This window comes from Bacillus sp. 3255 (assembly GCF_031456485.1).
GTDB lineage: Bacteria > Bacillota > Bacilli > Paenibacillales > NBRC-103111 > Paenibacillus_E.
On record NZ_JAVDUS010000004.1, the window covers coordinates 288358 to 346028 of the forward strand.

The following is a 57671-nucleotide window of genomic DNA, read 5'->3' on the forward strand; positions in this document are numbered from 1 at the left end:
TCCGCAATGCATTTCTGGATACGTATATTGGGGACTAGATTGCTCTCATTCGGGATAAAAGGCTTGCCGCCATCTCATACTATATGAGGACGATGGAGGTGAGAGTTATGCCGAAAAATGAAGATCAATTAAATCTGGAGTATGATCGTGAAGACAACCGTGCAGATTCTAAAAACCATCAGCAGAACGACGCTAGCATCCTCGAAGAGAAGCAAGAGTTAACGAATAACACGGCTGCTGACTATGTGCCAAGCTTAAACGGAATTTCCAAGAATAAAGTGTAACGGCGGGCTGCTTTCCTCATCATGAAGATGGGGGAGCGGCTTTTTCAATTTTCAACAGAAGCTTGCATATCTTCGCTATTTTGTTTGGCGATATGGCTCATATTCCCATTCCGTGTTATATATAGGTAGTGACTCATAATTTGACGAATGGAGTGATTGGATTGAGAATCGCCACGCAATTGTATACGCTTCGCAGTTATTTGAAAACGCCGCAGGACATCGGTGAAAGCTTAAAAAAAGTAAAGCAGATGGGCTACAGCGCGGTACAAGCTTCCGGTGTGGGACCCATCGACATTCACGAATTTAAAGCGCTTACCGAGCAGGAAGGCTTGACGATCTGCGCGACGCACGTCGGTTACAATGAGTTGTTGAACGAAATGGATCAAGTGATCGAAAAGCATAGAGCCTGGAATTGCAAATATGTCGGGTTAGGCGGGCTGCCGCAGGATTTTCGCGTGAGCTCCCAAGGGTATGCGGCATTCGCCAAGCAAGCTTCCGAATTCGGAAGGCAGCTCAAAAGCGCCGGCTTGCAATTCATTTATCATAACCATGATTTCGAGTTCGCCAAATATGACGGAAAAACGGGCATGGACATTTTATTCGAAATGTCGGACCCCGAATCGGTCGATTTCGAGTTGGATGTCTACTGGGTACAAGCCGGCGGCGCCGATCCGATCGAATGGATTCGCAAGATGGACGGGCGCATGAAAGTCGTTCATTTCAAAGACATGATTGTAACCCCGGACCGGGTTCAACGCTTCGCCGAGATCGGGGAAGGCAATATGAATTTCCAAGGCATCATTCAAGCATGCCAGGAGATCGGCGTCGAATGGGCTGCCGTCGAACAAGACGACTGTTATGAGCGCAATCCGTTCGAGAGCTTGGAGCTCAGCTTTGCCAACCTAGCCAAGCTAGGTCTGAAATAGGCTGCATACATAGAAGGAAGAGAACCGATCCACGGGAAACCCGCGGTTAGGTTCTCTTTTTTTATCGCTCGTTCCGAAGTTTATTATCGTCTGAAAAGTATTTTAATTACTTTTAGCTTGCAACTTATTAAAAATTAGTTATAATAAAAGATGTAATAGCAATTGTAATAAAAAAAATTACAGAATGTGAGAGTGAAACCATGGCAACAGTACTTTACATTACAGCACATCCGAATGATCCACAAACTTCTTTTAGCTTGGCAGTGGGTAAGGAATTTATCGAAGCATACCGGGAAGCCAACCCAGGCGACGAAGTGATTCATGTTGACCTCTTCAAATCCAACATCCCACAAATCGATGCCGACGTATTCAGCGGTTGGGGAAAACTGCAATCCGGCGCTGCATTCGATACGCTTACAGCAGATGAGCAAGCGAAAGTTGCCCGTCTTGGTCAAATCGTAGATCAATATGTAGCTGCTGACAAGTACGTTTACGTTTCTCCAATGTGGAACTTCTCGTTCCCTCCAGTATTGAAAGCATACGTAGATGCGATCTGCGCAGCCGGCAAAACATTCAAATATACAGCTGAAGGTCCAGTTGGTTTGCTGACAGACAAGAAAGCTTTCCACATCCAAGCATCCGGCGGCGTTTACTCCGAAGGTCCTGCTGCAGGCTTCGAGAGCGGTCACAGCTACTTGGCCAAAATCATGCAATTCCACGGCGTACCTAGCTTCGAAGGCCTCTTCGTTGAAGGTATGGCAGCTGCTCCGGACAAAGCCGGCGAAATTAAAGCAAACGCAATCGTAAAAGCGAAAGAAGCTGCAAAACGCTTCTAAACATATAAAGACCGTTATAGCCAATTTATTGGCAGTAACGGTCTTTATCAATAAAAAAGACTTCAATCACCGCAGAGAGGGAAGGTGACTGGAGTCTTTTTGTTTGACTTTATTTCATCAATTAACGTTGAAATCCTTGCATTTGTTGCTCGGCGATTTGCACCAATCTTTTCGTAATGTTACCACCAATAGAGCCAGCATCGCGTGTTGCGAGATTTCCATTGTACCCGTTTGGTTGAAGCGGAACTCCCAGTTGTTGTGCTACTTCAAATTTCAATTGATTCAAAGCTGCTTTTGCTTGTGGAACAACCAATGTGTTATTGTTTGCCATGGAAAAAATCACTCCTTTTCTTGGTGTAATCATATCATGTGGAGGGAAAGGAACGTTTATACATTCATTTGAAAATATTTTTTTATTCCATGAATCGATTGGCGTCCCGCATGAAATCATGGCACCCGAGCATCATAAACGTATAAAACCGCTGCCATTTGCATGTCTCATTCTAACTATGATGCTGGCAACGATTGTTAAGGAACTGAGTACACTGACGTCACTTCCATTTTGGCATTGTAAGCAACCGCATACCATGGGTCGGCCGCCAGATCAGGCGGTACGTCGATCTCCAGTTCCCAAGGGGCCTCATAACTGACGCCAAGCCGTTGATTGCCTTGATATAGGGCGATGGCAAATGGAGGTTCGCCTTGCTCATTCGCAAGCTTGGGATACATCAGCACGGTTTGTTTGCCGGCCGGCAAAGAACGTTCCGAATAGGGCGTATAACGGTATTGGATCGGGTCCGAGCCCGGATCGACCTGGCTCAGAAACCAGTCCGATGCAATCAGTCTTTGATAGAGCCCGTCGATATAGGGATTCTCGCCGATGTCGTATACATAGTCGCCGTTCGTTCGCACCGCCTGCGCGCGGCTGAAGTTGAAATAGGTGATCGCTTTAACCTGGGGAAACAATCTCGGCAGCAGACCATACATATAGCCCAACTGGCCCTCGGCCCAGCTCCAGTACGTTTGGTTCGTCGGCAAATAGGTGTGAGCGATAGCGCCTTCCGAAATCATAATCGGTTTATGACTGTAACGGTCATAAAGCGGTGCGAATGTATCGATGACGGTGCTGTCCAACTTCTCTTGGCCGGATGAGAACGGTGTATTGTATAAGGAGAAACCCACCCAGTCGACATAGGCGTCTCCCGGATAATAGTCGTCAATCGTGTTCGCCGGCGAGAAGTTGGGAGACCAGACCATCGCCACGTTGGGCGCTTCCTCCGCCATAATATCGTGAATAAGCCGGAATTTCTCTATATATGTCTCAGGATCGCCATGCCAGGGCACCCAAGCGCCGTTCATTTCCGATGCATAACGCAGAAAGATTGGAATGCCGGAAGCTTTGGCCTCGCGGGCGAAGCGGCGGACATACTCGTCATCCTTCACATCGTCCAAGCCGTAACGCGGTTCCCAGCCGATCTGAAGCGCACCGCCTAATGCTTTGACGCGATCGGCGGTCCTGGCGGGGAAATAAGTGTTCGTATCAGTCTGTAATTTGCGCCAGCCGACGTAGGCCAAGTACAGCGCATGTCTGCGCCCGTAGACGTCTTCAATCTTCGTCACGTCATAGCCGACTCTGCGATCTGCTCCCAGCATGCCGATATATACGCCGGATTCCGGCTCGAATTTCGCCAAAGCGGCATCCGGGGAATTGGCCGGCGAGGGAGTGCGGAGATACAACGCCATCTGCTTGGAAGGCGACGGGCTCTCCGGCCAAGCCGCGGAAGATGGAGGGGCCGCAGGCACCCCCGCGGTATAGGCCGCAATCCGATTCCGGAACGCAGAGGCCGCTTCCGTGTGTCCGGCTTGCAGAGCTTTCTTCTCCTGGCTGTTCCAATACGCCAGGATGTCCGGCACTTGCGGCCGCGCAGAAGCGGCTAAGGATGTGGAGAGAGCCTGCTCTGACGCTGTCACCGGCCGGCTGTTCTTATCCATTCCCGAACTCTGGATGAAGACGGTGACGGCCATGCAGCCAGCCAAGCCGAGCAGGGCTCCGAATGTCCATCTAACCTTGTTGCGCATTAGGCTCGTTCCTCTCACAGAAAATTGAATACATCACAACTATTGTATTCGTTCCTCTGTGACAGGGTCAATTCAAGCCGTTTCTAGTGCTCTATTAGATTAATGAGGGGCACTTCTTGTTCCAGTTCCTGCTCATCTAGGGAGTAGACCATCGCGGTATCATTTTTCTCATCGATGGCTTGGATGTAAACGGGAACTTCATTGTAGGTGACATACACCATATCTGGTGATGCGGCGATTTGTAATGCTCTTGATTTGTCCACGGTGTTTCACTCCTTCTTGTTTATGTAGAGACGGTCTTAGCTTGTTCGCTTAGTGAAAATTTTATTTTCCCGTGCCCGAAACAGGTGGAGGCGAATGAAGATCAAAAAAAGAGAAAGGCGCTCAAAATTGTGCAAATGGATCGAGAAACCTCGATTCAATATAGTCTCAAGCACAAAAAAATGTTCTATAGACGTAGTCACTCCTTCCGTACTAGAGTTAACGCAGCGGCCGGTTTTCCAAGTAACGATCGCAGGAGAACAAGGTTGAAGTTCACATGATGAGCAAAGGGGATGGTAATCTGCTGGAATTGCTGTAAGTCAGCTTGATCTTCTCTCGAATTGCAAACGGTTACAAGATTGTGGACAATAAGGAAAAGTGTAAGGGCTGCCTGTACCAAGTACATACTTTACGCAAACTGAAGGAGTGAAATGAAAACGTGTTACCAACCAGACCATTGCGCAGACCTTTGCGAAAATTCGTTGCCGTACTGCTTGCCTGTCTCCTATGCCTCCCGAATGGGGCGTATGCTTCAGCAGCTGAGGCCGCTGTTGATCCGGTCGCCGGGAACAATGGGATTATGCTCGACAATGTGTATGCTACCGATTTTGGCGATACGGCAGTGCTTGAACCTGTCAATTGGGGATTTGCAACGGCTAATGCGACCGTTTCCATTAATACCTATGATTTGGCTGGAAACACAACGCCGAAGTTGCAGTTTACCCAAACGAATCAAAGTGGAGGTCGGGTGGCGACCAAAAACTTCGACACTTCCGTGAAAGGAAGCCAGATTCTTGTCCAATTCGATTGGTATCCGGGCAAGGTGAACGATAAAAACGCCAGCAACCCGAGTGAAAACGGCGGTGAGCTCCGGGTTCTCGACAGCACCGGTAATACGGTGTTTACTTTGAACAATACGAATAATGCGCCTTTGCAATATTTTGCAGGCAAGCAGCCTGCGGCGAGCACTAGTTTTGCCAATCCCCAAACGTGGTATTCGGCAGGCATTCTGTTTGACGTTGAGAATAATGCTGTCATTTTGAAGCTAACTGACCAAGCAACCGGAACCTCGCAAACGTATACTTCGTCGTTGAATGGAGTTGCGTTTGACGGTTCTGTCGCCTCGGTCAAATTAGTGGGCATGCGGACATCCGGCAACAATATTACTTGGACTACGTATCTGGACAATTTCGGCGTCTATCATCAGCCAATTCCGGAGAATCGAATTACCAAGGTGGATAAATTACCGTATCATACGGTTTATGTCGGTCAAACATCGGCGGACATCGCTTCCATCGGTTTACCGTCTACCGTTAAAGTAACGCTTGCCAACAATAGCAAAGTGGATGTACCCGTAAGCGAATGGATCAATGTCGGGAAACCTTGGAATGCCCAACAAACCGGTGTTTATGAGTTCAAAGGCGTGCTGGCAGTGCCGGCGAGTCTGGAGAACGGTTTTGACCGGTTTGCAACGAACTATGTATATAACCGTCTCACGCCGCCGACCACGGCTAGACAAACGGATTGGTTGGATAGAGGGGTTATTGCGTTAAAAGCGGAGGATGGCATCTTCGTAAGCTGGCGTTTGCTGGCGGATGAATATCAGGAGGACGTAACTTTCAATCTGTACCGCAACGGACAGAAATTGAATGCGGCACCGCTGTCGATCACGAACTTCACGGACACAGCCGGTGTTCCGGGCGATAGCTACAAAGTGGAAACGCTCGTTCAAGGGAAATCGGATTCGAAAGAAAGCACGACAGCTTCGGCTCATGATTATTTGTCCATTCCGATGCAAAAGCCGGAGGGAGGAACTACAGCTACAGGCAGCTACACATATAGCGTAAATGACTCCGGCGTTGGGGATTTGGACGGTGACGGAGAACTCGAGGTTGTCGTCAAATGGTATCCTTCCAATGCGATCGACAGCTCGCAAACCGGCATGACGGGGCCAACGATTTTCGACGCGTATAAATTGGATGGCACCCTGTTATGGCGCATGAACATGGGACTCAATCTGACGTCAGGCGCGCATTATCATCAATTTCTAATCGCTGATTTCGATGGGGACGGCAGAAGCGAATTCTTGATCAAAACGGCGGACGCTACGACCGTTTATGGGACGACTGACGGCAAGTTCGATAGCAGCAAAGTGATAAGTATTATCGGCAATGCTGCTGACAATGGCAAATGGGTGAATGAAAGCGGCCATATATTCGGCGGTCCCGAGTATATATCCATCTTCAATGGGAAAAACGGCCACGTCATCGATACGATCGATTATGCGTTTCCGTTAGGGGATGTTGCCTCTTGGGGAGATACGTGGCATAACCGTTCCGACCGCTTCCTTGCAGGGCTCGCTTACTTAGATGGCGTGACCCCGAGTGCCGTATACGGCCGGGGGTATTATGAGCGTACGACCTATGTGGCTTATCATCTCGATCACGGCAAGCTCCATGAGCAGTGGACCTTCGATTCCGCCCAGGCGGGAAGAGGCGGAGGCTTAGGGTTCCATAACTTGGCCACGGCGGATGTCGATAATGACGGTTATGATGAAATTATTGCAGGTTCGTTAACGCTGGATCAAGACGGCACCATTCTGTACGCGATGGATGGCGAGATGCAGCGCGAGCAGGGATCGCATGGCGACGCGCTTCATGTCGGCGCATTCGATCCGGCGCGCGAAGGGCTTCAAGTGATGGCCGTTCATGAAGTTCCGGCCGTAGCATCCGTGGAGCTCCACGATGCGGCAACCGGGGAAACCTTGATGGCCTATAACGGCTATGTGGATACGGGGCGCGGTTTGGCGGCCAATATTACATCCGGAGCCGGTTACGAATTTTGGGGAACGGCAGGCTCCAATGCAGCCGCAGGCGGAGGCATATACAACGTGCAAGGTCAGGTTGTTGCCGACAGCTTCCGAACGGCAGGCCTTTCCGTGAATTTCGCACTATTGTGGGATGGAGATTTACTGACGGAGCTGCTCGATAATACTTCCATCACGAAATATAACCAGAGTACGAAAAAGGCGGAGACGTTACGCAGCTTTGACGGTGTAGTCAGCAATAACGGAACGAAGGCCACACCGACGCTGCAGGGGGATATCATTGGCGACTGGCGGGAAGAGGTACTGCTGCCGACGACCGACAGCTCGGAGCTGCGGATTTACAGTACGACGATTCCGACGGAGTACAGACTTTATACATTGATGCACGACCCTGTCTACCGGAACGGGATCGCTTGGCAAAATACGGCTTACAATCAGCCGCCGCACCTGGGCTTCTATCTGGGCGAGGACATTAGAGAAACCGTTCTGGCTGGAGAGCTGCGCGCGCCTCAAGTGATTTATTCGAAAAAATCGCAACATGTGAAAGTGAAAGAACCTAAGGATCCAAAGGACCCCAAGAACCCGAAAGATCCAAAGGACCCGAAAGACCCGAGAAATTGAGATCAGTCCTTCTCGTCAGCAAATAGCTGGCTGAAAACCTATTCTCGCTCGCAAAAAGGAGTTAAGCCGTTCGTATGCTTAGCTCCTTTTTTATACGTGTCTCCCAAAAAACGTGTGCCCGAAAATTATTGTTCCTCTACGAATTCCACGACGGCCAAGCAGGTGCAGCCCCGAAAGGTGTGCGCTCAAAGAACTGTTCCTTTACGCAGACGGCCTCTCTGCACTAAAGTTGATCCTGTACAGAGCCGCACCAGTTGGATGAAGCTGAAGGAAAGGAACGGTGTTACTTTCATGAAGGAAGCAGAGCGATTGGCAGAGCACAATGTGAAAGCGATAACAAACCGCAGATACAGACTTGGCGTAATCGGTCTCGGCGAGGGCCGCAGCATTCTTTCCGCCGCATTGCAAAGTGATCGTTGGGAATTAGTCCAGGTATGCGACATTAACGAAGAGATGTGCAAGACACGCAGCGAAGAATTCGGATTTACGAGGTATACGCTCCATTATGAGGACATGCTGAATGATCCATCTATCGAAGTTATCGCGATCTATACCCCGGATCAGCTTCACGGCCGGCATATTCGCATGGCGCTGGAAGCAGGCAAGCACGTGATTGTAACGAAGCCGCTGCTTCACTCGCTTGATGAAGCCCAGGAGCTGCTCAACGTGTGGAAAGCATCCGGCAAACAGGTGTTTGTCGGGCAGAGCTCGCGCTTTTTCGAGCCGATGATCCATCAGCGCAGCGACTTTCTGGCGGGCCGCCACGGCGAAGTCGATACGGTGGAAACCTACTACATATCGGATTCCCGCTGGTTTCTGCAAAAGGATTGGAGCCGTCAAAAAGGGTTCAGCTGGCTGTACAATTTCATGATTCATGCCGTCGATCTCGCCAAATGGTATTTGCCGGACATCGAGGAAGTGTTCGGGTACGGACATTCCAGCAGCAGCAACAAGGCTTACGGTCTGACTGTTCCGGATACGATGAGATTCGTCATGAAAGACGCCGAAGGCCGGATCGCCCAAGTGTCGGGCTCTTACACGAAGCCTTCCATCAAGCATGTGGATCCCGGGATCAGCTGTACGCTTAGGGGAACGAAGGGAACGAGCCGGGCCGTATACTCCAAGCTGCTGTACCATACGCACTTCCCGCCGGAGCAGCCGGTTACGCATTCGTACGAGGAGAAATTCCCGTATTATTTCCGTTTCGAAGGGGCAAGCCATCATGCCGGCGAGTATCAGAATTATATCGAATATTTCGCGGAGTGCCTGGATCGCGGAGATACGCCGAAGCCGGATTTGATGGAAGGGATCCATACGATTGCCCTGCTGACGGCGATGGAGAGAAGTATGGAGACTGGCCTTCCGGTGAAGGTGCAGCAAATTTTGGAGGCGTATTCGTTACCAGGAGGATCCGACAGTGCTATCTAACTTAGAAATGGAGCTTATTGAACAGCTGACCGCCAAAGGGCAGACGGCGGATCAAAAGCTGGAAACGGCACGACGTATGATGGATACGCTTACGGTCGAACAATTGGAGACATCCGCTTCGCACATTAACCGGTACCAGCAGCAGCTGCCGAATCCGGAAGATACGTATTGGTTCTCTCTGCAGGAGGTCAAAAAGCTTATGCAGAATGAGGCCAACCGGAGGAAAATCGCCAAATTGGGCTTAACTTACTCCAATGGCGAGCCTGCGGCGATGAGCGGAGCGGAGCTCGCGTCCATGTTGAAGAGCAATGTCCGCTTCAAGAGCACGGACGGGATCAAAGACGAAGCTTTGAAGCTGCGGGAGGAAGACCGGGCTTGGTGGCATGATGCCAAGCTGGGGATGTTCGTTCATTGGGGGGCGTATTCGATTCTCGGACGCGGCGAATGGGTCATGCACCACGAACAAATTCCGGAGGAGACGTACCGGGAAATCGCGATGTCGCTGCATCCGCAGTCGTTCGATGCGAACAACTGGGTCGCTTTGGCGAAGAGCGCCGGAATGCATTATATGGTGATGGTTTCCCGCCATCATGACGGCTTCGCCCTCTGGGATAGTCCCGGCAGCTATCGAAGCTTCACTACGATGCAGGCGTCGGCAGGGCGGGATTTTATCAGGGAATACACGGAAGCTGCACACCGGCACGGGATTCGGGCCGGCGTCTATTACTCTCCGATGGATTGGCGGTTTCCGGGCTATTTCGATCCGGTGGAGCAGTATGATAGCGCGCTGCGAATGAAACAGCAGCTGTATGATCAAGTCGCGGAGCTCATGACAAACTACGGTCAGATCGATATTTTATGGTATGACGGATCTTGGTTGTCGCACAAAGGGTCGGATGCCGGCGGCGCTTGGCTATGGGAGCCGGTGAAGTTGAATCGCATGGTCAGATCGCATAACCCGAAAGTCGTCATTAACGAACGTTCCGGTTGGGAAGGTGATTTCAGCTGTGATGAAGGTCCGCACGACATTCGTGGCGGCATCATCCCGTTCCCGTGGGAGAAAAATTTCAGTGTCGGCGGATCGTGGGCATGGCAGCCGGGCAATAAAGCGATGCCGTTCGAGAAGGTGATGGACTTAATCCTGAACGTATTCGTCCGCGGGGGCAATGCGCTGCTGAATGTAACGCCGGATCAAGACGGCATCGTCCCGGAGGATCAAGTGCAGCTGTTCAAGCGCATCGGCGAGTGGATGAGCGCGCATGGGGAAAGCATTTATGGTACACGGGGAGGCCCGTTCCAACCGCTTGACGACGTCTATGGCGCTACATACAAAGACAATATCGTTTATGTGCACATTCTCGATCCCGAAGCGTTCGAACGAGTGAAGCTCCCGGCTCTTGACCGGCAGGTGATTGCCTGCCAAACGCTTTCGGGCAGCGCAATCCCGTTTGAACAAGACGATGACGGAATTGTAATCCGGGTACCCGGGGATGTTTGCGAACGGATCGATACGATTGTTAAGCTTACGTTAAACGCGCCTGTCGAGAAGATTTTACCTAATTAAAATGAAGCGAACGCAGCCGATCAACTTATGTTGATCGGTTTTCTTGTTCGATCCGATCTACAGCGCCGGAAAACAGGTAGGAACTTTTAACTCCTCAGTATGTGCGAAATGCAGTATAATAAAGAAAATAATGGCATGAAAAGCATTTGGTGACGGTTCGTTCACCGGATGGATGTGAAAGTAAGGGGGAGCTATGTCAATAAGCCTTGACCGCAGGAAAGCCATCCCGTTAACGCTCATCCTGTTCGCGATCACGATGCTTGCCGGATGCAGCCGAGGCGTTTGGACGCAGCAAGAGACCGAGAAGCCTGTGACGGATCCGTCCGCCATGCGCATTACCGTCGTGAATCAAAGCAAATATGCGCCGATACAGAATGAGAACTTGTTCGTTGCAGAAATAGAAAAGCGCTTTCAAATGAAGTGGGAGTACCGTTCGATTCCGATTACATCCGGCATGGATAAATTCAATGTCATGTTCGCTTCCGGCCAAATACCGGATCTCGTGCTCACGATGAACAATTTCTCCGCGGTCAAAAACTGGGCCGATGCCGGCTACTTGCTCCCGATCGGTGACTATATCGACCGTCTGCCCCATTACCGCCAATTATTCAATGAAGAAGAGTGGAAGGATATTCAAGACTTCGCCGCCATACGCGGCAAGCTGTATATGCTCCCTTCGAAAATAGACGTCAAAGATCCGATGGCCTGGATTTACCGGAAGGACGCCTTCGAACGCGCGGGAATTACGGAATTCCCGAGAACGACGGAAGCTTTCTACGCAAGCCTGTTAAAGATCAAAGCGGCGAATCCTTCGTTCGAAGGCATCGGTGTTCGGGGCGGCCCGAATGCAACGGGCATCAAATCGCTGCTCGCCGGATTCCAGCATGCTTTCCGGCTGCCTCCCGATTTCGGCGGTGTGGACGGGTGGACCGGCTTCTGGAACGATCCGGACGAACAGAACCGGCTCGTCTTCGCACCGGCTACGACCAAGCAGCGGGATATGCTGGTATATCTGGCCAAGATGTACAGAGAGGGCTTGATCGAGAAAGAATTTGCCACCTTATCGGAGGAGCAGTGGGCGCAGAAGCGAAGGAACGGCCGCAATTTGATCGATTTCCAATGGGCGAGCCAAGTGGTCGACCTGCAGAAAGCGGACCCTGGAGCGAACTGGGACTATTCGCATTATCACCTGCAAGCCTACGAGAAGCCGGGACTTGAGTTTCGCTCCGTATCCGTAAGTCTGTACGGACCGTTGTTCAGCAGCAAGCTCGCGAAGGACGAGGCGAAACTGAACCGGATCCTCGCTTATATCGACTGGGCGGCAACGGACGAGGGCAGGCTCTTTCATATGATGGGCAAGGAGAATGTGACTTACCGGATCACGGACGGCGAAGTCCGGTACAAGGCTGGCGAGGATCGGAGGAAAGTCGCTTCGGAGTACGGCTTTGACTGGTTTCTAAGCAAAAGCCCGGCGGCGCTTGCGACGGACGAACCGGCGAGGAAAGCGAACGAAGCCTGGCAGGTGTATCAGAAGCTTCCGTATGTCGAACCGAGGAATGCGCCGCTGTCGGATCAAGATTGGGAAACGATGGCCATCTACATGAGCACCGTACAGGAGGTCGTCAACCGGTTCGCGACCAAAGCCGTCATGGGGCTCGAAGATGTAACGAAGGACAGCGTTTGGCAAGAATATTTGAATGAATTAGATAAAGCAGGCTTGCAGCAGATGCTAACCATATTTCAGAAATATTGGAAGTAAGCCGGCTCTCGGATCGTCTCTGAAAGGGGAATGCTTCGCATGTGGAAGTGGAAGACCGCAGTACTGCACAGGCAGTCCGTTTTCGTGAAATTTGTGCTCTCTTATCTGTTGATCCTGATCATTCCGATCGTGATCGGCGTTCAGCAGTACTATAAGACCCAGCAGGTGCTCGTTGAGGATGCGGCAGAAATGAATCTTCAGATTTTGAGGATGAGTCAAGGGATCGTGGACCGGCTATTCCTGGAGGTGGACGATGTCGTCTCCACGCTATCGGTCAATAACGATGTGCTGAGCTTGATGCAAAATGTAAGCACTTCCCCGACACCTGAGCAGCTCTACAATTTCTCCTTGCTTCGCAACAGCTTGAATCAAATCACGATTACGAATAAATTTTTCTTCGATATTTACTTAACGTTCAAGAACAGTCATTCCGTCATCACGTCCAAAACATCGTTCGATCTCCGGGACAACGACATTCGAATCGGCGGGCAACCGCTTGAGGCATGGATGGAAGCCGTTTCCACACGAGGCGACCAGAAGCAATACTACAATTTGGATTCCGTCCGAATCGGCGGGGCCGAGCATAAACTCATCGCCTATGTCAGTCCGCTGCCGAACGGATTTCAAGGCAAGGTTCAGGGCTCGATTGTCGTCTTCATCAATCAGAACGACATTAACGGTTTGTTTGAACGTTTGGTGATCAAGAACAAAGGATTTGCGTACATTCTGGATACCAAAGGGCAAATGATCGCACCGACCTCGGTGGACGGTGTCCAAATCGGCAAGCCCAGAGAGGAAACGACCGCATCCAGCTCCGGTTCCTCCTTCGAAACCATTAACGGAAGCAAGCTGCTCGTGTCGCACTCACGCTCCGATCAGAACGGATGGACCTACATTGCCGCACTGCCGACAAGCGTCGTTTTGGCCAAAGCCGATTACATCAAGCGAATGATTGCCGTCATCACGGGGATCACGTTAATTTTGGGCATTGTCGCTGCGATATTGATGGCGTACCGCAATAGTAAGCCGCTCTCCGAACTGATGGACTCCATGAAGGAATTTGCCGCCAGAGAGCCCGGCAAGCGATCCGGCTTCTATGAGATGATGCAGAGCACCGTCTCGGAAATTATGAACAGCAACCGCATGCTGAGCAGCCGCATGGAGCAGCAGCTGCCGTTGATTCAATTTTCGATGATCGAGAGGTTAATGAAGGGCTATTATAAGAACGACGCTGACATCCAAGAGGCGCTAGCACAGGCTAAGGTTTCGCTGCAAGGCGACAGGTTCTTTGCGGTCTCCATTGCGATCTCGCTCGGAGAAGGCTATGCGATCGCACCGAACGGGGCCAAATGGATTCAAGACTATATCGTCATGCAGCTGCGAGATGTGATCGAGGATTGCGATTATTTGATCAGTTTGAACGGGGATAGGGCCGATATGATCGTTTCCCTGTCTGCCTCTCACGAGGAAGCGGGGGCCTTCACAGACCGGTTAAAGCGCGAATGGCAGGCCGGGAAGAACGGCACGCTCGCCAATAATGAAATTCGTCTCTCCATTGGCATTGGCCGCATCTATAGTCACTTGCACGATGTATGGAGGTCCCATGATGAGGCAAGGCAAGCGGCGGACTATGACGTATTTGGCGGCTATGATGCGATCATTTGGTACGAAGATATCGTACAAGGGTCGAACTTCTACTATTATCCGATGGACTTGGAGCTCAAGCTGGTGCACACGGTCAAGAACGGCGATGTTGAAGCATTCGATCACATCATGCATCAGCTGGAGGAACACAATCACACGGAACGGCAGCTCAGCGCTTCAACCCGGAAGCAGCTGGTCAGTGAGCTGCAAGGCACGTTATACAAGCTTCTGGAACAGCTGCAATTCGGTTATGCCACGTATGATGAGCTGAATGAGAAGCTGGAATTCATGAACCATACCAAGGCCGACATGCCGTGGGGGGCGATCAAGAATGCGCTGTATATCGTGTGCCACCACATCAACGATAACAAAAAACAAAAGCATAACAAGATGGCAGATGACATGATGCAGCTCGTTCATGCGCAATATCTGGACGCCAACTTCGGCTTGGCCGGCCTTGCTGACCATTTCAAATGCTCGGAAAGCTTCATCTCCGTGCAGTTTAAGGAGTACGCGGGAGCAAGTTTCTCCGATTATGTAGAGAAGCTGCGTCTGGACAAAGCTTGCCATCTCTTGCGCGATACGGAGAAGAGCATCAACGATATTGCGCTGGAGGTAGGGTACAATAGCGACAAAAGCTTCAGGCGTGCTTTCAAACGAACGCTCGGCATACAACCGACATCGTATCGTGATTCACCGACATAACAGAACGACAGGTAGAGCGCAGAAATGCGCTTTTTTTATTTGGATAATCATCCCTATAACCGGGCCAGCCACCTCTAATTGGGATTGCGAGCACTTTCGCATCAAACGTATGGTCCAAAATTTTTGTTCCATGCCCATGAAGCCGGAGCACGAAGTATGTAAGCGCTTAACATCTTGAGCTGCCAGAAATCCTTGCCGTTCAAGGATTGGCGCGATGGCGCATCGTCAAATGTATGGTTCCTCATGAACTGTTCCTTTACGATCGCTCTTGCCGCAGCTATTGTTGAGCCTATAAAGCGCTGCCATAACTACAACCATCCGATATTCACGAAAGTTGGTGAGGCGAAACTTATGAATGCTAGTGACAATGCCACCGTTTCAATGAACGTACGAACCAAGCTGGCGCCTGCTAACCGAGGCTTCTGGCACCGAGTCAAGCAGCAGAAAATATTGCTGCTCCTGTTAATACCGGGACTGTTATACTTTTTCATCTTTTCTTACGTCCCCATGTACGGCGTCCTGATTGCATTCAAGAATTTCAAAATGCAGGCCGGGGAATCTTTCTTCAGCAGTGTCCTGCATGCGCCATGGGCGGGCTCGCTCGGATTAAACCACTTCAAAACGTTCATTAACGGCCCGTATTTCGGCATGCTGCTCCGCAACACCTTTTTGTTGGGGCTTTATGCCATCGTTTTCGGTTTTCCGATGCCGATTCTATTTGCACTTCTCCTCAATGAGCTGCGGAACCGGTATTACAAGAGCTTCGTGCAGACGGTCAGCTATCTGCCTTATTTCCTATCCATCGTCGCTATTGTAGGAATGATGAAGCTAATGCTCGCTCCGGAGACAGGAGTCGTCAACCTGCTGCTTGTCAAAATGGGGATGGAGCCCATCTATTTCTTCGGGATGCCGAGTTGGTTCCGAACGTTATTCATTTCCTCGAATATTTGGAAGGATCTTGGCATGGGCGCGGTCATTTACTTAGCCGCCTTGTCCAAAGTGGACGCGGAGCAGTATGAATCGGCTGTACTGGACGGGGCAACACGGATACGGCAAATTTGGCATATTACGCTTCCGGCTATCAAACCCGTTATTGTCATTACGCTCATCTTAAGCTTGTCGGGCGTTCTGAGCGTAGGCGCAGAGAAAGTCATCCTGATGTATTCTCCGCTGACCTACGACACCGCAGACGTGTTCTCCACTTACGTATACAGGCAGGGGCTGATCGACATGAACTTCAGCTTCGGCGCTGCGGTCGATCTGTTCAATTCGATCATCAACGTCATTTTCTTGGTCAGCGCCAATTATTTGGCGAAGAAAGTATCAGGCGAGAGCTTATGGTAGCCGGGTAGAAGGAAAGGAGGGCACAACGTGGTCAAAGACAGGACCCTAAGTTCCAAAATGCTGGACGGCGTCGTTCACCTGGTGATGGTCGTCGTCGTGATCGTAACGTTATTTCCGGTACTCAATATTATCGCAGTCTCATTCAGCTCTCCGGAGCATATCTCGAACGGATCTGTCGTTCTCTTCCCGAAGGGCTTTAATTTGAGCGCTTACCGAACGATTTTGTTCGAAGATGTGCACATTCCCAAGTCATTTCTTAATTCCGTTTTTATCACGCTGGCAGGTACGATTGCGAATGTCATCATCACGACGATCACTGCGTATTCGCTTTCGAAGAAATATTTGGTGCTGCGGGGCTATTTCATTACTTTCGTGGTGATACCCATGTTCTTCGGAGGCGGCATCATTCCGCTGTTTCTCGTTGTGAAATCGCTCGGTATGGTCAATTCCTATTCGTCGCTCATTATTCCGTCATTGATGAGTCCTTGGTGGCTCATCATTATGATCTCCTTCTTCCGGACATTTCCCGTTGAGATCGAAGAAGCGGCGAAGATCGACGGCTGCAGCGACTTCGGTGCGCTGATCCGCATCGTACTGCCCTTATCGACGGCAGCCGTAGCGACGATTTCCTTGTTCTATGCCGTTGCGCATTGGAACTCATTCTTCTCCGCCATGATGTACTTGAACGACTACAATATGTATCCGCTGCAGCTCATCTTACGGGACATCGTGCTGCAAAATTCGCTCGCCGAGCAGCTCGCCGCCTCAGGGAACGTCGCGCTGGCGAACGATGTGCAGTCCAGTCTTACGCCGCAAAGCGTACAGTACGCGACACTCGTGATTTCCATCATTCCGATGTTGATCGTTTATCCGTTCATCCAGAACTATTTTGTGAAGGGCATCATGATCGGGTCCCTGAAGGGATAGCAGCGAACGGAACGCATCGAGAGGGGGAATAGGATGGTGTAAGGCTTCTGGTTGCCCAAAGAGGATTGCCAAGGTTAACAACTTTATGGATGAAAAGGGGATACGCGCATGTTGAAGAAGAAATGGATCGTTTCCGCCGTAGTCGTTGGAATGTCTTCCACTGCTGTCTTGTCAGGTTGTTCAACGAATGCCGATAAAACGGAGGTCAGCACAGCTGCCTCGACCGATGCCGCCAAAGCCGCCTCAGATCCGAACAGTATGGACAAAACCGTCAATTTGAAAGTGGTCAGTCAGACCAAATATGCACCCAACTCGGTTCCTAACGAATATACGAAACAGACCGAACAGAAATTCAATATGAAATGGGATTATCAGGCGATCCCGCTGTCGGCAGGCATGGATAAATATAATGTCATGTTTGCTTCCGGCGATTATCCGGATTTCATTCCGAACATGAACAACTGGAACGCCGTGAAGAAATGGGCATCCGCCGGTTATTTGCTGCCGATCGGCGATTATTTCGATAAGCTGCCGAACTACCGCAAGCTTTACACGGATGAGCAATGGAAAATGCTGCAGGATTTCACGTCCGTCAACGGCAAAATCTATATGCTTCCTTCGATAACGACAACGTACGATCCGATGGCTTGGATTTACAGGAAAGATGTCTTCGATAAAGCCGGCATCACTTCGTTCCCCAAGACGACGGATGAGTTCATGGCTGCTCTCCAGAAGATCAAAGAGACGAACCCTAACTTCATCGGCGTTGGCGTTCGCGGCGGTTCCGGCAATACCGGTGTGAAAGCGCTGCTCAACAGCTTCGCCAACACCTTCCGGGTACCGGCGGACTTCGCCGGATCGACAGGTTGGACCAGCTTCTGGAAAGACCCGGATATGAATAATCAGGTCGTATTCTCTCCGGCAACGACGAAGCAGCGCGACATGCTCAAATATTTGGCGAAGTTGTATAAGGCGGGCCTGATTCAGAAAGATTTCGCGACGGGCACGGAAGACCAATTCAATCAAAACCGCTTGAACGGCAAAGACGTCATCGACTTCCAATGGGTCAGCCAAATCGTCTCCCTGGAGAAACAGAATAAGAATGCGGACTGGGAGTATGCGCGCACTTACCTGGAGGATACCGCCGGCGGTAAAGGTCCTCTCATGTTCAAGGGTCCGGACTTCGCGCTCTTCGGTTCTATTCTGAGCAATAAATTGGCGGAGGAGCCGGACAAATTAAACCGTCTGCTGAAGTATCTGGATTGGTCGTCAACGCCGGAAGGGCAGCTATTTAACCAATTGGGCGTGGAGAATTTGACCTATGTCATGAAGGATGGCGTGCCTATCTACAAAGACGATTTGGACCGCAAAAAGGTGCTTGAACAGTATGGCTTCGACTACTTCATTACGAAAAGCGACGCTGCGCAAAAAGCCGATCCGACCTATGCGATTACTGCGGAAGCGGCGCCGGTTTTCAAACAGATGACAACCGTTCTGGCACCTTATGCAACGCTTACCGAGGATGAAACCAACACGGTGAATTCGGTCATGACGGGCGTATGGAACGAGGTCTACCAATTCGCGACCAAAGCGGTTATGGGTCTGGTCAATATCGAAGATGACAAAGTGTGGAACGATCACTTGTCTAATTTGAACAAAGTCGGATTAGACAAGGCGCTGGCCATTTATCAAAAAGCGATCAAATAAGGAGATTCCGGCTGGAGCATGCATCCTGGAAAGATGCAGGCTCCGGCCTGATGTAAGGGGGAGCCGAAACGATGACGGAACGTCATGAAACGCTCGATCCATTCGCTGAAATAGCTCTGCGGGAACATCCCTTTGCCAAAGAAGGGATGTCCGCATCGCAGCCGGCTGCTTATGAGAAGCGATGGTTCGCCGCTTCGCAGGTAGCCGTTCCGAGGCAGAACACACCAAGCTTTGAAGCGGAGCTGTCGGCATTTCGCGGGCAATTGGCTGCGCTCAGAGAGCGGTACCGGCCCTATTTGCAAAATAAGGTGCCGCCACAGGAGCTAGTGAGACCCCAGCTTGAACTGGCGTCGTTCCAATTCCGTTACCGGGAGGAGCAGGACCGCTCATTCGCCCGGGTGCTTGCGGGAGAGGGCTCCTGGGAGCAGGTACGCATTCCCGATTTCCGGGGACCGACGAAGGAGCAGGGCCGTTGGACCGGCTATTATCGGACGGAGTTTCAGTTTCCTAAGCCTGCCAAAGGCAAGAGGCTGTTCCTCGTCCTGCAGGGCGTTGATTATAAGGCTGCGGTCTATATGAATCACAAATGCTTGGGCATGCATGAAGGATTATTCGCATCGTTTGAATTCGATTGGACGGAGGAATGGCGGGAGCATAACGAGCTGGTTGTCGAGGTGATGAACGATTACCCGATGATGGGCGTCGACGGAACCCGGCTTGACGGCGATAAAATGTATGCGGCGACCGGACCGGGCTGGGATGATCCGCAGGATGGCTGGCATCATTGTCCGTCCGGAGGGGGCATCTATCAGCGCGTGTTCGTCGAGGAACGCTCCGAGCTGTATCTGCAGGACCTATTCATTCGTCCGGTTCCCGAAGAGCAAATCTTTGAAGCCTGGATCGACATCGGCAACACGACAGACGGTCTGATGGAGCATGCCGAGTTAAGGCTTGAGGTGTATGCGCGAAACTTCGAAGGGGAAGGCCTTCGTGACATTTCGTTCGACATCCCTTACGCAGGACCAGGGGTGAACAATTACCGGTATAAGCTCGCCTGGTCCGATTTCCGAACTTGGGAACTGGAAACGCCTTATCTTTATACGCTGAGAGCCACAATCCTAAATAAAGGCGAACGTGTCGACCAGAAAGACCGAAATTTCGGCATGAGAAGCTTTCGGATGGATGAGCAGTCGAATCCCAAAGGGAAGCTTTATTTCAACGGCAAGCCGATCATCCTGCGCGGAGCCAATGAAATGGGACATTTGCAGCAGTGCGTCATGACCGGCAACCGGGAGCAGTTGATTGACGACATCCTCATCGCGAAGCTGGCGAATCTTAATTTCTACCGGATCACGCAACGTCCGGTCCAAGAAGAGATATACGACTATATGGATATGCTGGGCATGCTGAATCAGTGCGATCTTCCGGCGTTCGGCTTCATCCGGCGCAATCAATTCAGCGAGGCGGTCCGTCAGTCGGCGGAGATGGAAAGGCTCGTCCGCAGCCATCCATCCGTTGTGCTCGTGTCCCTCATCAATGAGCCTTCACGTCCGGCCAAACGGGGCAAAGGGCACCGTCATCTGTTCCGGGATGAGTTGGAAGCGTTCTTTACCGCAGCCCGACAAGCGATTTATATCGAAAATCCGGACCGGGTGATCAAAAACGCGGACGGCGATTACGATCCGCCAACCGAGACCGGGTTATCGGACTTCCATTGTTACACCATGTGGTACACCAATCATGCGCTGCCCTTCGGCGAGCTGTACCAAGGGCATCTGCCTCCGCTGAAAACCGGCTGGCTAACCGGCTGCGGGGAATATGGCTCGGAAGGGCTGGATCATCTCGCAGTCATGCTGGAGCGTTACCCGCAGGCCTGGCTGCCGGACCAGCCGGATGATGACTGGATGCCAAGCCGGATTATCGATGCGCAAACCTACAGCTTTCACGGCGATTGGTTCCCTGAGCCATCCACGCTGAAAGATTGGATTCGTGCAAGCCAGCATCACCAAGCGCAGGTTACACGGCTCATGACGGACGCCATTCGCAGACGAGCCGACCTGATCGTCTCTTCCGCCATCCATCTGCTTATCGATGCGTGGCCTTCCGGCTGGATGAAAGCATTGGTCGGCGTCGATCGGATACCGAAGCCGGCCTATTTCGCTTATCGCAGCAGTCTGCAGCCTCTGCGCGTCAATCTCCGATGCGACCGGTGGAGAGCTTATGCCGGTGAACCGATCGAGGTAGAGGCTTGGGTATTGAACGATTCGGCGCAGACCTACCGCAATTGCCAAATCCGGGTTACGCTGCGGGATGATCGGGAGGATGCCGCCTCCTACGAAATTGCAGCGCAGGCGGAGGCTGTTAGTTCCGCCTATGCGGGTACGATTCGCTTGATGATGCCGGCTGTCAAGAAGCGGTGCATGATCTATATAGATGCCGAACTTGCGGATGAATGCGGCGTTGTACGCAATGCGGAGAGATTCGAAATCGAGGTTTTTCCCGGGCTGGAGCGGCAGAGTTCACCTCCCGGTATCGTCGTTCTCGGAGATGGTGCGGAATCCGTGCTTTCGGCGCTGGGCGTTGAGAGCAGTCACTACAAGCCGGGGCTTCCCTTCCGGACGATCGTCATCTCCTCCATAGCCGCTTATGAGAGCAGCCGGGGGGATATCGAGCGATGCATACGGAGCGGGGCGCGAGCTGTTTTTCTGCAGGACGAGGGGCTTCGAACGGAATGGACCGTCTGCGACTGCGAAGTGTCGGAAACGGAGATGACCGAGCTGTTCGTACTTGCCCACCAGGGGAACGTTACACCGGGCATGGAGACGCAACCGCTTGATTTCGCCTACTGCTATAATCGCGATACGAATCGTATCGATCCGATTGCACGGAGCTATGTGCAGCTGGAAGGACTTGAACCGCTGATCTATACCTACGAGAAGCCGTCCCGAGCGGAGCCGAAGCATGACGGTAAGAAGAAGCGGGCTGTTGCCGGCAAGAAACGAGCGGGCAGCGGTGAAGTTGTGATTGTCCGGCTGCTGCTTCAAGGACGCATCGGTTTCAACCCAACCATCGATCACTGGTTGCATGCGATCCTGCAATAACTTCGGCAGATAAGGAGAGAGTCTATGAAAGCTATACCGATCAAGCCCCAATACGTCGTACCGTGGGCGTTAGAGACGGCATTTTGCCATCACGGCATTCCGTTATCCAACGGCGTGTATGGCGCATTAGTCTGGTTTCAGCAGGATACCATCATGATTACCGTCAACCGGGCGGATTATTGGGATCATCGCGGAGGCATCGTCTGGACGGAGGCATGCACGTATGCGAATCTCAAGGAGCTGCTGCAGCGAGGTGATGTTGCCGCAGCGCGGCAGTTGTACCCGGTCGAGCAGGTGAACGGCAAAGAGAAACGGCCGACGCGTCTGCCGATGGGCCGATTCGAGCTGAAGCTTCGGGAGGAAGCCGTCATCGAATCGGCGGCCTTGGATCTTCAGCGAGCGGAAGCGCAGATCGTCTGCCGGGTGAACGGCCAGCTGAAGGTGATCACGATGACGATTCTGATGGACCGGCCGGTCCTTTTGGCAGCCGGAGTCAAAGATGTTATAGAGAGCTTGACGGCTAAGCCTGCGTACGATTTTGCGAAAGTGAAGGCTTATTACGACGACTTCGGCATTATGCCGCATAAGCCGCTGCAAGCGCCGAATGCGGTCGGCTGGGTGCAGGAATTACCGGCAGATCCGGCCTGCGCGGTTCAGGCCGTATGGGCCGAATCGCTTCTGCAAATCACCGCCGAGTACGGAGCCTCGGCTGCCCAGGCGGAGGAGGCGGCTGCCCGGCATTTGACTGCAGGCAGCGGCTGCACGTACGACCACATCGGCGAAGAAACACGGCGGAGCTGGAAGGAACTTTGGGCACAGGCGGCAGATATTCAGCTGCCCGATGAGGAGATAGAGCGGATCTATTACCTGGGCATTTACCGAATGCTCGGCAATGCGATGCCGGGGCGCTTGGCGCCGACGCTTCAAGGGCCGTGGGCTGAGGAATACCGCATGCCGCCATGGAGCTGCGATTACCATTTCAACATCAATGTGCAGGAATGCCTGTGGCCGGCCTATGGCGCGAATCTGCTGCCGTGTCTGCAGCCGCTGTTCGCGATGATCGATTCTTGGAAGCCGATTCTGGCCCGCAACGCCGCGAGGTTCGTCGGGATTGACAACGGCTATATGCTGGGCCACTCCGTAGATGACCGGGGTTATCCGGTGGGCGGCATGTGGACGGGGACGATCGATCAGGCGAACACATCATGGGTCGCCCAGATGATGTGGCAGTATGCAAGGTATGCGGGCGATCCTACGTACTTGGTGGAGGAGGTCTATCCGTTCATGAAAGGAGCGCTTCGCGTCTTTGCGGCAATGATGGAGCGGGATCACGATACCTATGCATTGCCGGTATCCGTCTCTCCCGAGTATGGCGGGTCCTCGGCGGGTGCGCTGGGCAGAAACTCAACTTTTTTCCTGGTTAATGTCCGTTTTCTGTGCGATAAGCTCATCGAAACGGCGGAAACCCACGGGATCAAGGATGAGGAGTTGGACATGATCCGGGACATTCGCAGCAAATTGCCGGCTTTCACGGCAGGTCCGCGGCAGTATCAGGAATTCGGCCTTCAACCCGGGGATGAAATTTATTTATGGGAGGGGCAGCCGTTATCGGAATGTCATCGCCATCATTCGCATTTGGCCGGGATTTACCCGTTTGACACGTTCGATATGTCGGATCCTTACACCCGGGCAACGGTTGATAACGCTTATCGTTCATGGGTGGATAAAGGAATGGGACGCTGGGCGGGCTGGTCCTTGCCCTGGGCTTCCATCCTGCATAACCGGCTGGGCAAAGCGGATATGGCGTTATTCTCCCTTCATATTCTCAAAGAAATCTATATGATGCCGGGATACGCCACCGCACATAACGGGAAATATGCGGGCTTCACGCAATTCGTCGGCGCCGATGTGATGCAGGTCGAAGCGGCGATCGCCGCCGCTGCGGCGGTGCTCGAAATGTATGTGCAGTGCGTAAGAGGGACCCTCCGCGTATTTAGCGGGCTCTCCGCACGGTTCAAGGAAGCTGCCTTCGCCGGCATACGAGCGGAAGGCGCGTTCCTCTTGTCAGGCAGCAAGACAGGCGGGCGGATTCAAGAGATTACGGTTTATGCGGAACGCAGCGAAACACTGCGGCTCGTTAATCCTTTTTCCGGCAAAGCGGTTATGACTCGCGGGGGCGTCAAGCTCGAGACGGATGAAGCCTGCATTGCGCTTAAGCTGAGCGCAGGGGAAACGGTTGTTTTCACGGCGGCAGCATCTATGAATGAACAGGCATCAATGGCCTGAAGGAGGAGGACTTAGCATGACGACGATCTATTTGGCCGTACAAGATCATGCGGCAGCCCGCATATTGTTCGGTGCGTCGCTGCTCAAGCAAGCGCTTGAAGAAGCGGGGTATCGGGTTGAAGAAGCGGGGCCTTGGGAATTGACGAACTACCGGGAACTAGCTGGGAGCAAAATTTTCGTCGGTAACCGGTATGAAGCGGAAATACTTCGCGGACTGGAGGAACAGGAGGTACTCTGCTACCATACGGAAGCGCCTCGCGAGGAAGGCTTTTACTTGGCCACGCTGCCCGGCGGCCTGACCGTCGTTGCCGGCGGCAGCGATACCGGCACACTGTACGGCTGCCAGGAGCTGGCGGCCATCATCCGCGAAGAACGGGCGTTGCCGGACCGGCTGGCTTTCGGCGATGCGCCTTCCTTCGTGCTGCGCGGACCTGCGCTGGGCTTGCAGAAGACGAAGGTCGAGCCGCCGCGCCGGACCTACGAATATCCCGTTACTCCTGCGCGGTTTCCGTGGTTCTATGATAAAGCGTTATGGCTCGATTTCCTAGACATGCTGCTGGAGCAGCGCTGCAATGTCGTGTACATATGGACGGGGCATCCCTTCTCCTCCTTCGTCAAGCTGGACGATTACCCGGAGGCGCTGGAGGTGACGGAGGATGAGTTCAAGCTGAATGTCGAAACGTTCAATTGGCTGGCGGAGGAAGGGAATAAACGCGGCATCTGGATCGTGCTGAAGTTTTATAACATCCATATTCCGCTGCCGTTCGCCGAGAAGCACGGCTTGGAGCTGCATCAGCCGAAGCCGCTTCCGCTGACAAGCGATTACTACAAAAAATCAATTTCGGCATTTGTTCGAAAGTTCCCGAACGTCGGATTGATGGTTTGCCTCGGCGAGGCGCTTCAGGGGCAGCTCTATGGGGCCGAGTGGCTGACCGAAACGATTCTCGAAGGCGTGAATGAAGGTCTGAAAGATATGCAGCTCAAAGAAAAGCCGCCGATCATCGTCCGCGCCCACGCCATTAACGCGGAGAGCGTGATGGCCGCCGCACTTCCGCTCTATCCGAACTTGTATACGGAAGCCAAGTTCAATGGAGAATCGCTTACCACCTTCACCCCCCGGGGACGCTGGCAGAACATCCATAACCACTTAAGCTCGCTGGACACGATTCATATGATCAATGTTCATATTCTGGCCAATCTGGAGCCGTTCCGGTGGGGCAGCCCGTCCTTCATCCAGAAAAGCATGCAGGCGGCCAAATACCGTCTCGGCGCCAACGGCTTGCATCTGTACCCGCTGTTTTACTGGGATTGGCCGTATTCGCCCGATCAAGCTTCGCCCCGTTTGCGGCAATTTGAACGGGATTGGATCTGGTTCGCTTCCTGGTTCCGCTATGCCTGGAATCCCGACAGAGATCCGAAGCAGGAGCGCCGCTACTGGATCGATCTTCTTGCTCGGCGGTACGGCAGCAGGGAAGCGGGAGAAGCCATCCTTGCCGCCTATGAGGAATCCGGCGAATGCGCGCCGAAACTGCTGCGCCGCTTCGGCATCACCGAAGGGAACCGGCAGACGATGAGCCTCGGCATGACGCTCAGCCAGCTCACGAATCCAGAGCGCTATATGCCTTGGAAGGAACTGTGGGAATGTCAAGCGCCGCAAGGCGAGCGGTTGGAGACGTTCGTAGTCAGAGAGCTCCGAGGCGAACCGCACATCGGGGAGACGCCGCTGGATATCATAGCGGATGTCGAACGGAATGCGGAGCAGGCGCTCCGGGCGGTTCGGCATGCCGGCAGCCATGTCAGCCGCAACAAGGAGGAGTTTCAGCGGCTTGAGACGGATGTGGCAGCCATTCGGCTGATGACATATTCGTATACGTATAAAGTTAGAGCCGCGATTGATATTTTGACTTATAAGCATACGGTCGGAAGCCGTTATTTGGATCGAACGGATCTTTTGGAGAGCGCTCGTGTGCATGCAGAGGTTAGTCTTAACAACTACCGGGAGCTTACCGCTTTGACGGATTCGACGTATCTGTATGCGAACAGCATGCAGACGCCGCAGCGCAAGGTGCCGTTCCCGAACGGAGAGACGTACGGACATTGGCGGGACTGCTTGCCGCTGTACGAGCAGGAGTATGACAACTTAAGCCGTCAGGTGCAGCAACTGAAGGAAGGCCGTTTGCCGGCTGCGCTCAACAAAGCCGCCAGGACCATCGAGCCTTACAAGCCAGCTCCGTTCGTGCTGCATTCCGCGAATGCCGAAACATATAAGATCGACAAGCAGCAATATATTTTTAATGACGGCGATGTGTTCATTCAGAGTTATGCGGAGGAGCTCCAAGGCTTGACCGGCGTACGCTTTAGCCAGCGCGAGGCTTCCAAGCAGGGCGTTCAGCTGGAGATTGAACTGCCGGAGAAATCGCAGATTCTGGTCGGGTACTTCAACTCCCCTGATTCTCAATGGCTGAAGGCGCCGAATCTGGAAGAGAATACACACGCCGACGATCAAGGCGGACTGGTGCCGATACTCAGCAACGGCATGAAGGTTTACTTTTATCCGAGCTTGAACATTCATGCCTATACGTATGAAGCGGGCAGGCATACGCTGGTTTTCGGCAAGGGGGCTTATCTGCTCGTCGGCGTCATCTCCGCAGAACAGAAAGCTGTCCCTCGGGATGTGACACATGACGGTGAGAATGCGGATACGATGGATTGGCTGTACAGCGGGGACGATCACGAATCTAAGCGGCCTGCACAGCCTGCGGGAGGTGTGCAGAAGTGAGGGCGAATGCGGGAATTCATCCTAAGTTAGGTTTGCAAGGCCCTGTCCTCGCCTGGCAGGATCCGTGGGCGAAGGAGGCATCCGACCGGTTAATGCGGACGGGAACGGGGATGGTTACGCCATCCCAAGACCCGCTGCCCGATCCGCCGTCGTATTTGGCTGCGCTGAAGGAGCTTGGCACCCAGTTCTATGTGCATCATACGTTTCCTGACGGGTCGGGGCAAGCCGATATGCTTCAGGATTTGTTGCAAACAGGCATTGAGGTATGCCTCGGCAACGAATACGGGAACATTAACGGTCCGTTCGTTCAAGGAACGAACCGCTACGATATCCCGGATGAGACGATATTGGAAGCGTACCGCTCCGGCCAATTGATGGGACTGTTATACGACGAGCCCGAGCATCTGCAAATGAATGCGGGACAGTACCGGAAGGACGGATGGTTCCCGCATTGGGGGGACACGGATGGGCTGGGCGCCGCTCAATCGGAGGCGCGGGTGGCCGCTGCCGTAACCCGCCGTGTGAACCATGTGCGCGATGTATTGCTGAAGAACGGTTACGACCCGCATGCCGTTCCCTTGGTTTCGGAGCATGTCTTCCCTGTCCTGTTTCACACGAAGGCCAGAGCCGGGATGACGCTTTGTCCGAAAATCATGAAAGAATCGTTCCAATCCTTGCAGCTGTCAACCGCACTTGGCGCCGCCAAGCAGTACGGGCGCTCCATGTGGATTTGCGCCGACTTGTGGGGGCCGGATATCGGCCCCTGGTTCACGCGCACGTCCGGATTTCCCGGACATTCTCCTGCGGAATACGCATCAGCGCTGCGGATGGGATACTACATGTCGCCAAGCCACCTGTTCACGGAAAATGTCGACGTCTTGCTGTCCTACGACGGCAGCCGGTTCAGCCAAACCGAGTTCGGCGACGTCTGGGAGCAATTCGTGAAAGAATTCGTGCCGAACCATCCGCTCACATGGCGGCATTCGGATGCCGCAGCGGATATCGCCGTCATTCATGCAGAGGACAGCAACTACGGACAGAACGCCCGGTTATTCGGCAACCGGAACTCTGCGAGTACGGAAGCGGATAGCAGCATTTTCGCCATTTGGCATCTGCTCAGTCATGGCACAATTCCGTCACATGGCAGCTGCATGCATATTCCAGGCTTTGCGTTTCCCCGCCATGAGCTGAAGAGCAGAGTCCCTTTCGAGCAATTTCCGCTGAAGCATGGCGCCGATTTCCCGGCGCCGCAGCCTGTGCATCCGTTGTTTTACCCGGTTCATAACGCGCTTGTATATGATGAAACGGTCCAAGCTGAGGAGCTTGGAGATCCGAAGCTGATTCTCGCAGGGGGCTCGCGCATTTCCACGGAAACGCTTCAGCTCATTCGGCGAAGAGCCGAGGGTGGCGCAACCGTCGTAATCGGCACATGGCTGCTTCCCGAGGCGTGGCAGGAGGCTCGTGTTTTCGGGGAAGGACTTTGGCTTCCCGTACGGGGATTTCTGGACGATGACGCGCGGGAAGCCGTATCTCCCTTCTTGGGGAGTCAGGACGTCTGGGTGCAGAGGTTCGGTTCGAACGAAGTCAGAATGTATAAGCAAGATGCCGGGGGATTCACTTTGGATTTCGAAATCGTAAGCCGGCCCTAGAAGCCGCGAAGGAGAGATGATCATGGCCGAATTTCTGCCGTTTCAAGTACCGGAGAGTAAACGAATACGCTTGATTATCGATACGGATGCCAAGAACGAAGCGGACGACCAATTCGCTATCGTGCATGCGCTGTTGACGCCCAGGTTCGTCAACAAGGGCATCATCGCCGCTCACTTCGGAACGGAACGGACGCTCACTTCGATGGAGGAGAGCTACGAGGAGTGCGAGAAGCTGTTGGGCTTGCTGGACATGAAGGCGGATATTCCGCTGTACCGGGGGTCGCAGCGCGCGATGACCGATGACCGGACGCCGGCTGTCTCCGAAGGGGCCGAGTTCATCATCCGGGAAGCGATGAAGGACGATCCGCTGCCGCTGTATGTCATTTCACTAGGTGCGATTACGGACTTGGCTAGCGCCTATTTGTTGGAACCGCGCATAGCCGGGCGATTGACGGCAATTTGGATCGGAGGCGGCCAGTGGCCGGACGGCGAGCGTGAGTTCAATCTCAGCAACGACATCGACGCCGCGAATGTCGTCATGGCCTCGACCATTCCGCTCTGGGTCGTGCCTCGCAATGTGTATGCCACGATTCGCGTCAGTCTGGCGGAGTTAGCGCTCAAGGTCCGGCCTTATGGGGCCATAGGCGACTATTTGTTTCAGCAAATGGTTGACTTCAACCATGCGGCTGCCGGGAATCCTCGCTTTCCGAAGGGCGAGATGTGGTCGTTGGGCGACTCGCCGGCTGTGAGTCTGCTTCTGGACAGCCATGAGTACGCTTACGAGATGAGGCCGGCGCCACGCATAACCCGGGACATGCGCTATGTCCATCACCAGAAGGAGCGCCTCATTCGGTGGTACAACGAAGTGGATGCGCGGTTTACTCTGGAGGACATGTATGCCAAGATCGCCTTATTCGACAGGTATAAGCAATAAGGCTTACGCCCGGAACCCTTCCTTTCTGATCTCGGAAGGGTTCTTTCCTCTGATTTTCTTGAACTGCCTGGAGAAGAAAGACAGGTCTTTGTAACCGAGAGCTTCCGCCACCTCGGAGGCGTTCATCCCGTTATGGCGCAGCAGATGCTCGGCCCGTTCAATGCGGGTTTGAATGATGTACTGCTCCAGCGAAATTCCCATGACTTCCTTGAATTTGAGTGAGAAATAGCGTGGAGACAAATTGGCGTTCTCGGCGAGCGATTCCGGCGTATGGGCAATTCCCGGCGTCTGCCGGATGCGGTAAGCCAGCATGCGGATCATGGAAGAAAGATGATCGGCAGGACGTGCGGAGGGTTGTTCTTCTTCGCGCTTAAGCTGCATCAGCATCAAAGCTAACAGCAGTTTGCCCTCCGCCTCAGAGACCTGCGTAGGCTCCAACATCGTTTCCACATACCGATTGAGATACGTTTCGAACAGGAACCGGTCCTTCACCTGATGGAAGCCGGACGGAATATGCGGCATGAGGGGTTCGAAGGCAGGCAAAGTGAAGTGGATATACGTAACCGTCAGCGGCTGTTGCGGCTCATGCGCTGCCGCCGTCCGGTCTCCAGGCCGGAATACGAAGCAGGTGCCGCCTTCAATTGCGTACGGCTTGTCATTGCGAAGCATCGTACCCGTGCCGCTCCATGCATACCAGAGATCGTAATCGTCCAAGGGTTGATGCCTCGTATCCCATTTCCATGTCCGTTCGCACGTGACTTTGCCGAAATTGCCGTTCAAACCGAGATGAGTGGACAGCTCCATGTATATGCTTCTCCTTTATATGTAGAAAAGTACAAAGATTTCGTAGTGTAGTGTATTCATTTTACTATGATTCGTTAGTATTATGAAGCCATATCAAATGTTAATAATACAAACTTTCGAAGGAGAGGTTTCGATATGCTGCATCCATTCATGGGAATCGAAAATTGGGATCGGGTTGGCTTGTCCGTGGAGGAATCGGCTAGACGGCTTCAACGCTTGGCCTATGTAGACCGCAGCTGCATGAGGCTTGAAGCGGGACATCTGGCTGCCCGGCCGGAGTATGAAGTGAAAGGGGCGCTGGCCCGTTTCACCTGGCAGGACGCCGAATGCTATAACCAGCTGCGCAACCGGTGCAAACAGCTCCGCATGGGGGTGAGGGCATTCGAGAAATGCCCGGATGATGCCTTGGAGCAGTTGATGGCCAAAGTGCTGGAGTCGCACAACACATTGAATCTGCTGGTCGCCCTATTCGAAGTGGTGAAGCCTGCGCAGATCGAAGCGATAGAGGCTTATCTGGCCGAAGCGCAGCCGCTCGTCGATGAACCGACGATTCATCTGCTGCAGCATCAGCTTATCGACCGCCGGGGCCAGATGACTTGGGGCCGGCAAGCGATCGCGCATTTCATGGAATCGGCGGCGGCCGAGGACCAAGCGAGCGCAGCCCGCTGGAAGCACTATATCGAAGCGCTGCTCCAAGCTGCCGGCGGCATTGACGGGGTATCCGACAGGGAGCCGGTGGAGGAACGTGCGATTGTGGCTACGGAACCGTTCCAACTCCCTTACGCAAGCACCCGGGACGCTCGTTTCCTAACGTCGGTCATCAAGATGAAAGGCGTGACCTTCGAGGATAATGACAATGGACGTTTCCTCCAAATGATGCTGTCGCGGTATTTCGAAATGTCAGCTGCCGAAGGCGTTGCGCTCGTGCATTTCTCAACAGAAGGGAAGCCTTGGTCGTTCTATTACGACACTGCCCGGCATCTATGGGATGAAGTCCGGCACTGCTGGTTCGGCGAAGCGGCGCTGCTGAGCAAAGGCTACGATGTTCATGCCATTCCGAACTGGACGGGGTGGTATGATATGGCAAGCCAATTGTTTAACCGGGACGAAGCCTATACGCATCTGACGATTGCTATTGAGAAGGCTGCCATGAAATATCCGCCGGGGAAGAGGGAGGAATGGGAATTTTGCCGGGATATTGCTCAAGATCCGCTAATGACGACCTTCCAGGATTTCGATTGGGCCGATGAGGTTGTTCATGCGGGATTCGGGCAGAGATGGATCATTGAAGAGCTGTTTCATGGAGACAACGTGAAAGCATTGGAAGCAGCGGAAGAAACGATGGCGAAGCGTGCGGAATTTATGAAGGCGCAAGAAGATGCGGACCCTGTACAGCTGCCGGAACGGTTCGCAGGCAATTATTAATAGAGACGAGTTACTTGGACCTTCAGGGTTCAGGTAACTTTTTTTGATTTAGGCTTATTATCGATATCGATAGAAAATATGGATGAATATGATTTAAAGATAGGAATTGATAAATGAAAGATCTTCAGCTACACTCAAGGGATGATAGCTAAAGAATGTGTTTGATGAAGGGACAACCAGCATGAGTATTTATCAATTTACCGCACAGAAACCGAATGGAGAGCAGCTTTCATTAGAGAATTATGCCGGCAAGTATTTATTAATTGTCAACACGGCGAGCAAATGCCAATTCACGTCCCAGTTCGATGAATTGCAAAAGATGTATGACCGGTATCAGACAGACGGCTTCGAAATTATTGGCTTTCCCTGCAACCAGTTCGCTGAACAAGAGCCGGGTACGAGTGAGGAAGCGGAATCGTTTTGCCGCATCAATTATGGCGTGAAGTTTCAAATGTTCGCCAAAGTAAATGTGAATGGGGAGGATGCGGCCCCGCTCTTTCAATATTTGAAACAGACGGCTCCTTTCCAGGGATTCGATCCCGAGAATATACAAGCCAAGCTGTTGAAATTAGTGATCACAGAGAAGCATCCGGAATGGCTGTTCGGAGATTCGGTCAAATGGAATTTCACGAAATTTCTCATTGACCGCAACGGACAAGTATTGAAGCGCTACGAACCGACGTATGACATGGAAAGAATGAATTGGGACATCAAGTTTTTGACCAAGTTCGGCAAGCTGCAATAGCACTCATTTACCTTCATGAATGTTAGTTCATGGAGGTTTTTTTATGGTTTGTTTCACTATGATTCATTCGAAGAAAGGAACTGGCTAACGACTTGATTGAATTTGTCTCGTTCTTCATAGAATGCGCCATGTCCGCTGTATGAGAACGGGACAAGCTGTGAGTTGCTTATTTTCTGATGCATTTCCTGCGCTTGAGCGAACGGAATGACTTTGTCATGAATGCCGTGTACGATCAAGGTAGGAACAGCGATCCGATACAGATCTGCGTCCAGGTTCGCATCCCTCAGCATCGAAATGACCGCCGAATTCGACCAGCCTGCCGCTTGCAGTCCCATCTCCATAAACCAATCCGAGAAGGGCTTCGTGATATATTGGAAGAAAAACATGTCCGTCACGTCCTGCATCATCTTGGGACGGTCGTTTAACGCTAGTTTCTGCATCTGGGCGGCGGTCTCTTGCGTAAAGCCTCTTGGCGCCGCCGCGTCAATCAGCACGAGATTCGCGACCTCGTGGCCATGGTAACGCGACATATACTTAATGGCGATCGCGCCTCCGGTGGAGTGCCCTGCGAGCGTGAATTGCTTGAGCTGAAGCGTCTCGACAACGATACGGATATCGTCAGCTAGCCGTTCGAATGTATATCCGGCATAAGGTTTATCGGAGTTGCCGAAGCCCCTCCAGTCGATGCCGATGCAGCGGTAACCCATTGCGGGTAGAACATTGAATTGATATTCGAACTGCTTATGGCTTAACGGCCAACCGTGCAAAAAAACGATGGTCTTGTGTCCGCCAGGGTTGATATCTTCCACATATAGGTTTACGCCAGGCTCCACACAGATAAAGTACCCCACGATTATTCCTCCATTCAAAATAGGCTTTCAATAACATACTCATCCGTACTGATAAGGGTGAATGCCTATTGAAATCAAAATAACCGAGGCGTAAGGGGTATCTTATTTTCAGCATATTTTCAGTTAACTTTCATACGACTATCAGCCTAACTTAAGAATGGCTTCAGGTTAGCCTCTTATACTACTAACTATCAACACTAACCCAATGGCTCCTGAAAGGCGGTAATCCTATGAATGAGAATCATGATAACCACATGAACGTAACGGATATACAAGTGAAGAACGTAAAATCGGGAAGTAAAATAAAGCCTATGTTCGCAGCATTCATGGCCGGCGCGGTCGTCGTAGGCGGGCTGATGTTCACGTCCGACAAGATGAATTTGTTCGGCTATGGCGCCGCGCCTGCTCAGTCAAGCGCTGCAGCGGCGGTGACCGCTTCGGCCAATTCGGCGGCTGCCGTACAGACCGCATCGTTAAGTCCGACGGGGAATAACAGCATTTCGTCCATTGTCAAAGCGGCAAGCCCGGCGATTGTCAAAATCGAGACGAAAGTAAAACAAACGAGCATGGGGCCGAATAGAAGAAACGCGTACCCGCAAGGCGCCGAGAGCGGAGATACGATTGAGAACGGCATCGGCTCCGGATTTATTTATGATGCCAGCGGCTACATTTTGACGAATCAGCATGTGATTGAAGGTGCAGATGAAATCGACGTTTACGTACAAGGTTATGACACCCCGTTCACGGCACAGCTTCTCGGAAGCAGCTACGATCTGGACTTGGCTGTGCTGAAAATTCAGGGAACGGCATCATTCCCTTCGTTGAAGCTGGGCAGCTCGGATCAGACAGAGGTGGGAGACTGGCTCGTTGCGATCGGGAATCCATACGATTTCGATTATTCCGTAACGACCGGCGTCTTAAGCGCCAAAGAACGTGAGATCAGCATCGACGACGAGCAGGGAACCCGCAATTACAAGCATTTGCTGCAAACCGACACTGCAATTAATCCGGGAAACTCCGGCGGTCCTCTATTGAATTTGAATGGCGAAGTCATCGGAATCAATACGGCTGTCAACTCGGAAGCTCAAGGGATGGGCTTTGCCATACCGGCAAGTACGATTAGCTCTGTCGTGGACAAATTAAAAAATAATGAGTCGATTCCGAAAGAAGCTGAACCCTATATTGGCGTAGCCCTGCAAAATATTACGAATGACATGCTGGAAGATTTGAAAATCAACAGCACCCAAGGCGCCGTTGTTGCCGATGTGCAGCAGGGTACGCCGGCTTTCCGAGCAGGCATCCGCCAGTTTGACGTTATTACGAGCGTGAACGGCAAGGCCATTGCCAATACGGAAGAGCTCACCAAAGCCGTACAAGGCGCAGCTGTTGGCGACAAGCTGAAAGTAACGATCTCCCGTGACGGGCAGACCAAAGATGTCACCGTTACGGTAGGTAATAGAAACGCTGAGCCCAGCTACCAAGGTTAAAATCTGATTGCTAGAAGATTGCCCGCTAACTTGCCTCAGGCTTGTTAGGCTGGCAATCTTTTTTTGTTCAGCTTAGGTTGCCACTAACAAGGGAACATGATACAATCATCCTGACGAACGTTCGGAAGGGAAGAGATCGACTTATGACAGCCGCTCGCATCAAAGAAGTATCGCTCAAACATTTTGCCAAGAACGGATATGAAGGTGCTTCCCTAGCGGACATTGCCGCGGATGTGGGAATCAAGAAACAATCCATCTACACCCATTTCAAAGGGAAAGATGAGCTTTACCTCGATCTGTTCAATGATGTGCTGACGAAAGAACTGAAATTCGTCGTCGAGTATCTTGAACGATACCAGCATTTGCCCATCGACAAGCTGCTGTTCGGGCTGCTTATCCAATATAAGGATGGCTACGAGCAGGACGATAACACCAAATTTTTCTTGCGGGTTGCCTTTTTCCCGCCGTCGCATCTCTATAGTGAAATTGTCGAACAAGGCTACAAGTATTTAGATCAGATAGAAGCCATGCTTATCCCCCTATTCGCCAAAGCTCATGCGGCAGGCAGCATACATGCCGAGGTCAGCAGCGAGATGGCGGCAGTCGCCTTTCTGGCTGTGCTTGACGGCTTGTTCGTCGAGTTGCTATTCGGGGGAGAGGACCGCGCGATTCGAAGAATCAAATCATCATGGCTCGTCTATTGGCGCGGTATTAAATCGTAATTCAGCAGGAGGGATTTAACAGATGAACCGTTATTGGAGTTATATTTTTATCGGCGCCATTTTTGAAGTGATGTGGGTATCAGGATTGAAGCATTCCGAGACGACGATGATGTGGATAGGTACGATTATCGCCATGTACATCTCGTTCCATCTGGTGATCAGCGCATCTACGAAACTGCCGGTCGGCACCGTCTACGCCGTATTCACCGGGCTCGGCACGGCGGGCACAGTGGTAGTAGAGATGCTCGTGTTCGGAGAGCCGTTCCGGATTCTTAAAGTATTCCTCATCTTGCTGCTATTATCCGGCGTGTTTGGGCTCAAGTTCGTCACAACAGAGAAGAGCAAGAAAGGAGCTGCCGTCTAATGGGTTGGATATATCTCTTGTTTGCCGGGCTGTTCGAAGTCGTCGGCGTCGTCGGCATGAATCAGATCAATAAAGCTAGAACCATCCGCTCATTCAGTATTTTCATCGTCGGGATCGTCATGAGCTTCACACTGCTGAGCTTTGCGATGAAAAGCTTGCCGATGGGCACTTCTTACGCCGTATGGACAGGAATCGGCACGGTCGGCGGCGCAGTCGTCGGGATGCTCTTCTATGGTGAATCCAGCGACTGGAAGCGGATCGTGTTCATCGCGATGGTATTAAGCGCCGCGGTCGGATTGAAATTAATCTCATAAGCTTAAAGAAGAAAAGCGGTGAATGTCATATTCGTAGGAAACTAATTATTGCAGGAGCAGTCCTTCTTCTCGTCATTCTGCTATTATACGGGTTTATGCGTTTTATCAATTTAAGAAGCTTCCAATTGTTCGGAGGGATTACCGATCATGTGGAGACGAGCGAGAAGGTTGTCGCCATCACCTTCGATGATGGACCGACGAAGCAGGTAGACCCCATTCTGGACATCTTAAGCAAGTTTGATGCGAGAGCGACATTCTTCGTCATCGGCCATGAGTTGAAAGATAACATGGAAGAAGCGCGTAAGATCGTGAATGCCGGCCATCAAATGGGCAATCACTCGTATTCGCACGAACGATTCATCTTCCAAAGCCGTTCCTATGTGCAGCGTGAAATTGAGGAAACGAATAAGCTGATCCGGGAAGCGGGATACGCAGATGAAATCGATTTCCGTCCGCCATACGGGAAGAAGCTGTTCAGTTTGCCTCGATATTTGCATGAACATGACATCCAAACGATTATGTGGAGTCTTGAACCTGACACGTCTTATACCGGTGCCGCAGACAAGATCAAGGCGGTGGAAGAGGGCATAAGGCCAGGAGCCATTATTTTGCTTCATCCTATGTACGATACGTCGGGACAGGAATTATTAGCACTGGAAGGCATTCTGGAGATGCTGAGCCGACAAGGTTACAGATTCGTAACGGTTAACGAACTGCAGGAATACGCTAATCACCATTGAATAATTCACAGAATCGTCACTTATGCGGAGCATTCCCCAATCGCTATAATAGCAAAGACAAAAGAAAGGATGATGGGGAATGCCGGCAACGAAGAAAGAAAATGTGTATTTCGGATTAATGATGTGCAGCGGGATGGTTATCTTCATGACAACCTATAACCTGTTCACGAATGGCCTAATCGGCCGCATCTCGATGGGGAGCGTGCTGCTGCAATTGCTCTTGGGTTTTATTGTCGCATTTCTGTTGGAATCGTTCATTGTGGGTCCGGTTGCCAAGAAAATGGCTTTATCGTTACCTTATGACAAATCCAAGAAAGCATTGGTCATTGTATCGATTGCTTTGTTCATGGTAACCGGCATGGTACTCTGCATGTCCCTATTTGGTGTGGTGATGGCGATGATCTCCAACGGACTGATGGGAGAAACATTCATAGAGAAGTATGTGTCGACTGTTTGCCGGAACTTTATTTTCGCTCTTCCGCTTCAGCTCTTGATCGTGGGACCTGTTGTGCGGTATGTATTCGTTAAATTCGTGAAAACTACAAATATGGCGAATTCGGCAAGTTGAACTTACATATTGCCGGATGAAGCGATGATATTTCATGACGAAAGGCGTTCGGTCCAGTATGATGAGGGAAATGACCATTCAGGATTATGAGCAAATGATATCGCTGTGGAACCAAATTGACGGGCTGGTCCTCAGCGAAGCCGATTCTAAGGCAAATATGGAGAAGTATTTACATAGAAATCAAGGGCTAAGCTATGTGTACGAAGTGGAGGGGGACATCGTCGGAACCGTTCTCTGCGGACACGATGGGAGAAGAGGTTTTATCTATCATGTTGCGGTGAGTCCCGGGTACCGGAACCGCCGGATCGGTCAACAGCTGGTTGACAGGAGCATGGAGAGACTGCAAGAAGAAGGCATTGATAAATGCCATATTTTCGTCCTGGATGACAACGAAATCGGAGGCCGGTTTTGGAGCAGATCGGGCTGGCAGAAGAGATCGGGGTTCTCCGTATTTTCGAAAGATACGTGCAAATAATAAAAAGCGTCTTTGTCCCGAAGGGGACAAAGACGCTTTTTTGATTAAACGACGCCTTGAGCGATCATGGCTTCCGCCACTTTGGTAAACCCTGCGATATTGGCGCCGACGACGAGGTTGCCCGGATGTCCGTATTCCTCGGCGGCTTGCACGGCATTCTTGTAGATGTTTTTCATAATTGCATGGAGCTTGTCGTCTACTTCATGGAAGTGCCAGGAGTATCTCATGCTGTTCTGGGACATTTCCAGCGCGGATACGGCAACTCCGCCCGCATTGGCAGCTTTGGCCGGCCCGAAAAGCACACCAGCCTGCAGGAACACATCGATCGCTTCCAAAGTCGAAGGCATATTCGCGCCTTCGCCGACGGCTTTGACACCGTTGCTTACAAGCAGCTTGGCGGATTCGGCATCAATTTCGTTCTGCGTTGCACTAGGCAGCGCGATGTCGCAAGGTACGGACCAGATCCCTTGGCAGTTCTCGTGATAGGTAGCGTGCGGATGCTCGGTTACGTACTCGCTGATTCTCTTTCTCTCGACTTCTTTCAAACGGCGAACCGTATCCAGACAGATCCCTTTGGGATCGTGAATATATCCGTTAGAATCGCTGCAAGCAACGACCGTGGCGCCCAGCTGCATCGCTTTCTGCATGGAATAAATGGCTACATTGCCGGAACCGGATACGACGACAGTGCTGCCTTCGAAGCTGAGTCCTTGGGATTGCAGCATTTCATTCACAAAGTATACGCAGCCATAACCAGTTGCTTCCGTACGGCCTAAGCTGCCGCCATAGATGATGCCTTTCCCCGTCAGTACGCCGGCTTCATGTGCGCCGCGAATTCTTTTGTACTGGCCGAACATGTACCCGATTTCGCGCGCCCCTACGCCAATATCTCCAGCGGGAACGTCAGTATCCTGGCCTATGTATTTATAAAGCTCAGTCATGAAACTTTGTGTAAACCGCATGATCTCCTGATCGGACTTCCCTTTCGGATCGAAGTCGGAACCGCCTTTACCGCCGCCGATCGGCTGACCGGTCAAGGAGTTCTTGAACGTTTGCTCAAATCCGAGAAATTTAATAATACTCGCATTAACGGACGGATGAAAACGCAAACCGCCCTTATAAGGTCCGATCGCGCTGTTGAATTGAACGCGGAAACCGCGGTTTACATGCGTAACGCCTCGGTCGTCTACCCACGGCACGCGGAATGTGATCAATCGCTCCGGCTCGACGATACGCTCGAGAATCCCGTGCTTCATATATTTCGGATGCTTCGCAAGAACCGGGATTAGCGATTCCAAAATCTCTTTTACGGCTTGATGGAATTCTTGTTCATAAGGATTACGTTTGACTACAGTTTCATACACGGCCTGTACATATTCCCTTGCCACTGTCTCATTATCTACTTGCACAATCACATTCTCATCCACCTTTGAAATCAATTATATAAAAAAGTTTAATATAATAGTTTTACCTTATCCTTAACAATTGTTCAATGAAAATTTACATGTCATGTAAGCTTACTCTACGAGGTTAATCAAGCCGTCATCCAGAATGAAGTTTAATGACATGCGTGTGAATGTCCAAAAAGTGTTATACAGGAGACGTGAGAAGAAGTATGATACGAACTAAAAGATAGAGAGAGAGGTTATACAGGATGAAAAGAATCGGATGCTTTCATGCTCATTATTCGAACATCGAACACATCGACAAAGCGCTGCAGGCATTTGATGCGGAGCTCGTCCATTTCGTAGATCCAGGCCTTGACCGGATAAAAATGGATGCCGATTTTACACAGGAAACCGTAGAGAAGAAAGTGATGGAGACCTTGGCGTGGATAGCCAGCTGTCATGTGGACGCTATACTCATTACGTGTACATTTTTTACAGCCGTTTTCGATGCCGAGCATCACCGGTTTCCGATTCCCGTTATTAAAATTGACGAGCCCTTGTTCGAAGCCATTTGTCAAGTGAATCAGCCCGTCGTTGTTGCTTTTACAAATCCTAATACGGTTACCGGAACAATGAATCAATTATTTGCCTATGCGAGCAAGAGGGGGAAAGAGGTAGACGCGAAGCCTGTGCTATTGGAGAATACTTTTGAACTTATTATGCAGGGAAGGAAAAGCGAGTATATCCGTCTAGTAGCGGAGCGGTTGATTCAGTTTACGGCGGAGAATCCAGGGAAATATCTCGCCGCGGCGCAACTCTCTATGGTTCCGGCTGCTCAGATCGCACAAAATCGAACGAACCTCGCTGTCGGGAACCATCTTGAGTCTTTGGCCGATTATCTGAAAGAGCTGTTAAATCTTGAGGTGAGAAAGGAGCATTAACCGTTCAATCGTGGTCAGCTTACGATTTAGTAAGCTCTTTCTTCCAAAACTCAATGACCGTGTGGCCAGACATTTGCATCGAAGCCCATGAATTTTTTCCCTTGAAGCCCAAGTCTTCCATGAGTTTTAATGCCTTGTCGACATCCGTATTTTCTACCCGCAGCTCCATGGTCAGGGCATGCTGGATGATGTAAGAATAATCGTTCGCTTCGTTGGCAGTTAGCTCTGCATTTGTCATTATCGTACGCCACCTTTGAAAAACGCTAAGCACATCCAAACGTGCCTAGCGTTTATTTTGTAATGCCTTCTAGAAATCCCGTTCAATCATCGATGATTTCATCCAACTCGGAGCTTTTGCTGTTAGCTGCCGCATTGATTTCCACATCGGCCTTGTTTAATCCTTGTATTTTCTCCGCAGCTTCCGCTTGATTGTTCAGCTGCTCTTCGATTTGCCCAGTCCCATGAGCTCCTTGATGTCCTCTGCTTGATGTCATTGTTCGTATAAGCTCCTTTGCTTGTTATTTTGATAATTCACAAATGGTTTAATTTAATCGCCCTGGCTCTTTGTTCACTTCAAAATTCGTTGCATCGCTGTAGCTTTCCCCCATGGCTTGGTAGTTCGAGGGGACTTCTTCATCGGTCAGGTCTGCCTGTGCAGTGTCCGCCTGATCTTCAGCACGGTTAGACAGCGCCCAACTCATAGGACGGCCCAGCTTTTGGTGCAATTCATTTTGATCCATGCCGTAATCCCTCCAGACAATGTGTTAAGAAACACGATTAAGGTTCGCTATAGTTTTGTACATTGCAAATGTTCTTATACGAATTACGATATGAAAGTGCGGCGGATTATTTCGAGCGATTGGGTATTCTATGTTTAGATGTGAGTCTTAGGGGGATTTGATGTGGAACAAAAATATGTAAGGGAAACGAGATGCTTCAAAACCTCAAGAGTATTTCCGTTAGATGTCAATAATCACAATACGATGTTCGGCGGTAAGCTGATGTCCCTGATTGACGATATCGCCTCCATTACAGCTTCCAAGCTGTGCCGGGTGACCGCGGTAACAGCTTCTACAGATTCCGTGGATTTCTTGAAGCCAATCCGGCCTACGGATTACGTGTCCCTGGAATCGTTCGTGACTTGGACTGGGCGAACATCGATGGAAGTGTTCGTCAAAGTCATTACGGAAGATTTGCGAAGCGGAAAAAGAGACATAGCGGCAACCTCCTTCTTAACCTTCGTAGGGATGGATGAAAATAACGTCCCGGTGCCCGTACCCCGCATTGTTCCGGAAACGGAAGAAGAACGAAAGCTCAATGAGACGGCCGGCCATCGCGCGGAAATGCGCAAGATCCGAAGGGATGAAAGCAAGAAATTCGCCGATTACTTGATTACCAGATATCCTTGGGAATAGACTTAAAACCCATGCAGATCATGCATGGGTTATTCATTGTTCCGGGCTCCCATATTCCGGGATTCGCTTCATTATGATAATGTGGAGAAGAGGACTGCGTTCGGGAGGCTGGATATGGATCTAATTGATGAGCTGCTTCATCATTACTTCGAAGAACGGGCATACGAGATCGAGCCTGTACCGTTCGGTTTGATGAACTTTACGAAAATAGTCACTGTGAAAGACAGCAAGTATGTCCTTCGCATCTACAATCGTCATCTGAAGACAATCGAGAGCATCGAGTTTGAGAGAGAAGTAACTTCGTTTCTGAGCAAACAAAACGTTACCATCGTCGTTCCGTTGTTCTTAGAAACGAAGGCCAACGAACCCTATGTTCTATTATCGGATGGCACTTTAGGCGCTTTAGTAACATACATTGAAGGCGTCGTCCCGGCCATGTCAACCACAGAGCAAGCAGCGAATTTCGGTCGGGTTGTTGGGGAGGTTTCTTCCGTCCTGCGTTATTTTCAATCAGATCTCTTGTATAAAGGCACGCCATTTACAGACATTTATCGTTTGCACCCGCTTGCCGATCATGAAGCCATTACTTCCTTTTTTGAAGACCCTCCCTTTAAAATATCTGCAACTACGCTTCATTTCTACCGAGAAATGGTTGCATTAGCGGAGAAAAGCAAGTGCGAGCTGCTAGAATTGCCCAGAGGGCTGGTCCATCATGATCTGTTGGTCTTTAACCTGCTCGCTATGGACAATCAAATTCACGGCGCATTGGATTTCGATTTTTCATCATGGGATATTAGCTTTATGGAGTTCGCCATCTCACTTAATCACATGATTCAATTAACAAACGGGGACTTGGACTTCGTGGAAGCCTTTGTCTATGGCTATTCTCAAGCCCAAACATGTACATACCAAGAAATTGACCAACTGCAGCGATTGACTCAAATCTATCATATTGCCATACTTCATGTGTACATCGGACAGCATTATTCAGGTGTTCCGGTCGAGGTGAGCTTCCGTTACATTTTTGATCAATTTCAAGTAAGGGATGCGTGGCTGAGCGATAATCGCATTGTTCTTGAACAGCTGCTTAAGAAGTATCTTATTCCATCATGAAACGGAGGGATGAGTCGATGTCGATAAAAGCGGTGCTCTTTGATTTGGATGGCACGTTATTGGACCGCGATGCTTCGCTTGTCCACTTTGCCTGCGATCAGCATGACCGGTTTCCGCAGCTTCAGTTGGTTGACAAAGACATCTATGTCCAGAAGTTTACCGAGCTAGATCAACATGGATACGTATGGAAAGATAAGGTTTACCGGCAGCTGCTCGATGAGTTTAGGGTTCAGGGGCTGGATTGGACCGATCTACTGGAAGATTATTTGAACGCTTTTCAAAGGCACTGCAGACCTTATCCTCATTTGCTGAAAATGCTTATGGATTTAACAAACAGGGGAATCAAGTTAGCGCTCGTTTCCAACGGTTATGGCCAGTTTCAATATGATAATTTCAAGGCGTTAGGGATAGGACATTTGTTTGATGAGGTCTTGATATCGGAGTGGGAGGGACTTCGAAAACCCGATCCGGCCATCTTCATCAGAGCGCTTGGCAAACTCGGCGTACAAGCAGAAAATGCCTTATTCGTGGGAGATCACCCTATCAACGATATAAAGGCCAGTCGAAACGCAGGGATGAGAGCCGTTTGGAAAAGGAATGGTGTGGCTGAGCAGGAGGTTGATGCCGATGCCGTTATCGATGATTTGGATGAGATTATGCGAATTGTTCTAGATCTAGAACGTTAAATCTGAGGGCTGCCGAAGGGCAGCTTCTTTTTTATGCCGGTCATGGCCGTAAAAAGAAACAAAAGGATACCCTTGAAATATCCATTAGGGTCATGTGAGGAACAGGCAAGATAATTTATAGTTCTTATAGAGCAAGGAATCATACCATAATCAATGATAATTGGAGGAAAAAGCCATGAAGACAATCAATCGATTGAGATTAAAATGGATGTTAGGAACGGCTATGGCCGCAAGCTTATTCGTCACTCTGGGGCAGGCGGAGCCGGGAGTTGCTCTGGCCAAGGCAGAGGCGAAGCCTGAAGCGCGCTATGCGAAGGCGGAAGCAAAGCCAGAGGCGCGCTATGCGAAGGCGGAGGCAAAGCCCGAAGCTTTTGCCTGATTGAAGTTCTCCTTAGTTCCCTCGATGAACTCCTCAACATCACTTACCTCTCAATCGTTTGAAGCGATTGGGAGGTGAACCACAACCACTGATCTCGCCGATTCCCGAAATGCTTCCCGTATCCATCTGTGTCCCCGTATCATGTTCCCGGTTCAGTTCCCGTCTGTATCCTGAAATCTTCCCTGAATAATTCCCGTCCATGTCTCATGCGTTCAGGATTGTGCCCGCTGTAAGATGAATATAGAAATCAAATTCATGTTATGGAGGTTATCACGATGAGAACAATGAACAAAGCAATGAAATGGTTGATGGGGGCTGCACTGATTGCAGCCATTGCCGTTCCAACGACGGTATGTGCGAAGCCGGAAGCAAAACCGGAAATGGCTTCCGGTGTGAAAGCCGGTGTGCTGTTGGCAGCGAAGCCCGAGGCTAAACCGGAAGCAGGGTAATCGAGATGAGTTTCAGAGGAGTGTACGCGTGATGGCAGAAAGGTATAGGCGAAAACAAAGCACAATAGCAACTCTTATGCTGGCAGGCTGTTTGACTTTCAGCGGAGTCGTAAGTGCATTTGGTGAAACTCAACCCGCGGGCATACAGATTAAAGAATTCAGCCTGCTCGATACGGCTTCCGATGTCGTTGGTGCGGCGGATTTTACACCTGAAGGCAATAAGGACGGCCATTTCAGATTGGTAATGAACCTTGCGCAGAAAACAGTGATCGATTCCGTCGTACTGCGTTCAACGGATGCCTATGGGAAGGATAACTACCAAGGCGTGTGGCGAACGAACCGCGTGACAACCGGGTGGCTGCTCGGCATAGTACAGGACAAAGCGGTTACGCCGGCAAGCGGGACAACGCATGAGAAGAGCATCGTCAACCCCGGTTTTCGCAAGGATGTCAAAGAGCCTGTGGGCGAGTTCGAGGGCAATCTGACCTTCGATTTGTACGCCAGCGATAACGGAACGATCAAGGAAACGCAATATTATGTTTTGGAAATCGGCACGCCAGGAGGTACGGTAGTATCCAAACCGATTAAATATAAACAAGGGATGACGACAGGCGGGACTCCTTCCACACAAGAGCCCGCACCTGCAACATCGCCAACACCTGCAACAACACCTGTACCGACACCTGCAACAACCCCAGGACCGGTTCATGCGCCAACACCATCACAGACGCCGAGCCCTGTGCCGCCCCCAATGCCTGCAGAAAGTCCTGTGATCCATGTTTTATATAAGGGGCAAGAGCTTCAATTTGGCGATGCCAGACCTCTCTTAAAGGATGGCTCAACCTTGGTCCCGTTCCGCAAATTATTCGAAACGCTAGGTTTCGAAGTGAAATGGGTAGATCATGGCGATTCCCAACAGGCGATCGGAACGAAGGACGGTCTTACGATCGAACTAACGATTAACAGTAAGACCGCCGTAGTGAACGATAAGAACGTGAGCTTGGACGTTCCTGCTCAAGTCGTTAATGGCAGTACGTTAGTTCCTCTTCGTTTTGTCGCAGAAAACAGCGGATATCAGGTATCCTACGCCAGAGACGGGGAGAACGCGACGGTACGAATCGAAGAAGCGGCTCCGCAAGAAGAGCCTGAACGTACGCCAGCTCCTGCACCCGAACCTGTCCAAGAGGAGGTTGAAGCCTATGTCGTGAAAGGATATGTACGGGATGCCAATGGTCAGCCGATACCGGGGATAACCGTCTTCGCCGACAACACACTGCTCTATGACAGCAACGTGCTCGGGGTTACGGATGTAACGGGACACTACCGGATCGAGTTGCCCGAGATAGCGACCTCTTGGCATATGGGCGCTGACGTCACCAAATCATTCAACGGAAAAAGCTATACGTTCGATTTATCCGCTGACGTCGATCTTCCGTTAATCGGCAAATCCGGAGCCGTCCGTAACTTCACTTGGAGCAAATTTGACGGTCAGATCTACATTTATCCGTTCTTTACGTCGACTGATGACGCTTTGCCTGAGTTCGATATGAACGATCTGGAGATTACGCTGACTCCGGTTGGTCCGCTGCTTGACGGCAGTGCGGGCAAAACGATTACGAAACGCGGAGGTCCTGTCGCGGGTGGAGCGGGTGTAGATCAAATTCCGATTGGGCGCTATAAAGCTGCAGCGAGATGGCTGCCTGAAGGCCACGCACCGATCCCGCTGCAGATCAACGACAATAACGGTGATGATTATGGGGATTCGGTTGAATTCGAATTTGGCCCTCCGAAAGGCGTGTCCACCACCGATTATCTTAGCGAGCTTGTCGTTAAGATTCCGTAGAGGGGAATTGGCTGAACATATACAGCTCAACTCAAAATGATACAAAAGCCTGGCTTTCTTAAGGAATCTTAAGGAGAGCCAGGCTTTTGACCGTTAATAAACAAACTTTCGTTGGCACAGGTAACTAACTACGAACAATAGACATTCGGTCGCCAACCTGGCTGGAATCAAAGGAATCTGAGCAGTTGTATGAAGTAGGTACAGCAGCCCATAGTTATGAAGCGAAAGCTGAAACCCTCTTGAGCGTTGAATGAATGTTTGCTGAAAAGTGTTTTAGGCTGCATAGGCGTGCTCGTATTGCACAACCTAAGTTTTAAATGGATTGAAAGGAGTGCCTCCCATGTCGGTTACGAAAGATTTTGATGCCAAAGTCCTCTCGCTGCTGGAACCTAAAATTCAACTCGTCCCAACGGACCGAGGAGCCATCTATCTTGTAGGTCCCATCAAGCTTCCGATCAACCTGTATGACGAAACCTACGAGTTTAAGTGGTATTGCTGGCTGAATTGCCGTGAAGTGACGGAGGATTTCGGAAGCATCCTCGCGAAGCTGTCTTCTGTTAATCTTGCAGAAATGCAGCAATCCAGCGTTTTGGTTCATGGAGATTTCGAATCTGCCGAGCACGCACTCATTCGGTTTCATTCGATATGTCATACAGGGGATATCTTCGGCAGCAAGCGATGCGACTGTGGCTATCAACTTAAGCAATCGTTGAAACACATCGCGGAGCATGGAACCGGCGCCTTGTTTTATTTGGCCAACCATGAAGGTAGAGGAATCGGGTTGTTCAGCAAAGCACTTGCTTACATATTGCAAGAAAACGGCTATGACACCGTGGATGCCAATCTGAAACTGGGATTTGTCGACGATTCCCGCAATTATGGCGATGCGATCCAAGTTCTCCGTACATTGCGGACCAAACCGGTGACACTCATTACCAATAACCCGAGAAAATTAGACGCTTTGAAGAAGGCCGGCTTGGACGTTGAGAAGAGGGTACAGTTATGGGGGGATGTCTCGGAGTTTAACGAGAAGTACCTGAAGACGAAAGTTGAACGCTCAGGCCATTTCCGTGAGAGTGATGGATGCTGCAACAATGATTGAAGTCAAGCTGCCGGCTTGGCTTTTTTTATTGTTAGATGTTCAGTGATAACCGGCAAGGAGGGGCATCTGCTATAATGAGAAGGTACATAGTAACTGTGTGAAGGGCGGTGTCTATATTTGACAACTACCAACAGCCAAATTCAAAACTATCTGGATCGCATCGGGTTTACAGGCTCCCTCGATGGCAGCGCCAAGACGCTGGCCGAGCTGCAAGAACGACATTTGCATTCGGTTCCTTATGAGAATTTGGACATTGTGGAACGCAAAGCTCTATCCTTGGATCCGCAGGATCTGTATCACAAGATCGTAACCCGCCGGCGCGGCGGCTACTGCTTCGAGCTCAATGCCTTATTCGGCTGGCTGCTTCGAGAGGCAGGGTACCCTGTAACGGATTGGGTAGCCCGATTCTGGCGAGACGAGTCGCTGTTGCCGCCCAAAAGGCGTCATCACGTCCTGAAGGTCGAAGCCGAAGGCATTAACTACTTGTGTGATGTCGGCGTAGGCGGAATCGTCCCGCGCAGACCTCTGGCGCTCATTGAAGATGTTGCGCAGCAGCAAGGCGAGGAATGTTATCGTCTCACCAGGGATGCCGCTTATGGTTGGGAGCTTGGCGAGCTGAAGAACGGGGAATGGAACCGTCTCTATACGTTCACGGAGGAACCTCAGCTGCCCCATGATTACCTGTTCGCGAGTTACTGGTGCGAACATGCGCCCGATTCCATTTTCAACAAATATCCGATTATCGCGATTCGCACTTCAGAAGGCCGGAATACCGTTTCGAACCAGGAGTTCCGCATTTTCACTTCCAGTGGTGTGAACGCTTTCACGCCGCAAACGGAGGAAGCGTACAAAGAAGCATTGAGGACTCATTTTGGCATATCATTATCCGAATTGAGGTGAGACCCGGTATGTGGAATCCAGATACATATTTTCAGCGTTTGTTGCAGAGCACCTTGCCATCAGAAGCCTTTCAAGCTCAATCACAGGAAGAATGGAAGCAGTGGCGTGAAAGACTTAGATCCCGGTTCGTCGAATTGCTCGGCGGATTTCCTGAGGAAACGGCGGAGCTGCAACCGGTGCAGCTGGAAACGGCGGACTGCGGCACATATATTCGGCAAAGAATTCAAATTCAAACGTATCCTGGCCTTATCATGCCTGTCTATGTCTTAATCCCTAAGAATTGTAAGGAACGAGCAGGAGCCATCGTTGCTTGCCATGGTCACGGCTATGGGAGCAAGGATATTGTAGGGCTTACCGCGGAGGGAAAGGAGAAAGAAGGGGAGCCCGGTTACCAGAGGAATTTTGCCCTTGAATTGGTGAACAGGGGATTCATTGTTGCAGCACCGGAATTGCTTGGGTTTGGCGATCGCAAATTGCAGGAGGAAGCTCAGCAGTCGAACTCCTGTCATCGTCTGTCGACCTTATTGCTAGCCGTTGGTCAGACGATGGCCGGTTATCGCGTGTATGAGACACTTCGGTGCGTCGACTATTTACTAACCCGCAACGATGTTGATTCCAACCGGGTCGGGTGTATGGGCATTTCCGGCGGCGGACTCGTCTCAGCATTCGCCAGCGCCATCGACGATCGAATTTCGGCTGCCGTCGTTAGCGGATATGCCAATACGTTTCAAGCGAGTATTTTATCCATCCATCATTGTGTTGACAATTATATTCCAGGCCTTTCAGCACTTGCGGAAATGCCGGATCTGCTTGGATTGATCGCTCCGAAGCCGCTCTTGCTTGAAGCTGGGGACAAGGATCCGATTTTTCCGGTTCATGCGGCGCTGGAAGCCTATGAGAAGGTACAGTCCGTCTATGAACTCCTTGGAGTCAAAGAGAAGGTGGAGCTGGACTTGTTCGATGGTCCGCACGAAATATCGGGCAGGGTGGCCTATGATTGGTTTCTAAAAGTTTGGTCATAGATTACGCACGAAAGAATCCTGGCGATCATTCGTCAGGATTTCTTCGTGCTGCCTATGCGATACTATGGACCAACGGATGACCCGGAGCCGCAAGCTTCCTTCATTTTCGAAGGTCCTATGCCGATTGCTTGGATTGTTTCTTGACAGCAACCTGTTATTATCGCTATTATGGATGCATAAAGTCTATAATGACGTCTGTTTTCACATACTTCGTAACAAAGGGAGAGGTTATTCGGATGAATGACGAACCGATGATGTACCCATGGACCTCCGAAGCGTATAGCGACAAATTAGGTATCAGGATTGTAAGTCTGCTGAATCCCCAGCCTGGCGAACGAATTCTCGACCTTGGCAGCGGGAGAGGAGATTTAACGGCCGAGATTGCTGCTGCAGGTGCGATACCAACCGGCATCGATTTCTCGGCGGAGATGGTGAATCGGGCCCGATCGAAATACCCCGAACTGACCTTCCAGACCGCCGACGCCAGCACTTACAGGACGGAATCAAGCTATGACGCGGTATTCTCCAATGCGACTTTGCATTGGATCCAAGACGCCCACTCTGTTGCGCAATCCGTCTGGCTATCGCTGCGGGATGGCGGCCGCTTCGTCGCCGAATTCGCCGGCAGCGGCAATGTTGCCTTGCTGACCGCCGCGATGCAGTCGGCGTTAGAATCGCGCGGATACACCTGGGAAGGGCGGTGCCCGTGGTATTTGCCAACCATAGGCGAGTATACCAGCCTGCTGGAGCAGACCGGCTTTCGCGTTACGTTCGCTCAACATTTCGAGAGACGGACACCGCTGAAAGAAGGAATAAGCATACGCGATTGGATGAACAGCTTTGCCGGTTGGTTCTTTCCTGATGTTCCGGGCGCCGAACGAGAGTTGATATACGGCGAGATCGAGGCGGAGTTGAAGCCGTATTTGGCCAAGGAAGACCAATGGTTCATAGACACCAGCCGATTGCGTATAGCGGCCGTTAAGGAACCTTCGGCAGACCGCTATGTATAGAATGGCTTTGAATCTATAAGAATATGTAAGGAGAAGCCAGGGATCAATCCATGGCTATCCATTTTTGCTAGCATGCGAGATATTTACCAGTAGAATTCCATTTGTTAATAATAGGCAGGGACGGAGCAGCCTTACGGCACGCTCTTTTTTTTCGTGGCTACTTTGTGGCAGTTCTTGTCGAACCACTTATAACATCATATAATAGTATATAAATATTTTAATCTATAGGATTAACAGGATTATTATTGATCCAGAAAAGGTGTGTGACTGGACCGCGCTCTGACTGGTTTCTAGCGGCTAATCAGAAGCGCCCGCATCCTTTCTGCAAATCTTAGGGGATAAGGACGGTTAAAATGGGCAACAGAGAAACGAAAACAGATGTTATCTTAATTGGTGCGGGAATTATGAGTGCGACTTTAGGGACTCTACTGAAAGAATTAGTACCGGAGTGGGAAATTACTGTATTTGAGAAGCTGGATAAAGCGGGAGAAGAAAGCTCTAACGAATGGAATAATGCCGGCACGGGACATGCCGCTCTGTGCGAGCTTAATTATACGGAAGAAAAAGCTGACGGTTCCATAGATATTAGCAAAGCTATCAAAATTAATGAACAGTTCCAGCTTTCTATGCAATTCTGGTCTTATCTTGTAGAAAGCAAGCTGATCCGCAATCCACAGGACTTCATCATGCCGCTCCCTCATATGAGTATGGTTCTCGGCGAGCAGAACGTGAAGTTCCTTAAGAAACGTTTCGAAGCGTTAGTTAACAATCCTTTGTTTCAAGGTATGGAATTTTCCGATGACCCTGAGAAGCTGAAGGAGTGGATTCCGCTTATCATTCAAGATCGGCCTGCGAATGAACCGATTGCAGCAACGAAGATTGATTCCGGTACAGATGTCAACTTCGGTGCTTTGACGCGCATTTTATTCGATCATCTAGCGAACAAGAAGGTCCAAATCAAGTACAATCATAGCGTCGACAATATCAAACGGGCGAGCGACGGTTCATGGGAACTGAAAGTACGTAACGACAGTGGCAGCGTTGAGCGCCATACGGCTAAATTCGTCTTCATCGGAGGCGGCGGAGGAAGTCTGCACCTGCTGCAGAAGTCCGGTATTCCTGAAGGCAGACACATCGGCGGATTCCCGGTAAGCGGCATTTTCATGGTATGTAACAATCCGGATGTCATTGAGCAGCACCACGCCAAAGTGTACGGCAAAGCGAAGGTCGGAGCTCCGCCAATGTCTGTTCCTCATCTGGACACCCGATATATCAATAACCAAAAATCGCTGCTGTTCGGACCGTTCGCCGGATTCTCGCCGAAGTTTCTGAAGACCGGCTCCATGTTCGATTTGGTCACTTCCGTTAAACCGGACAACCTTGTCACGATGCTGTCGGCAGGAGCCAAGAACATGGCCTTGACCAAATATTTGATCGAGCAAGTGATGTTATCAAAAGAGAAGCGTATGGACGAGCTGCGTGAGTTTATTCCAACAGCCAAAACTGAGGATTGGGATTTGGTCGTAGCCGGGCAGCGTGTACAAGTCATTAAGGATACGGAAGCAGGCGGCAAAGGTACGCTGCAATTCGGAACGGAAGTGATCAGCGCGGCTGATGGCTCGATTGCAGCTTTGTTAGGCGCTTCGCCAGGCGCATCTACAGCTGTTCACGTCATGCTTGAAGTTATCAAGAAGTGCTTCCCGCAGCACCTGAAAGCATGGGAACCGAAAATTAAGGAAATGATTCCGACATACGGCGTGTCGCTGCTGAACAATCCTGAGCTTATTCAGGAAGTGCATGCTTCAACTGCACAAGCGCTTGAGCTAAGCGAAGGGATGCCGGTACAGAAAGTTCGCCGCACGGTATCTTAGCCGTATGGAACAGATGCCGGAATATCGCGTGTACGTTCGGTTTCCCGAAGAATCGGATGCTCAAGAATTGGCCGAGATGTATATTCGCAACCGGGCATTCTTTGAACAATTTTCGCCAAGCAGCCCGGATGAGAACTATTCCGTAGAGTACCAGCTCCAATCGATCATCAAGAGCAAAGCCGACAGAGCGGAAGACAAGAAATATAACTTCGTCATTTGCCACCGGGAGGATGACCGGATCATTGGCAACATCGGGCTGAACTTTGTTTTGCGAGGACCGCTGCAGAGCTGTATGATCGGTTATGGACTCGACCAGGCCTATAACGGCAGAGGTTATATGACGGAGGCTGTGAAGCAGGTGGTGCGCTATGCCTTCGAAGAGCTGAAATTTCACCGGATCTTCGGGGAGGCTTCGCCGCGTAACCCTGGTTCTATCCGTGTGCTCGAGAATGCGGGTTTCCATAGAGAAGGCATATCCCGCAGCAATGTCAAAATCAATGGCGTCTGGGAGGACCACCAGGTTCTAGCCATTATCAATCCGTCCGAAGATATCTAGAGACGAATCAAACAAGGAGCAGCACTGCCTCGGCAGTGCTGCTCCTTGTTTTTATTTTCTATTAGCGGATAAAGATAAGTTATGCAGGGCATTTTCATTGAAACCTTTCACGATGAGCCATACGGCCAAAATCATTTCATTTGCTGCAACGGGCAGGCATAGCAACGCTCCGGTGGCTGAGATTTGCGGGATGATACCGAACATTTCTAATAGAGCTGCCAGAAGGACGAGGACAGACCCTGTCATGCCCAAGATGGGAATGAACCGGGGAACGAGTTTCGTTTGATAAAATATATAGCTGTACATCATTGTATTAAGACCCAGCATGAAGTTGGGACCAAGTATAAACGTCCAGTCATGTATCGCTTTGGCCAATATCGCTGAAGCTTGGAAAGGGGAGGAAACAGGGGAACCCGCCGCTGCGAATTCACGGCTTAACGTTAATAGAGACAGGACGCTGATAATGCCGATCGCAATGATAACCGCTTCAAGGAATCTGAAGCAGAGATGCCAGAGGGCAATGGTTTCATTATATTTTCGCAAGATCGGAAACATACCTGTAGAAGTTCCGATCGCAGAGGCAACAAGTATTAACTCCATGAGGGCACCGAATATGACCTGATTAGCGTGTTCGGAACCTTGCACCATATAATCGGATCCATTCAATATCGGATCGTACATAAGCAGACCGGCTATCGCCGCTACGGCGGCAAGGATGAAAAAGATCCCAACAAGTTTTGCAGCTTTTTGGTTTGAATGCATAGTTTCACTCCATTCGATAAATAAATTCATTTGCCGTTAAGCGGGCAACGCTTTAAGCGCTCAAGGCTTGCCGGGCTGATCATAAAAGAACACTTCCTCCAAAGGCAGGTTGAAAGCATGAGCAATGCGAAAGGCTAATTCTAGTGAAGGGGAGTAGTTCCCTTTTTCGAGTGATACGATCGTTTGTCTTGTAACGCCTACCATGTCAGCCAATTGCTGCTGAGTCATTTCTTGATGCTCGAAGCGCAGTCTTCGAATGTGATTGCCGACAACAATTCTACTCATTTTAAACGCCTCTCCGGTAGTGATAAAGTTTGGTAACGGAGCCTGTTACATCAGAAAAGAATCCGGCAGCGATCAGAATCATGAACATGACCTGTGACGGTTGATCGATAGTCAGCGCTCCCATGGCAATTAGAAAGCCGGCGACAAATACAAAGAAAGAATTTCGGGTCGCTTTTAGATCAATCAGCTTATCGAGTTCATCGGCAAAGTTAGGTTCCTTCTCATGGGTGGTGATGCGAAAGACAATGTTAAAGATGATGGAGATGACAATGTGCGCGATGATGGAAACCAACGTCAGTATGAGGACGAAAGAGCCCCAATAACGAAACGTTTCTAAGGAGCCAGGTTCGCCACCAGGATATTTCGGATACATGTACAAAGCGTAGGACACGAAAATAACGATGGCGCTAATTAATGAGACGATGCTTTTCTTTTCTTGATAAGTCATTGGCTGCACCTCCTGTCAAATGTGATGATCATCATGTATGGTATTCTATTCATAATGTAATAAAAACTATACACAATGTCAAGTTTGTTTTACATGTATTTGAACCGAATGTGTGGAACCTTTCGTCTTTACTTGTATGCAAACAATTTGATGGGTTGAGATATGCTCATGATCACGAAGGGAGAAGAAAGGAATGGAGCCATACTGGAACCATAATACCGCTTTTCATAATGAACTGGTGAATGATGCGAAAACTCGCGGAGGCCGAGTGCTGGACATCGGCTGCGGTGACGGTCTGCTCCTCCAGCGGCTTGCGCCCGTCGCGCGCCAAGTTGTCGGCATCGATCCCGACCCTCAAGCCATCGTGCGTGCTCAAGCTCGGCTCGCCGCCGCATCGAATGTATCATTAATCAACGATGACTTTCTCACGTGGCCTGTACCAGCTAAAGATGAATGCTATGCTACGATCTCCTGCGTTGCAGCGCTGCACCATATGGATTTGCGAGTGGCGCTGTCCCATATTCGCCGGTTTCTATCGCCAGGCGGACGAATGCTTATCGTTGGGCTTGCTGCAAACAAAACGCTTGCGGATTATGCCTTCTCCGGTTTATGCATGCTGCCGATCCGTCTTATGGACTGTGTCCGCGGCGGGGTGCAGGAAATTGGTGTCCGGCTGGCGGAGCCCCAACAATCGTTGAGCGAAATCGTCAAATCGCGCAGGACATTGTGCCGGGAGCGAAAATTCGCCGTCGTTTTTACTACCGTTACTTCATGACCTGGGACAAACCGTTGGAATAACCTGTCGTGAACCTGGGGAGCAGTGGTAAACTAGTTCTATGAGGATCATGGGGCGGGGGGGAGGATAGGTATGGCGGGGAATCCATGTTTGGGCTGTCGCTTAGCGAATAAAGAGATTGAAGTGAATGTCGTCTACGAGAATGAGTTGGTCACATGCATTTTGGATATTGCACCAATCAATGAAGGCCATATGCTCATTCTACCGAAGGTTCATTATCACGATATGGATGAATTGGATGAGGTAACGGCTAATGAAATTATGAAGGTCTCCAGACTGCTCGCACGGCTTCTGAAGGCTCATTTCCAACCGGATGGCGTCACCATTATTCAAAATAACGGCACATTTAATGATTTATCGCATTATCACATGCATATCTTTCCGCGGTATGACTCGGATGGCTTCGCCTGGGTGGAGCCATCCGATTCGGCTAATGCCAAAGGACGTCTTCGCGAAACATGCCGCACGTTGGCCGGTGTAATCAAGTCTTATAGGTAAAGGAGAGTTCGACTCTGTGAATCTCAATCACAAGAAACCTATTGATTACGTTGAACAAATTATTTTTAAACACATTCTGGCTTCACAAATGAGAAGGGTGCCGATTAGGCACCCTTTTTTTATTGCTCTATTAGACTGCTCAGCGGGACTTGTTGTTCGTTCTCCGGTTGATCCAGCGGATAAATTCTGGCGGTTTCATTACCTTCGTCTACATGTTGGATGTAAATGGGAACGCCATTGCACGTTACATTCGCCATAACCGGTGAATCGGCAATTTCCATCGCACGTTGTGGATTCATTGTCCATACCTCCATCTCATTTTAACGATACTAATATTGGCTATGATGCCAATTCTTATTCCGTACAAGCGTAAAAACGCACACACGAAAATCCGACCGGAAGTATACGTTGAATTATACATTTGGATCATTTCGAGAGTCGCTAGGTTCTGTGAGAATGAAGAGAGTGAACTTGCCGCTAGAATTCAAGAATGTGCCAGATAACTCGCGGGAAGTGATTCCCGCTATTTTCCCGAAAATGAGGAATGTCCTGCTCAAGACGGCGGGATGTTCAGGATGGTAAGCTTAACGACATCGAATAGCTGAAAAGGATGATGATGATGACGATAATGGAAGTGACCCCCTACGATAAGGTGCGGTCATTGCTGCTCGAAACGATGGCTGATGGCGGAGGAACGGCAGTCCAGACGAAGCTGGCCCATTTCGCCGCGACTTTGGAGATCGCCAAAAAACCGGGTGACATGCTGCCTTTTCTGTTCGCCATGGCGTTGATGAAACGATTGGATCCCGTTCAGAACGAACAAATGAACCTCTACTTGAAGCAGTACGACGTCCCGCAGATCACGTTGTTTAATTTGCTGGCGGAGCAATACCCGATGGTCACCGGCGCCTCACGCATTGCGAACAGTCTGCTGACCGGCTATATACATCCCGGGGAACCCGTCACGTTCCTGGAGATCGGGATTGGCACCGGGCGCCAAATCGTCTCGCTGCTGGAGGAACTGGCATTGCAAGACAGACGTCCCTCACGGATTGACCTGTATGCGATAGAACCGAATGAGCTTTGTTTGCAGTTAGCGCACGATAACGTGAAGCGAGCCGCCGAAAGCTGCGGGATCAGCGTCACGTTCCATCCGATCGCCTACGAAGTCGAGAATGTGCCTGACGCTATTTGGAGCCTTCTGGCTGAGCGCCAAGGCCATCTGGTCAACGCCTCCTTCGCGCTGCATCATATTCGAGATTCGCACGCGGGTTCGGGCGGCAAGAATGGCGTATTAAGTAAGCTTCGCTCGTTGAACCCGGCCGTCGTTGTGATGTGCGAGCCGGACTCAGATCATCAGACGGCCGATCTGAGCAGCCGGTTCGTTCATTGCTGGGAACACTTCTCTCTGGTGTTCGGAGTGATCGATTCGCTGGAGATTCCTTACGAACAGAAGAGAGCGCTGAAAATTTTCTTCGGTCGCGAGATTGAGGATATTATCGGCAGCCCCGAACATTCGCGCTGTGAACGCCACGAGTCTACTACGAATTGGATCGGCCGGTTGGAACGTGCCGGTTTCTCGCCAAACCCGGACTTATATGCTCTATATATGCACATCCCGCAAGGCATCCCGTGCGACTTAGGGGAATGGCGAATTGGCCTAGGCTGCGGAGAAACGAACCTCGTATCCGTGCTATGCGCCGTCCCGCGAGGATCGGCTTCCAACGGATGATCGTTTGCAAGTTTATGCAGTCAGGAATATACTGATCATACACGAATATGGCGGATGTATTGGCATAATCAGCTGCAGCTTGCTGATAGCCTGCATCCGTTTCGTATTGCTATCATCTTACATAATAGGAGAAGGAGGCAAGTCCAGAATGAAGCTTCGCTGTGCGATATTAGACGATTATCAGCAAGTGGCTCTGAGCGCCGCTGATTGGTCTCAGGTGATGGACAAGGTGGAGGTCAAGAGTATCTCTCGCCATATCGATCAGCAGGAGGAACTCATTGAACAGATCGGCGATTGCGAAATCGTTGTGATTATGCGC

The 57671-nt window shown here is 50.9% G+C and carries 56 protein-coding genes (2 of these 56 only partly in view); 43 read left to right on the forward strand and 13 right to left on the reverse strand.

The annotated features are described in order from the left end of the window. The 4 genes from J2X61_RS08185 to J2X61_RS08200 form a co-directional block, all read left to right on the forward strand. Nucleotides 1-38 carry the 3' portion of an FAD-binding protein gene (locus J2X61_RS08185; protein ID WP_310187195.1) on the forward strand. 1225 nt of this gene lie to the left of the window's left edge, so the window shows 38 of its 1263 coding nt (coding positions 1226-1263); its start codon lies beyond the left edge, outside the window; it ends in the stop codon at nt 36-38. A 69-nt stretch (nt 39-107) separates the two neighbouring features. After that, entirely contained in the window at nt 108-284 is a 177-nt protein-coding gene (locus J2X61_RS08190) for a hypothetical protein (RefSeq protein WP_274468801.1), read from the forward strand. Between the two features lie 161 nt (nt 285-445). Next, nucleotides 446-1210: a sugar phosphate isomerase/epimerase family protein gene (locus J2X61_RS08195; protein WP_396135413.1), complete on the forward strand. Its 765-nt coding sequence runs from the start codon at nt 446-448 to the stop codon at nt 1208-1210. Between the two features lie 200 nt (nt 1211-1410). After that, a complete protein-coding gene (locus J2X61_RS08200) occupies nt 1411-2046 on the forward strand; it encodes an FMN-dependent NADH-azoreductase (protein WP_310187199.1) in 636 nt (211 codons plus the stop codon). A gap of 121 nt (nt 2047-2167) precedes the next feature. On the opposite strand, the gene J2X61_RS08205 is transcribed toward J2X61_RS08200, so the two are convergent. The 3 genes from J2X61_RS08205 to J2X61_RS08215 all read right to left on the reverse strand — a co-directional run bounded on the left by J2X61_RS08205 (nt 2168) and on the right by J2X61_RS08215 (nt 4388). Next, a complete protein-coding gene (locus J2X61_RS08205; RefSeq protein ID WP_274468804.1) occupies nt 2168-2377 on the reverse strand; it encodes an alpha/beta-type small acid-soluble spore protein in 210 nt (69 codons plus the stop codon). Nucleotides 2378-2574: 197 nt separating this feature from the next. After that, nucleotides 2575-4125 (reverse strand): glycoside hydrolase family 26 protein, encoded by a 1551-nt coding sequence (locus J2X61_RS08210; protein WP_274468805.1) that lies wholly within the window; start codon nt 4123-4125, stop codon nt 2575-2577. Between the two features lie 83 nt (nt 4126-4208). Next, nucleotides 4209-4388, reverse strand: a complete 180-nt coding sequence (locus J2X61_RS08215; protein WP_274468806.1) for an H-type small acid-soluble spore protein — start codon at nt 4386-4388, stop codon at nt 4209-4211. Between the two features lie 437 nt (nt 4389-4825). Here J2X61_RS08215 and J2X61_RS08220 point away from each other — a divergent pair, with 437 nt between their 5' ends. The 13 genes from J2X61_RS08220 (at nt 4826) to J2X61_RS08280 (ending at nt 29661) form a co-directional block, all read left to right on the forward strand. Beyond that, nucleotides 4826-7834, forward strand: coding sequence for a rhamnogalacturonan lyase family protein (locus J2X61_RS08220; RefSeq protein ID WP_310187206.1), 3009 nt, complete (start codon nt 4826-4828; stop codon nt 7832-7834). A 291-nt stretch (nt 7835-8125) separates the two neighbouring features. Then, on the forward strand, nt 8126-9262 hold the full coding sequence (locus J2X61_RS08225) for a Gfo/Idh/MocA family protein (RefSeq protein WP_310187209.1): 1137 nt from the start codon (nt 8126-8128) through the stop codon (nt 9260-9262). Then, entirely contained in the window at nt 9252-10826 is a 1575-nt protein-coding gene (locus tag J2X61_RS08230) for an alpha-L-fucosidase (RefSeq protein WP_310187211.1), read from the forward strand. Before J2X61_RS08225 ends, J2X61_RS08230 begins: the two co-directional genes overlap by 11 nt. Nucleotides 10827-11019: 193 nt before the next feature. Further along, the gene (locus J2X61_RS08235) at nt 11020-12585 is read left to right on the forward strand and encodes an extracellular solute-binding protein (protein ID WP_310187213.1); all 1566 of its coding nucleotides are present in this window, start codon (nt 11020-11022) and stop codon (nt 12583-12585) included. Nucleotides 12586-12624: 39 nt separating this feature from the next. Next, nucleotides 12625-14934, forward strand: coding sequence for a helix-turn-helix domain-containing protein (locus J2X61_RS08240; protein ID WP_274468812.1), 2310 nt, complete (start codon nt 12625-12627; stop codon nt 14932-14934). Between the two features lie 351 nt (nt 14935-15285). Next, nucleotides 15286-16278 (forward strand): ABC transporter permease, encoded by a 993-nt coding sequence (locus tag J2X61_RS08245; protein WP_274468813.1) that lies wholly within the window; start codon nt 15286-15288, stop codon nt 16276-16278. Between the two features lie 27 nt (nt 16279-16305). Then, on the forward strand, nt 16306-17205 hold the full coding sequence (locus tag J2X61_RS08250; RefSeq protein WP_310187216.1) for a carbohydrate ABC transporter permease: 900 nt from the start codon (nt 16306-16308) through the stop codon (nt 17203-17205). A 108-nt stretch (nt 17206-17313) separates the two neighbouring features. After that, the gene (locus J2X61_RS08255) at nt 17314-18912 is read left to right on the forward strand and encodes an extracellular solute-binding protein (RefSeq protein WP_310187218.1); all 1599 of its coding nucleotides are present in this window, start codon (nt 17314-17316) and stop codon (nt 18910-18912) included. 71 nt (nt 18913-18983) lie between these two features. Then, nucleotides 18984-22013: a glycoside hydrolase family 2 TIM barrel-domain containing protein gene (locus J2X61_RS08260; RefSeq protein ID WP_310187222.1), complete on the forward strand. Its 3030-nt coding sequence runs from the start codon at nt 18984-18986 to the stop codon at nt 22011-22013. 24 nt (nt 22014-22037) lie between these two features. Beyond that, nucleotides 22038-24299 carry a glycosyl hydrolase family 95 catalytic domain-containing protein gene (locus J2X61_RS08265; RefSeq protein WP_310187225.1) on the forward strand — a complete coding sequence of 754 codons (2262 nt, stop codon included), beginning with the start codon at nt 22038-22040 and terminating at the stop codon, nt 24297-24299. 16 nt (nt 24300-24315) lie between these two features. Next, on the forward strand, nt 24316-27078 hold the full coding sequence (locus J2X61_RS08270; protein ID WP_310187227.1) for a hypothetical protein: 2763 nt from the start codon (nt 24316-24318) through the stop codon (nt 27076-27078). Next, the gene (locus tag J2X61_RS08275; protein ID WP_310187230.1) at nt 27075-28727 is read left to right on the forward strand and encodes a hypothetical protein; all 1653 of its coding nucleotides are present in this window, start codon (nt 27075-27077) and stop codon (nt 28725-28727) included. Before J2X61_RS08270 ends, J2X61_RS08275 begins: the two co-directional genes overlap by 4 nt. 22 nt (nt 28728-28749) lie before the next feature. Further along, nucleotides 28750-29661: a nucleoside hydrolase gene (locus J2X61_RS08280; protein WP_274468823.1), complete on the forward strand. Its 912-nt coding sequence runs from the start codon at nt 28750-28752 to the stop codon at nt 29659-29661. 3 nt (nt 29662-29664) lie between these two features. On the opposite strand, the gene J2X61_RS08285 is transcribed toward J2X61_RS08280, so the two are convergent. After that, on the reverse strand, nt 29665-30465 hold the full coding sequence (locus J2X61_RS08285) for an AraC family transcriptional regulator (protein WP_310187233.1): 801 nt from the start codon (nt 30463-30465) through the stop codon (nt 29665-29667). Between the two features lie 135 nt (nt 30466-30600). On the opposite strand from J2X61_RS08285, the gene J2X61_RS08290 reads away from it, so the two are divergent. Continuing rightward, entirely contained in the window at nt 30601-31890 is a 1290-nt protein-coding gene (locus J2X61_RS08290) for a hypothetical protein (protein ID WP_310187235.1), read from the forward strand. Between the two features lie 181 nt (nt 31891-32071). Next, on the forward strand, nt 32072-32635 hold the full coding sequence (locus J2X61_RS08295) for a glutathione peroxidase (RefSeq protein WP_274468829.1): 564 nt from the start codon (nt 32072-32074) through the stop codon (nt 32633-32635). Nucleotides 32636-32691: 56 nt separating this feature from the next. Here the strand turns inward: J2X61_RS08295 and J2X61_RS08300 are convergent, their stop codons facing one another. Further along, on the reverse strand, nt 32692-33486 hold the full coding sequence (locus tag J2X61_RS08300; RefSeq protein ID WP_274468830.1) for an alpha/beta fold hydrolase: 795 nt from the start codon (nt 33484-33486) through the stop codon (nt 32692-32694). Nucleotides 33487-33716: 230 nt separating this feature from the next. Between J2X61_RS08300 and J2X61_RS08305 the strand changes: the two genes are divergently transcribed. From J2X61_RS08305 to J2X61_RS08335, 7 genes are all read left to right on the forward strand, one after another. Further along, nucleotides 33717-34973, forward strand: a complete 1257-nt coding sequence (locus tag J2X61_RS08305; protein ID WP_310187242.1) for a S1C family serine protease — start codon at nt 33717-33719, stop codon at nt 34971-34973. A 143-nt stretch (nt 34974-35116) separates the two neighbouring features. Beyond that, nucleotides 35117-35695 (forward strand): TetR/AcrR family transcriptional regulator, encoded by a 579-nt coding sequence (locus tag J2X61_RS08310; protein WP_274468833.1) that lies wholly within the window; start codon nt 35117-35119, stop codon nt 35693-35695. Between the two features lie 22 nt (nt 35696-35717). After that, the gene (locus J2X61_RS08315; RefSeq protein ID WP_274468835.1) at nt 35718-36059 is read left to right on the forward strand and encodes a DMT family transporter; all 342 of its coding nucleotides are present in this window, start codon (nt 35718-35720) and stop codon (nt 36057-36059) included. Beyond that, on the forward strand, nt 36059-36373 hold the full coding sequence (locus tag J2X61_RS08320; RefSeq protein ID WP_274468836.1) for a DMT family transporter: 315 nt from the start codon (nt 36059-36061) through the stop codon (nt 36371-36373). The genes J2X61_RS08315 and J2X61_RS08320 overlap by 1 nt, the downstream gene beginning before the upstream one ends. Nucleotides 36374-36402: 29 nt before the next feature. Next, on the forward strand, nt 36403-37113 hold the full coding sequence (locus tag J2X61_RS08325) for a polysaccharide deacetylase family protein (protein ID WP_310187402.1): 711 nt from the start codon (nt 36403-36405) through the stop codon (nt 37111-37113). Between the two features lie 79 nt (nt 37114-37192). Beyond that, the gene (locus J2X61_RS08330) at nt 37193-37681 is read left to right on the forward strand and encodes a DUF2798 domain-containing protein (protein WP_274468837.1); all 489 of its coding nucleotides are present in this window, start codon (nt 37193-37195) and stop codon (nt 37679-37681) included. Nucleotides 37682-37715: 34 nt separating this feature from the next. Next, a complete protein-coding gene (locus J2X61_RS08335; protein WP_274468838.1) occupies nt 37716-38156 on the forward strand; it encodes a GNAT family N-acetyltransferase in 441 nt (146 codons plus the stop codon). A gap of 44 nt (nt 38157-38200) precedes the next feature. Here the strand turns inward: J2X61_RS08335 and gdhA are convergent, their stop codons facing one another. Then, nucleotides 38201-39571 carry an NADP-specific glutamate dehydrogenase gene (gene gdhA / locus J2X61_RS08340; RefSeq protein WP_274468839.1) on the reverse strand — a complete coding sequence of 457 codons (1371 nt, stop codon included), beginning with the start codon at nt 39569-39571 and terminating at the stop codon, nt 38201-38203. Between the two features lie 239 nt (nt 39572-39810). Here gdhA and J2X61_RS08345 point away from each other — a divergent pair, with 239 nt between their 5' ends. Continuing rightward, nucleotides 39811-40485, forward strand: coding sequence for an aspartate/glutamate racemase family protein (locus tag J2X61_RS08345; RefSeq protein WP_310187251.1), 675 nt, complete (start codon nt 39811-39813; stop codon nt 40483-40485). 19 nt (nt 40486-40504) lie between these two features. Here the strand turns inward: J2X61_RS08345 and J2X61_RS08350 are convergent, their stop codons facing one another. From J2X61_RS08350 to J2X61_RS08360, 3 genes are all read right to left on the reverse strand, one after another. Beyond that, entirely contained in the window at nt 40505-40723 is a 219-nt protein-coding gene (locus J2X61_RS08350) for a hypothetical protein (protein WP_310187255.1), read from the reverse strand. An 82-nt stretch (nt 40724-40805) separates the two neighbouring features. Further along, nucleotides 40806-40979 (reverse strand): hypothetical protein, encoded by a 174-nt coding sequence (locus tag J2X61_RS08355; protein ID WP_274468842.1) that lies wholly within the window; start codon nt 40977-40979, stop codon nt 40806-40808. A 48-nt stretch (nt 40980-41027) separates the two neighbouring features. Further along, nucleotides 41028-41225, reverse strand: coding sequence for a hypothetical protein (locus J2X61_RS08360; RefSeq protein ID WP_310187259.1), 198 nt, complete (start codon nt 41223-41225; stop codon nt 41028-41030). A gap of 162 nt (nt 41226-41387) precedes the next feature. Between J2X61_RS08360 and J2X61_RS08365 the strand changes: the two genes are divergently transcribed. The 12 genes from J2X61_RS08365 (at nt 41388) to J2X61_RS08420 (ending at nt 52831) form a co-directional block, all read left to right on the forward strand. Beyond that, complete coding sequence (locus tag J2X61_RS08365) at nt 41388-41900, forward strand: acyl-CoA thioesterase (RefSeq protein ID WP_310187262.1); 513 nt, start codon at nt 41388-41390, stop codon at nt 41898-41900. Nucleotides 41901-42014: 114 nt separating this feature from the next. Next, nucleotides 42015-43013, forward strand: a complete 999-nt coding sequence (locus J2X61_RS08370; protein ID WP_310187266.1) for a phosphotransferase — start codon at nt 42015-42017, stop codon at nt 43011-43013. A 17-nt stretch (nt 43014-43030) separates the two neighbouring features. Next, complete coding sequence (locus J2X61_RS08375) at nt 43031-43699, forward strand: HAD family hydrolase (protein WP_274468846.1); 669 nt, start codon at nt 43031-43033, stop codon at nt 43697-43699. 175 nt (nt 43700-43874) lie between these two features. Next, a complete protein-coding gene (locus J2X61_RS08380; RefSeq protein ID WP_310187269.1) occupies nt 43875-44078 on the forward strand; it encodes a hypothetical protein in 204 nt (67 codons plus the stop codon). Nucleotides 44079-44353: 275 nt separating this feature from the next. Then, nucleotides 44354-44527 carry a hypothetical protein gene (locus tag J2X61_RS08385; RefSeq protein WP_274468848.1) on the forward strand — a complete coding sequence of 58 codons (174 nt, stop codon included), beginning with the start codon at nt 44354-44356 and terminating at the stop codon, nt 44525-44527. A gap of 31 nt (nt 44528-44558) precedes the next feature. Beyond that, the gene (locus tag J2X61_RS08390; RefSeq protein ID WP_310187272.1) at nt 44559-46370 is read left to right on the forward strand and encodes a stalk domain-containing protein; all 1812 of its coding nucleotides are present in this window, start codon (nt 44559-44561) and stop codon (nt 46368-46370) included. Nucleotides 46371-46710: 340 nt separating this feature from the next. Next, nucleotides 46711-47472, forward strand: coding sequence for a GTP cyclohydrolase II (locus J2X61_RS08395; RefSeq protein ID WP_274468850.1), 762 nt, complete (start codon nt 46711-46713; stop codon nt 47470-47472). Between the two features lie 117 nt (nt 47473-47589). Then, complete coding sequence (locus tag J2X61_RS08400) at nt 47590-48372, forward strand: arylamine N-acetyltransferase family protein (RefSeq protein ID WP_274468851.1); 783 nt, start codon at nt 47590-47592, stop codon at nt 48370-48372. An 8-nt stretch (nt 48373-48380) separates the two neighbouring features. Further along, nucleotides 48381-49394, forward strand: a complete 1014-nt coding sequence (locus J2X61_RS08405; RefSeq protein ID WP_274468852.1) for an alpha/beta hydrolase family protein — start codon at nt 48381-48383, stop codon at nt 49392-49394. Between the two features lie 236 nt (nt 49395-49630). Beyond that, a complete protein-coding gene (locus tag J2X61_RS08410) occupies nt 49631-50404 on the forward strand; it encodes a methyltransferase domain-containing protein (RefSeq protein WP_379239661.1) in 774 nt (257 codons plus the stop codon). Between the two features lie 353 nt (nt 50405-50757). Then, complete coding sequence (locus J2X61_RS08415) at nt 50758-52275, forward strand: malate:quinone oxidoreductase (RefSeq protein WP_274468853.1); 1518 nt, start codon at nt 50758-50760, stop codon at nt 52273-52275. Between the two features lie 13 nt (nt 52276-52288). Then, entirely contained in the window at nt 52289-52831 is a 543-nt protein-coding gene (locus J2X61_RS08420; RefSeq protein WP_274469327.1) for a GNAT family N-acetyltransferase, read from the forward strand. Between the two features lie 51 nt (nt 52832-52882). Here the strand turns inward: J2X61_RS08420 and J2X61_RS08425 are convergent, their stop codons facing one another. From J2X61_RS08425 to J2X61_RS08435, 3 genes are read right to left on the reverse strand one after another with little or no spacing between them, the layout of a single operon-like run. Continuing rightward, nucleotides 52883-53623, reverse strand: a complete 741-nt coding sequence (locus J2X61_RS08425; RefSeq protein ID WP_274468854.1) for a DUF4386 domain-containing protein — start codon at nt 53621-53623, stop codon at nt 52883-52885. A gap of 30 nt (nt 53624-53653) precedes the next feature. After that, nucleotides 53654-53878, reverse strand: coding sequence for a helix-turn-helix transcriptional regulator (locus J2X61_RS08430; protein ID WP_274468855.1), 225 nt, complete (start codon nt 53876-53878; stop codon nt 53654-53656). Between the two features lies 1 nt (nt 53879). Then, the gene (locus J2X61_RS08435) at nt 53880-54326 is read right to left on the reverse strand and encodes a hypothetical protein (protein ID WP_274468856.1); all 447 of its coding nucleotides are present in this window, start codon (nt 54324-54326) and stop codon (nt 53880-53882) included. 193 nt (nt 54327-54519) lie between these two features. On the opposite strand from J2X61_RS08435, the gene J2X61_RS08440 reads away from it, so the two are divergent. Then, nucleotides 54520-55101: a class I SAM-dependent methyltransferase gene (locus J2X61_RS08440; RefSeq protein ID WP_310187277.1), complete on the forward strand. Its 582-nt coding sequence runs from the start codon at nt 54520-54522 to the stop codon at nt 55099-55101. 111 nt (nt 55102-55212) lie between these two features. Next, nucleotides 55213-55620 (forward strand): HIT family protein, encoded by a 408-nt coding sequence (locus J2X61_RS08445; protein WP_310187281.1) that lies wholly within the window; start codon nt 55213-55215, stop codon nt 55618-55620. Between the two features lie 119 nt (nt 55621-55739). Here the strand turns inward: J2X61_RS08445 and J2X61_RS08450 are convergent, their stop codons facing one another. After that, nucleotides 55740-55919, reverse strand: a complete 180-nt coding sequence (locus tag J2X61_RS08450; protein ID WP_274468860.1) for a small acid-soluble spore protein H — start codon at nt 55917-55919, stop codon at nt 55740-55742. Between the two features lie 317 nt (nt 55920-56236). Here J2X61_RS08450 and J2X61_RS08455 point away from each other — a divergent pair, with 317 nt between their 5' ends. Continuing rightward, nucleotides 56237-57352, forward strand: a complete 1116-nt coding sequence (locus J2X61_RS08455; RefSeq protein ID WP_310187285.1) for a GRAS family protein — start codon at nt 56237-56239, stop codon at nt 57350-57352. A 148-nt stretch (nt 57353-57500) separates the two neighbouring features. After that, on the forward strand, nt 57501-57671 hold the beginning of the coding sequence (locus J2X61_RS08460) for a D-2-hydroxyacid dehydrogenase family protein (protein ID WP_310187287.1). The gene runs 786 nt beyond the window's last position; 171 of the gene's 957 nt are visible here — the first part of the coding sequence; the start codon lies at nt 57501-57503; its stop codon lies beyond the right edge, outside the window.

What these genes read in the sequence shown, in the direction of transcription:
- J2X61_RS08355 (WP_274468842.1), bottom strand. Translation starts at nt 40,979, where the DNA reads ATGACATCAAGCAGAGGACATCAAGGAGCTCATGGGACTGGGCAAATC.
- J2X61_RS08335 (WP_274468838.1), top strand. Translation starts at nt 37,716, where the DNA reads ATGACGAAAGGCGTTCGGTCCAGTATGATGAGGGAAATGACCATTCAG.
- J2X61_RS08235 (WP_310187213.1), top strand. Translation starts at nt 11,020, where the DNA reads ATGTCAATAAGCCTTGACCGCAGGAAAGCCATCCCGTTAACGCTCATC.
- J2X61_RS08210 (WP_274468805.1), bottom strand. Translation starts at nt 4,125, where the DNA reads ATGCGCAACAAGGTTAGATGGACATTCGGAGCCCTGCTCGGCTTGGCT.
- J2X61_RS08295 (WP_274468829.1), top strand. Translation starts at nt 32,072, where the DNA reads ATGAGTATTTATCAATTTACCGCACAGAAACCGAATGGAGAGCAGCTT.
- J2X61_RS08435 (WP_274468856.1), bottom strand. Translation starts at nt 54,326, where the DNA reads ATGACTTATCAAGAAAAGAAAAGCATCGTCTCATTAATTAGCGCCATC.
- J2X61_RS08345 (WP_310187251.1), top strand. Translation starts at nt 39,811, where the DNA reads ATGAAAAGAATCGGATGCTTTCATGCTCATTATTCGAACATCGAACAC.
- J2X61_RS08385 (WP_274468848.1), top strand. Translation starts at nt 44,354, where the DNA reads ATGAGAACAATGAACAAAGCAATGAAATGGTTGATGGGGGCTGCACTG.
- J2X61_RS08205 (WP_274468804.1), bottom strand. Translation starts at nt 2,377, where the DNA reads ATGGCAAACAATAACACATTGGTTGTTCCACAAGCAAAAGCAGCTTTG.
- J2X61_RS08425 (WP_274468854.1), bottom strand. Translation starts at nt 53,623, where the DNA reads ATGAATTTATTTATCGAATGGAGTGAAACTATGCATTCAAACCAAAAA.
- J2X61_RS08410 (WP_379239661.1), top strand. Translation starts at nt 49,631, where the DNA reads ATGAATGACGAACCGATGATGTACCCATGGACCTCCGAAGCGTATAGC.
- J2X61_RS08380 (WP_310187269.1), top strand. Translation starts at nt 43,875, where the DNA reads ATGAAGACAATCAATCGATTGAGATTAAAATGGATGTTAGGAACGGCT.
- J2X61_RS08260 (WP_310187222.1), top strand. Translation starts at nt 18,984, where the DNA reads ATGACGGAACGTCATGAAACGCTCGATCCATTCGCTGAAATAGCTCTG.
- J2X61_RS08255 (WP_310187218.1), top strand. Translation starts at nt 17,314, where the DNA reads ATGTTGAAGAAGAAATGGATCGTTTCCGCCGTAGTCGTTGGAATGTCT.
- J2X61_RS08280 (WP_274468823.1), top strand. Translation starts at nt 28,750, where the DNA reads ATGGCCGAATTTCTGCCGTTTCAAGTACCGGAGAGTAAACGAATACGC.
- J2X61_RS08455 (WP_310187285.1), top strand. Translation starts at nt 56,237, where the DNA reads ATGATGACGATAATGGAAGTGACCCCCTACGATAAGGTGCGGTCATTG.
- J2X61_RS08200 (WP_310187199.1), top strand. Translation starts at nt 1,411, where the DNA reads ATGGCAACAGTACTTTACATTACAGCACATCCGAATGATCCACAAACT.
- J2X61_RS08440 (WP_310187277.1), top strand. Translation starts at nt 54,520, where the DNA reads ATGGAGCCATACTGGAACCATAATACCGCTTTTCATAATGAACTGGTG.
- J2X61_RS08370 (WP_310187266.1), top strand. Translation starts at nt 42,015, where the DNA reads ATGGATCTAATTGATGAGCTGCTTCATCATTACTTCGAAGAACGGGCA.
- J2X61_RS08245 (WP_274468813.1), top strand. Translation starts at nt 15,286, where the DNA reads ATGAATGCTAGTGACAATGCCACCGTTTCAATGAACGTACGAACCAAG.
- J2X61_RS08305 (WP_310187242.1), top strand. Translation starts at nt 33,717, where the DNA reads ATGAATGAGAATCATGATAACCACATGAACGTAACGGATATACAAGTG.
- J2X61_RS08430 (WP_274468855.1), bottom strand. Translation starts at nt 53,878, where the DNA reads ATGAGTAGAATTGTTGTCGGCAATCACATTCGAAGACTGCGCTTCGAG.
- J2X61_RS08240 (WP_274468812.1), top strand. Translation starts at nt 12,625, where the DNA reads ATGTGGAAGTGGAAGACCGCAGTACTGCACAGGCAGTCCGTTTTCGTG.
- J2X61_RS08265 (WP_310187225.1), top strand. Translation starts at nt 22,038, where the DNA reads ATGAAAGCTATACCGATCAAGCCCCAATACGTCGTACCGTGGGCGTTA.
- J2X61_RS08285 (WP_310187233.1), bottom strand. Translation starts at nt 30,465, where the DNA reads ATGGAGCTGTCCACTCATCTCGGTTTGAACGGCAATTTCGGCAAAGTC.
- J2X61_RS08320 (WP_274468836.1), top strand. Translation starts at nt 36,059, where the DNA reads ATGGGTTGGATATATCTCTTGTTTGCCGGGCTGTTCGAAGTCGTCGGC.
- J2X61_RS08395 (WP_274468850.1), top strand. Translation starts at nt 46,711, where the DNA reads ATGTCGGTTACGAAAGATTTTGATGCCAAAGTCCTCTCGCTGCTGGAA.
- J2X61_RS08405 (WP_274468852.1), top strand. Translation starts at nt 48,381, where the DNA reads ATGTGGAATCCAGATACATATTTTCAGCGTTTGTTGCAGAGCACCTTG.
- J2X61_RS08225 (WP_310187209.1), top strand. Translation starts at nt 8,126, where the DNA reads ATGAAGGAAGCAGAGCGATTGGCAGAGCACAATGTGAAAGCGATAACA.
- J2X61_RS08290 (WP_310187235.1), top strand. Translation starts at nt 30,601, where the DNA reads ATGCTGCATCCATTCATGGGAATCGAAAATTGGGATCGGGTTGGCTTG.
- J2X61_RS08415 (WP_274468853.1), top strand. Translation starts at nt 50,758, where the DNA reads ATGGGCAACAGAGAAACGAAAACAGATGTTATCTTAATTGGTGCGGGA.
- J2X61_RS08360 (WP_310187259.1), bottom strand. Translation starts at nt 41,225, where the DNA reads ATGGATCAAAATGAATTGCACCAAAAGCTGGGCCGTCCTATGAGTTGG.
- J2X61_RS08270 (WP_310187227.1), top strand. Translation starts at nt 24,316, where the DNA reads ATGACGACGATCTATTTGGCCGTACAAGATCATGCGGCAGCCCGCATA.
- J2X61_RS08330 (WP_274468837.1), top strand. Translation starts at nt 37,193, where the DNA reads ATGCCGGCAACGAAGAAAGAAAATGTGTATTTCGGATTAATGATGTGC.
- J2X61_RS08375 (WP_274468846.1), top strand. Translation starts at nt 43,031, where the DNA reads ATGTCGATAAAAGCGGTGCTCTTTGATTTGGATGGCACGTTATTGGAC.
- J2X61_RS08350 (WP_310187255.1), bottom strand. Translation starts at nt 40,723, where the DNA reads ATGACAAATGCAGAGCTAACTGCCAACGAAGCGAACGATTATTCTTAC.
- J2X61_RS08450 (WP_274468860.1), bottom strand. Translation starts at nt 55,919, where the DNA reads ATGAATCCACAACGTGCGATGGAAATTGCCGATTCACCGGTTATGGCG.
- J2X61_RS08315 (WP_274468835.1), top strand. Translation starts at nt 35,718, where the DNA reads ATGAACCGTTATTGGAGTTATATTTTTATCGGCGCCATTTTTGAAGTG.
- J2X61_RS08420 (WP_274469327.1), top strand. Translation starts at nt 52,289, where the DNA reads ATGCCGGAATATCGCGTGTACGTTCGGTTTCCCGAAGAATCGGATGCT.
- J2X61_RS08190 (WP_274468801.1), top strand. Translation starts at nt 108, where the DNA reads ATGCCGAAAAATGAAGATCAATTAAATCTGGAGTATGATCGTGAAGAC.
- J2X61_RS08310 (WP_274468833.1), top strand. Translation starts at nt 35,117, where the DNA reads ATGACAGCCGCTCGCATCAAAGAAGTATCGCTCAAACATTTTGCCAAG.
- J2X61_RS08390 (WP_310187272.1), top strand. Translation starts at nt 44,559, where the DNA reads ATGGCAGAAAGGTATAGGCGAAAACAAAGCACAATAGCAACTCTTATG.